Source organism: Aureisphaera galaxeae, assembly GCF_028561275.1.
Classification (GTDB): Bacteria; Bacteroidota; Bacteroidia; order Flavobacteriales; family Flavobacteriaceae; genus Aureisphaera; species Aureisphaera galaxeae.
In genome coordinates, this window is sequence record NZ_JAQQTF010000002.1 from 1 (window position 1) to 57,671 (window position 57,671).

Here is a 57,671-nt window from a genome sequence, read left to right on the forward strand (position 1 = left end):
GTATCGATGAAGTACAACGCCCTTCCGACGGCCTGTGAGAGTTTCACCTATGGAGAGGTGGAGGATTACATCGTGGTGATCCCAACGCCCTTTCAAACACCGGGAGGTTCCTCTTCAGGAAAGGTTTATAGTGCCACCGAATTGTTCTTATCGCCCAATCCCGTGATTAATGGATATATAAATATCCTAGTGACGGGAAGTGACGCCACCGAATATTCTATTTACAATATTATTGGTCAGGTAGTTGCGAAAGGAACTATTGAAGAGACTATAGATGTTTCTCATTTACAAAGTGGGATGTATCTACTACAAATTAATGATGAAGGAGAGAATCTCATAAAAAGATTCATTGTAGAATAAAGTTTAGTTTGATCAATTGAAGGCCCATTTCCGAGAGGAGATGGGCTTTTTCTTGTGAAAATCTGAGCAAAAACACAGTAAAACTACTGTTAAACAATAATATTCGCTTTTGATCGAAAAATATTTGAACGTTTGTAGGAATATATTTACTTCGCTACCAACTAGTTAAAACCAAATCACTAATTCACAAAAAACCAAGCCGAAATGAAAAAAATTACACTATTCCTATTGTTCGGTTTTCTTATGGTTTCTATGGCAACATTCGCGCAGCAACGTAATTGTGCTGTCATGGACGATTTAGATAGAAGACTTCAGGAAGATCCGCAATTGGAATTGCGAATGCAACAAATCGAAAATTACACCCAAGAAAAAATTCAGGAACTTAGCAACAATAGGGAAATTAATGGTGACATTATTACCATTCCCGTTGTAGTACACGTGCTTTACAACAATTCAACAACCAACATTAGCGATGCTCAGATTCAATCGCAGATCGATGTATTGAATGAAGATTTCAGAAGAACCAACAGTGATGCCGACAATACTTGGTCGCAGGCCGCAGATTCTCAAATAGAGTTCTGTTTGGCCACGGTAGACCCGAACGGGAATACCACTACTGGAATTACTAGAAAATCTACTTCAGAGCAAGACTGGTATCAGCACACCAATGACATGAAGAAATCTGCCCAAGGAGGAATTGATCCTTGGGACACGAGCGAATACTTAAACATGTGGACCGTACCACGTCTTTTGCGTAGTAATGGGGATGTACTTTTAGGGTTTGCCCAATTCCCAGGTGGAGATGCCTCTACCGATGGGGTAGTAATGGGATACAACTACTTTGGTAGAATAGGACAGGTAAGCGCTCCTTTCGATTTAGGAAGAACCACTACCCACGAAGTAGGACACTTCCTAAACCTTAGACATATCTGGGGTGACGGAGGATGCTCTGTGGACGATTTTGTAAGCGACACGCCTACTTCCGATGGGCCTAACTATGGGTGTAATCCGTCTCACGTTTCTTGTAGTACGACCGATATGGTGCAGAACTACATGGATTATAGTGATGATTCTTGTATGAATCTTTTCTCTCAGGGTCAGGTAGACCGTATGCGAGTTACCTTACTTCCAGGTGGGGTGAGAGCTTCTTTAGGAGCTTCTTCTAAGTGTGGGCCACCGCCAACACCAACATGTACAGACGGTATCCAGAATGGAAACGAGACAGGTGTAGATTGTGGAGGACCAGATTGTGCGCCTTGTCCAGAGCCAACCTGTACCGATGGTATCCAAAACGGTAATGAAACAGGTGTGGACTGTGGTGGACCGGATTGTGATCCATGTCAGATCGCTTGTAGCTCTACTATTAGCAGTTTCCCATACGACGAAAGTTTTGAAAACACATTGGGAGCTTGGACCCAGGACACTGGAGACGACTTTAATTGGACTGTGAGGTCTGGATCTACGCCATCGAGCAATACAGGTCCTTCTGGAGCCAATGATGGAAGCTACTACGTATATATGGAATCTTCATCACCTAACTATTCCAATAAGAGAGCTATTCTAAATGCTCCTTGTTTGGACTTGAGTGGTGCGACTACGCCTAGTATTTCCTTTAAATACCACATGTATGGGTCTTCGGCCATGGGAAGTCTTGCGTTAGAAGCGAGTATAGATGATATTAACTGGACTACTATTTGGAGTCGATCTGGAAATCAAGGAAACGCTTGGTTAGATGCTAACGTAGACCTTTCTGCCTACAATGGTAGTACGTTAAAGCTACGTTTTAACGGAGTTACAGGAACTACTTGGCAGGGAGATATGGCTATTGACAAGCTAAATGTAATTACGTTCGTTCCTGCACCAACCTGCGACGACGGTATCCAAAACGGAGATGAAACAGGTGTAGATTGTGGAGGAAGTAGTTGTGCTCCTTGTCCTGTTGGATGTGCTAATGGAGAGAATTTACCGTACAGCGAAGGATATGAAACTTCAATTGGTCTTTGGACACAAGATTCAGGAGATGATCTTAACTGGACGCGTGATCGCAATGGAACACCATCAAGTGGAACGGGGCCATCTTCAGGATCAGGATCTACATGGTACATTTATGTTGAAGCCTCTGGAAATGGAACAGGATATCCTAACAAACAAGCGATTATTAACTCACCTTGTTTGGATTTAACGGGAATGTCCTCTGCTTCTTTCGACTTCAACTATCATATGTATGGTTCGTCGAATATGGGAACCATAGACTTAGAGATAAGTACGGATGATGGAAATTCTTGGACTAGTATTTGGAACGAATCCGGGAACAAAGGAAACAGTTGGTTGTCTGCAAGTATTGATCTTTCAAGCTATGTTGGCGGAGGAGTACGACTTCGATTTAACCGTGTAACTGGCGGAACTTGGAAAGCCGATATCGCGATCGATAATATTTCGGTAACCAGTACTGGAGGCAGTAGAGCGGGTAACGAGTTAAGCACTCCACAGGAATTAGTAGTATATCCTAACCCAGTTAGAGGAAGCGAACTTTCTGTTGAATTGGTAGGTGCTACAAATGCCACCTATAGAATCACCAATACGCTAGGACAGACACTAATGAGCAATAAATTGGCGTCTTCTATCGATGTTGGAAGCCTTAATGCTGGAATCTATTTCATTATTGTGGACCACGCAGGTGAAACCTATGTGAAACGCTTTATTAAAGAGTAACAGATTAATTTTTAAGTTTAGTTATGACCCCACTTCAATTTATTGGAGTGGGGTCTTTTGTTTTCTGATGATTGGAAATTATACGGAAAGCACTTCGCTTTCATCCAAAAGATCCTCGTTACGGAGGCGTAACAAGATTTGCGCTACGGTAATGGTGTCTTTTTCGCAATAGGTAATAATACGGTCTATATCTTTTTCTTCATAAAACACATCCCGTACCTGACTCCCATCGATATCATCCTTGGGCGATGGAATTCCCAATACATGAGCCATGAGTTTTAAGGAGGTAAAGGTCTTATAATCTCCAAATTTCCACAATTCCAACGTATCTAGATGAGGCACTTCCCATGGTTTTTTACCAAAGAGGTTTAATTTGAAGGGAATATCGATCCCGTGAATGATCATCCGCCTAGCGATGTAGGGAAAGTCGAATTCCTTCCCGTTATGGGCGCAAAGTAAATGATGCGGTTTGTTGAAATAGGATTCTAAAAGCGTTTTGAAATCCAGAAGAATCTGCCTTTCCTCTCCGTGAAAGCTAGTCACCCGAAAATTTCGGACGTCACCATTCAGTTTGAAATACCCACAGCTAATACAAATGATTTTTCCGAATTCGGCCCAAATGCCAGCCCTATCGTAGAATTCTTCGCCTGTAAAGGACTCCTTTCGTTGGTATTCGGTCTTTTTCTCCCATAGTTCTTGAGTGGTCTCATCGAGCTCACTGTACCTTTCGTGTTGGGGAACTGTTTCTATATCCAGAAACAGGATATGCTCTAGATGAATGCGCTTCACCATACATAAAATGATTTAATAAAAGGGAGTAGAATAAAACTACGAAAAAATTCAATCTCCTTCTAACATTGCGTAGGCCTCTTCAATAAAGACATAAAAATCCGTACTGAATCCTCTGTCGTCCCAACCCCCGCGGGAGTGACCTAACCGAACTATTATTACATTGTCCTCGGGAACAGTGATTACGTATTGTCCCAAAATACCGCGCATAACAAAGATGTGCTTATTTAGATGATCGCTCAACCAAAAGCCATATCCGTATTCGGGATCGTTTTCAAAACGTTGATGGGTCGATTTGGCGACGAAAGTGGAATCCAGCAATTGTTTTCCATTCCATTTTCCATGGTTTTTGTAAAGCTTTCCAAAGCGGGCGAAATCCTTAGCATTACTGGCGATACAACAAAATGTCTTGGCTAATTGATTCTCACTATCATCCACCTGCCACAACGCTTCTTGCTCAAACCCCATAGGCTTCCAAAAGCTCTCCGAAAGGTAATCGGCAATCTTCTTGCCTGTGGCTTTTTCTATAACCATTCCCAAAAGTTGCGTGTTACCACTAAGGTACTTAAATGCTCTTCCGGGTTCTTCAACCACTTTCTGTCCTAAAATGGTGCTTCCTAAGTCATCATCGTAATAGGCCCTCGCTGTAATACTGAAAGGGCTTGTATAATGCTCCACCCAATCCAATCCTGAGGCCATGGAAGACAGGTCTCCTACCGTTGTTTTTTCATCTTTATATTGCTCAAAGAAATCTCCTAGGGGTTGATCTAGGGATTCTATGTAACCATCCTGTATGGCCTTACCCAAAAGTGCCGAAGTGATGCTTTTGGCCATAGAGAAAGAATTGGTCTGTGACTCGGTTCCATATCCTTCGGCATAATTCTCATACCAAATACTGTCATTCTTTATGATCATATAGGCTACGGTACCCAATCTATTATTTATTTCATCTAATGTTGGAGTAGACTTGGCCTTATTGTAGTCCTTGTGCACAGGCCAAGGTTGTGGGGTATTTCCGGTAGCCACCTTCATATTTTCGAAATGTGGATAATCATCGATATAAGCGGTGGTATGTCCAGTCATGTAAACGACACGAACTCCTTTCAATATATATTCATGGTCGGTGGCATAAGCCAAGAGCACTAAGGCGATAATGATAATGAACAACCACTTAAAAAATCCTTTTATTCGCTTCATATTGAGGTATTAAAATAATTCACCTTGTTTTACCGGGCTTTCGTGTTCCAAAAGCCATTTTTTTCGATGCAATCCACCCGCATAACCAGTTAAGGAGCCATCGGATCCAATGACGCGATGGCAGGGGATGATGATAGAAATGGGATTTTTCCCATTGGCCGAGGCTGCGGCACGAATCACCTTCGGATCGCCTAGGTTATTTGCCATTTTTTGGTAGCTTGTGGTTCTTCCAAAGGGAATTTCGAGCAACTTCTCCCAAACCCTTTTCTGAAACGTAGTCCCCTCGGGACTCAATTTTAGATCGAAATCAGTACGCATTCTATTGAAATACTCCTTTAGTTGCGTAACAGCCGGAAGTAAAACCTCCGGAATGCTTTCGGAAATCGGGGCATTATTTTCTTTAAAAATAACCGAATGAAGGCCTTCATTATTGCCCTTAATTTCCAAAACCCCTATAGGTGTATTCAGATATGCTGTTTCCACTTTTCTAAGGTACGTGTTTTTACGTATTTTCAGATAATGAGACAATATAATTAGTGTAATTGCTTTGTAATCAGATGGTTTATACTTAGATTTACGTGCCAAGTCCCAAAAGCCATACTTATGCGATCTTCGTATAAACTGTTCATCGTTTTTGTTTTTTTAGGCGTGTATACCCTACAGGCCCAACAAGTGGTTTCCAAGGATAGTCTTCAATCTTTGGTGGAGCAGATTAAGGATTATTACTATGATTATAATTACAAACAGGCTATAGAGTCGAGTGCGGCACTTATAGAAGAAGCGACGAGGGCGAAGGAAGACTATTATGTTTTTAGAGGTTATGATGAACTTGGCCAAGTGCATTATGCCGTTCGCGATACGGCGAAGGCACGGTTTTATTTCGAAAAGGCATTAGAACAAGCAAAAGCGACCCAAATTGATAGTTTAATTTCATGGGCCTATAACAACTTGAGCAATGTTTACTCGGAGGACGATTCCCTATACAAAAAGAGTATAGAATACTACGAGTTGGCGATAGCCGTGAATAAAAATGCGGGATTGGATGAGTTGGAAAGTTTGGTGCAGTACGTCAATATTGGATGGACCTACTTGGATGTGGAGCAACACGAAAGGGCATATCCCTATTTGGAAAAAGCCCAGGAATTAATACAAATAAAGGAGCAACATCCCTTATTGGTTTTAAATCTAGAGATTTTATTTGGCCGATACCACTACTATGCAGGAAACGATGAGAATTCTATTGAGATTCTTGAAAATGCCGCCAATACAGCCGAAGAAAAGAATTATCTAGAGCAGGCTTCACAATCGCATGAGTATCTGGCGATGTTGTACAGACGTTTGGAGCAACATGAAAAAGCCGCAGTAAGCCTTCAGAAACAGCTTGAAATTGATAAGGAAAGATATGAGTTGGGCAAGGAGTTGAGTATCTACGAGGCAAGTGCAAAATTTGAAGTGGAACAATACCAGAAGGATCTGGAAGTAGCCAAAAAAGAGCAAGAGTACAAGGATAAATTGGTAGCCAAGTCACGATTGATCCAAATGGTCTTTATTGGAGCCTCCATTATTTTGTTGATTGGACTCATTAGCTTTTATCGCCTATTGAAAACGAGAAAGAAGCTCATTTCAAAACTCAGGGAGAACAATCGTCAGCTTACCATGGCGAAAAATCAAGCAGAGAAGCTTTCCAAACTGAAAACCCAATTCTTTTCTACCGTAAGTCACGAACTTCGAACCCCATTATACGGGGTGATAGGCTTATCTTCGATACTAATGGAAGACAAAAACCTCTCCTCACACAAGGATGATTTGACTTCATTGAAATTTTCGGCCGATTATCTTCTGGCCCTCATTAATGACGTACTGACCCTTAATAAGATGGATGCGGATGGCATCCGAATTGAAAAAACACCTTTCATGCTCAGTTCTTTGTTGAAGAACATTGCCAAGTCCTTTGCCTTTAGCTTGGAGCAGAACAATAATAAAATCCATTTGCACATCGATGATAGCTTGCCGCCCCAGGTGTTAGGGGATTCGGTTCGATTGTCGCAAGTCCTTATGAACTTGGTAGGGAATGCGGTTAAGTTCAATGAAAATGGCAACATTTGGGTATCCATTAATCTATTGGAGGTGACCCAGACCGGGTATCATAAAACCTTGTTCACGGTAAAGGATGACGGGATTGGCATTCCGAAGGATAAACAGGATACCATTTTTGAAGAATTCTCGCAGATCGAGCAGAACAACTACAATTATCAAGGAACTGGATTGGGGCTTCCCATTGTGAAAAAACTATTGTCACTTTTTGGTAGTGATATTCAACTGATAAGCGAAGTAGGAAAAGGCGCCAGTTTCTCTTTTGAAATTGATTTGGAGGAATACCTCGCCGAAGACGAGAAAGGACTTAGTGATTTAACTCCCGAAGGCTTAATGCAAACGTCTTCTGCTTTGGATAACATCCATGTTCTGGTAGTGGACGATAACCGAATCAACCAAAAGATTACCCAGAAAATTCTAGAGACACGCCATTTTCAATGCAGTTTGGCTAACGATGGTTTAGAAGCCATTAGTTTGGCTGAGAAGAACGAATACGACCTTATTTTGATGGATATCCATATGCCCAATATGAATGGTATAGAGGCCACTAAAATCATTCGGAAGCTCGATACGGCAACTCCTATTGTTGCTTTAACAGCCGTTGAGATTGCGGAGATACGAAAGGAAGTGATGGATGCAGGAATGAACGACATTATTCTAAAGCCGTACGACGTGTCTCAATTCCTCACGACCATTCTTAGGAATGTAAATACGATTCAGACTTAGGAAGGATCGTTTTCTGGCTCATTAGGAGTGGTATCGGTAAGTTCAATACCCATGCGTTGCGCCCTTCTTTCCCAATTTTTTCGTGCTGCCGCCTGCATATCGGCAATGGCATCACTTTCGTCCATGATTTCCAATCCCAACAAGGTTTCAATTATATCTTCCATGGTTACGATACCGATGGTATTGCCGAACTCATCGACTACTAGGGCAATATGCCCACGCTCGTTGATAAAAGTTTCGAACAATTCTGGGATGGGCTTTTGTGCATCTACGACGAAGATGTCCCGTCTCAGTTCACTGAGGGGTTTGTTTTCGTGGTCCTCAACCATTTCCTCCAGAATGTCGTCTTTCATCACAAAACCAGTGATATTATGGGTCTTGTCTCTGTATATTGGGATTCTAGAAAAGCGTAAGTTTTTGTGTTCATCGTAGAACTCCTGTAGGGACTTAGTTTCATCTTCCAAAACCACTACAGGGAATGGCGTCATTACGTCTTTGGCATGAACGGATTTGAAGACTAATAAATTTTTGATAACAGCACTTTCGTTTTCTGCGAAAACCCCCTCCTTTTCAGCAGCATCGGTTATGGCCATGAATTCCTCCCGGCTCATAGTATTTACATGGGCGGACTTACCAATAAGTTTGGTGGTCAAGGTAAGGATCCAAAGGATTCCAGTGTATTTTAAAGGAATGATGATAAAGTTTAGGGCAATTGCCGTAAAACGCCCCAAGCTTTTCCAATAGGTAGCACCAATGGTTTTGGGAATGATCTCCGAAACGACCAAAATTAGTAATGTCATAATCGCCGAAACAATCCCAACGATGTTTACCCCTAAGATTTCTACTTTGTAAGGCAATTTTTCGGCCTGTACCCCTACGAGTATAGCACCCACTGTATGTGCAATGGTGTTTACCGTTAGTATGGCGATGAGAGGTTTATCGATGTCCTTTTTAAGCTTGGCAAGCGTGTGGGCATAGCCTTTGCCTTCGGCCGCCTTCATTTTTATATAGGTAGGCGTAAAGCTAAGGAGTGCTGCTTCCAGGATGGAACATAAAAAGGAAAAAAAGATGGAAAGTATCGCGTAAACGATTAAAAGTGTCATTCCGTAGAATTTTCGGTAAAGATACTACTTTGTTAAGACCTATTACCAACCTGAATACCGAGGAAGGTCAATTTCTTTCAAATTAAGATACACAACCAGCTGTCCCCGATGATGTGTTACGTGGTCCTGAAGTAAATTGAGTATTTGCAATTTGCTTTTGGGTCCGGCAAAGAAGTCTACTGTTTCGGTAAGTGTCGCATCTGGAGTGTCCTTGATGATGGCCAAGCTATTGTTGAAAGCTTCTTTCATTAAAGCCACCATTTCTGCTTTGGTGCCCGGGGGGTCTTTTTTATCCCTTTTGTATTTCGTGTCGGTGAAATACGTATTGCTGAGCCAATCCATATTCCCTTTTATATGCATGAGTTGCTCTTTGAAACTCATTTGCCGTTCGGTAGGCTTAAAATCATAGGCTTCCTCGGGCATAGCTTCGGCAATAGCGATGAGGTAATTCTTGGAGTTTTCCCATTTTTCCAAGAAGGCTTCTTTCGGGGTTGTTTTTTGTGAAAATAAAAGGGTAGAGAAGAATAATGTACCAAGAAGAAGAAGGGTTTTTCGGGAATTTATCATAGCAATCGAAAAATAGCGTTTAATGAACATGGTTATTTAATAGATTGGTTATAAATTTACTGTAAGAATTTGGATCCCCTATCTAGGGAAACGAAAAATAAACTTCCCCAATATAATTGCGTGCTCCCCAGTCACGTCTAACTAAACAATTTTTAAAATGGAAAATTACCAAACACCCGAGGATTCGACTCCTTTAACCGTAAACATTTCCCCGTCGAGTGACGCGCAATTGGATGGACCTAACGAGGTTAGGGTAACTGTGTATCATGAAGATACGCCCAAGCAGTGGCGAAAAATCTCCGTTACGAAAATTTCTGAAGGGGAATACGAAGCGCAGATCGACAAGAGTATGCTCACCGATCGCCCTGTAGTGAAGATAAAAACGAACCTGATCGTAGATTCAAGCCAAATGCCAAGCAAGGACGCTGTCGTTCAGAATTCTGAAGTGGATTACACCTTCAACGGAGGAAGTAATCCGGCCGACTTTGAATCGCGATTCAGCACGGACAGTTCGGAATATGATGATGGTAGCGATACCGATGAAACCTTCAGTATTACCAAGAAGGTAGCGATAACACTAACCTAAAACCAACCTCTCATGAAAAAGTCATTGATACTCCTGTTGCTTTTTGGAGCAAGCACGTTATGGGCACAGGAAAATGCCTCCATAAACGATTTTAACTTCGAAAGTGTAAGTAATCCAGCATTTACGCTGTTGGATGAAAGCCCTACACAGATCTATACTCCAGATAATATTAAAAGTCTGGCGCTTTACTTATCCAATGGGTTCGAAAACACCAATATTGCGGTGGAGCTAAACCCTTATTGGTATATTGATTTTGAGGGAAAGCGATCCTACCGAAAGTTCCGCGGAATTAAAAAGAATGCCCAAGGAGAAGATGTCATCGATCCCTTTATAGGATTAAAAACCGATTGGTCTGTCTCCCTCGGATACCTAAATAAAACCTTTACGAGCATTGATACTGCTAAGAATGTAGCGGGAATCGGTGCTAGGACCACCATTGTAAAGTTGTATAGCAAAGACAGGGTGAAAAAAGTAAATGATGCGATTAGTAAGGTGGAAGTGGGTGTTACGGATAGGCTAAATGAAGCTTTTGAGTTCTTTTACACCGAAGACAACAATAAACCGGGATCGGGAACTTGCGAGGAAATAAATACCGATCAGGAATTGAAGAACCAATTTCTTCAGAGTGCATCCGATTTTTTGGAAAGGGACGACACTAAGGAGCTTTTGCAGCAAATGGGATTACAGTCCATAACTGCGGAAGAGGTCGTAACGAGATACTTTAAGGAACGTTGTGAGCTGGTAGAGAGCTTCGTAAACAATCCGAAAAATGTACGGCCTAACTTCCGGTTGGATGGGGCTATTGGATATAGTGTGTTATTTAAGGATAATGAGTTCAACACTTCAACAGCCAATCGATTCGGAACTTGGCTCACTGCCGATGTCGCTCTGGGAATGGCCAAGGATCGATACCTTCATATTTTGGCCATTGGCAAATACATAGACGATGGATTTCAATTGGATGCCAATGGGCAATATACTAGCACAAGCTTTTGGGACTATGGAGCAAAGGTGGAATTGGAGTTTGATAAATTCACCTTTTCTTACGAATACCTAGAACGTTCCGGAGATGACGATCAGTTCCGATCTGTAGGAAATATCACCTATCAGATCAATACGAATTTTTCCCTAGTAGGAGGTTTCGGAAAGGATTTCCCGGAAGACGACAATCTCGTTTCCATTTTGGGAATTAATTGGGGATTAAACTCGGGAGAAAAATCCTTTAACCAGCAATAAGACGCACTACGTCTTTGGCAAAATAACTTGCAATGATATGGGCTCCCGCTCTTTTAATGGCGGTAATTTGCTCGAGCATCACAGCATCGTGATCTAACCAGCCTTTTTCGGCGGCGGCCTTTATCATGGCGTATTCACCACTTACTTGGTATACAGCTACTGGAACTTCTACTGCATTTCTAATTTCCCGTACAATGTCTAAATAAGCAATACCAGGTTTTACCATCACGATATCAGCACCTTCGTCTATATCCATTTCCGTTTCCCGAATGGCCTCATCGCGGTTGGCAGGATCCATCTGATAGGTTTTTTTGTCTTTGGGGACATCTACCATATCTACAGGAGCACTGTCCAAGGCATCCCGAAAAGGACCATAGAAAGCAGAAGCATATTTGGCACTATAGCTCATAATACCTGTGTTGGTAAACCCTTCATCTTCCAAGGCTTCTCGAATGGTAAGGATACGACCATCCATCATGTCGCTGGGAGCGACAAAATCGGCACCGGCTTGGGCATGTGAAAGAGACATTTCGGCCAGTACTTCGGCGGTATCGTCATTTACGATTTTTCCATTCTGCACAATGCCGTCGTGCCCAAAACTGGAATAGGGATCCAGTGCTACGTCGGTCATGACCAACATGCCCGGACAAGCATTTTTGACCGTTTTAATGGCACGTTGCATTAATCCTTCAGAGTTTAAAGCTTCGGTTCCTTTGTTATCTTTCAAAGCGTCTGGAACCTTCACAAAAAGCAACACGCTTTTTAATCCCAATGACCAAAGCTCTTTTACTTCTTGCTCTAGCAAGTCCAGACTATATCGATAGTAATTAGGCATGGACGCGATTTCTTCTTTCACCCCAGTGCCTTCCACAACAAAAAGAGGTACCAAAAAGTCATTGGGCGATATAATGGTTTCGCGTACGAGGCTACGAATGGCTTCGGAAGTTCGTAATCGGCGGTTTCTGCGTATAGGGTACATAGAAAATGTTTTATTTAAATAGGTTGGAAACCCAAGTGTAAATGACCATAATAATAAAGGCGACCAGACTAACGGTATAGGCGCTTTCCATGACTAAAAATCCCATTGCTCCAACACCCAATATTAAAATACCGGTAATGAAGCCAAGGTCCCTTCCTCCTTTGGAATATTGAATAAATGCTCTTGGTAAGGGTATTAAAGCTGAAAAACAGGCTACCGAAAGCGATAGAAAATAATCGATCTGAAGACCATAGAAAAGCGCTATGGAAACAAGGCCTAGAGCGACCAATGCACCAAATGTATAACCACTTAGTTTTTCATCTTTGTTGAGCAGGTATTTTCCGTAGGTATTGAAACTTAAAATACAATTGGATAGCGGTTCCATCATCCAACTTCCCAAAGCAAAAAGCAAATATGCTATGACCAAGGGAATGGCAAGATAGGATAGGCCGGCATCGCTCAAGAATTTATAGGAGAACCGGTAGACCAGATAGAGTCCAATAATAAAGGCCCACTGATTTCCACTGGACTTTTTACTAATCCAAAAAGCGTATTTTAAATATTGCCTGTATATGAAATTTTTGGCCTTTAGGGCGGTACTCATTCCTTCTCTGGCATACTCGAAGTTGGGATCAATACTAAGGGCTTCCTTGAAATGGTTAAGAGCCTTATCAATGTTGTTTTTTTCCAATTCTACCCATCCCACATTGGCATGCGAATAGACATCTTGGGGGTTTTCCAGTAAGATGTCTTCGATCGTTTGGTTGGCCTCGGGAATTTTTTCCAGCTTGGTGAGCAATTGGGCCCTAACATTAAGACAAAAACGATTCGTAGGTTCTATATTCAACCCTTCATTCGCAAAAAGAAGTCCTTCCTCATACTTTTTCATTTGAAGGAGGATGGAGGCTTTCATACCAAAATAGTCTGCAGCGTAGGGATGAAAGTTAATAGCTTCATCTATATCGGCTAGGGCATCTTTATAACGATCTTCGTTATGGGCAATCTTCGATCGAAGAAAGAAAATGTCTGGATGATCCGGGGTCTCGGCTAGTAGCTCGTCTACTAGGCTTTTGGCTTTTTTGTTATTGGAAGTTAGAAAATAACAATGTGCCAAATAGAATTTACTATTCCAAGAATTCAGGTCTTTCGTAAAATACGGAATGGCCTCTTCATAACGACCCAATTCGAACAGTTGTATCCCCCGTTGCAACTCTACTTGACTCATACTATTTTTTGATGTTTAGGTAGTCCAAAATTTCATCGTAAAGACCCGCGTCGTTTGCATAAAGCGCATAATTTTTCGCAGAGCGAAACCATTCCTTGGTGGTTGGCTTCATCTTCTTAAGTGCTTTTAAGACATCCTTGGTAACGATGGGTTTTGGGATGCCATCTGCGAAGGAGGCTTCCAATTTCATTTCGATGGTCTGGTCTATGGTAGCCATAATATCGGCGCCTGAAAACTCCTTGGATGCTTTGGCCAATGCCATATAATCGACCCCTTCAATGGGTTTGTTTTTCAGATGAATTTTAAAGATAGCTTCGCGGGCTTCTTCGTCCGGAGGGGAAACGAAAATCACGCGATCGAACCTACCCGGTCTACGAAAGGCAGGATCCAAATACCAGGGTGCGTTGGTAGCGCCAAGTACCAAAATACCGTCGTTATCGGATTCTATTCCATCCAATTCGGCGAGGAATTGATTAATAACAGTCCTTCCAGCCGTCTTGTTCATGTCGTTCCGGTTGGCACCTAAGGCATCAATCTCATCAATGAACAAAACACAAGGGGTGTTTTTTCTGGCTAGTTCGAAAATCTCGTGGAGATTTCGTTCTGAACTACCAATCCACATATCCAAGATTTCGTTAATGCCAACGTTAATGAAATTGGCATTGATTTCTCCTGCGGTTGCTCTGGCCAAATGGGTTTTTCCACAGCCTGGAGGGCCATAAAGCAGAACGCCTCCCCCGATTTTCTTGCCGTAGGCTTTATACAGTTCAGGGTGTTGCAGTGGTTGAATGATCTTTAAGGAGATTTCCTTTTTTACATGATCCATACCGCCTACTTCCTGAAAAGAAGATTCGGATTTCTTCATGAATCCTAGAGCATCTTCGTCGGTTACGTCTTTTTCGGCAGTACCGCTTACACGCAGATATCGATCGAAGTCTTCGTTGGAATAGGAAGGGTCCTTTTCTAAGATCTTTTGATAGGTTTCTGTAGCGTCGTTAAAGTCTTTCTGATTTAACTGACAGTAGCAGAGCAGCTCCAATTGCTCTATGGGAGCATTGGATGTAATGATCTCTTCCAAAAGCACGGTAGCTGCCGGAATTTTATCCTGCCGGTAGAAGCATTGGGCCAATTCGTATTTGGCGGTTTCGTTTTTGGGATCCAAATCGATCACCTCTACCAAATGTTTTTCGGCATTCTCAAAATCCCCCTGATCCATATACAGTTTGGCCACTTGCAATTTGAGTGGAATGTTATTTGGGGAGAATTTAAGGGCTTCCAATAAACTTTCTAACATTGTTTCGTGTTCTTAAAGTTCAAAAATACGGTTTAGACCCATTCTTTTGGGTTTTTTAGAACATCTATCAGCTTAGATTCTTCACTTCCTGCTTCTGGATGATGGTCATATCTCCATTGTACATGAGGCGGGAGACTCATTAAAATACTTTCTATTCTTCCGTTCGTCTTAAGTCCGAAAAGGGTGCCTTTGTCATGCACCAAATTGAATTCCACATAACGCCCCCGACGTATTTCTTGCCAATTTCTATGCTCTTGGGTATATGGTAGGTCCTTTCTTTTTTCAACAATGGGGATATAAGCTTGAAGGAAACTATTGCCCACTTCGGTCACAAAGTTGTACCAATCTTGCATGTTCATGGTCTCGCTTTTCTTTAGGTAATCGAAGAACAAGCCTCCAATTCCGCGGGATTCCCCACGATGACTGTTGTGAAAATATTCATCACACCGCGCCTTATATTTCGGATAAAAATCGGGGTTGTGCGCATCGCAGGCCTTTTTGCAAATGGAATGGAAATGCACAGCATCTTCTTCGAAAAGGTAGTAGGGAGTAAGGTCTTGGCCACCGCCAAACCACTGATCCACAATGGCGCCTTCTTTATTGTACATTTCGAAATACCGCCAATTGGCATGTACCGTTGGGACAAAGGGGTTTTTTGGGTGAATTACCAAGCTCAAACCGCAAGCGAAAAAATCGGCATCTTCCACGCCAAAGTATTGTTGCATGCTTTCAGGCAATTTGCCGTGTACTTGGCTTATGTTTACACCGCCTTTTTCGAATACTGCTCCATTTTCAATCACTCGGGTACGACCACCGCCGCCTTCGGGACGCACCCAAGGGTCTTCTTTAAAAATGGCCTTGCCGTCAATGGCTTCCAAAGATGCGGTAATGCTGTTCTGTAAGGTTTTTATATAGGCAACGAATTGTTGTTTCATGAATTCTTTTCGGAATGAATTAATTTAAGGGTTTCGGTGGTAGCAGCTGTTACGGACAGGGGCAACACTAGGATAATTCCAAGAACCGGAATGAATAGCATCAACATGAAAATGATTCCGTTACCTGTGGCAATTCCGCTGTGCTTTCTCACGAATCGCAAACTTTCGGAATACCCATAATGCCGTTCTAAGGTGTAGTCCATATTACCGAAACCGGCGTAATACGATTGTACTAGGAATAGTAATGGCGAAGTGATGAGGTTGATCACTGGAATAAAACTGAGTAGTAAAATGGGTATGGAAAAGAACAATTCCATAAGAAGGTTTCGAACATTAATCCGAATACCGCGCCATAATTGCGCCGAGAATGTGGTATTACGATGGGGATGATCTACTCCCATGAGATGTGCTTCTATTTTTTCGGAAACAGGACTCATAAAGGGAGCACTCAGTGCCATTACAATGTGTTTATATAGGATGAAGCCTATTACCACGATTACGGCGACACCAATTACTTCACCAATGACATGGAAGGTTTCCGATCCCCATTCCCAAACCCAAATCTTGTCGATGAGGTTAGCAATATTGTCTTTCCAGCCCCAAGCGGCGAATCCAATAAGGGAAGCAGTGACGAGACTAATTAGAATGGGTATTCCAAAATACTTCCATAACCCCAATTTGCTGATTAGCTTGAAGGTACCGGAATACGCTTTTATGCCTCGGAAAATATTTTTGATCATTTTATTCTGAAATGTAGACTAGTTCGTTTTTGTACTGCTCAATTTCTTCAAATTTCGCCACTTTTTGAGCCTTTTCGGCCTTTTTCTGAACCAAATTAACCAATTCTGACTCGTTTTGGTCGAAAAAGTCCAAAAAGAGGGATCTTCCTATAGCGTTGTTGTGAAAGTCCATCGCCTGATCCATCTCTTCATTTTTTGTTGCTTTTTCGTATAAATCGGTCACTTTTTGAGTAAAATCGGCACTTTTTTTGGCATTTTTTGTCTTTTTCAGCGTTTTTTGGCAGATTAATAAGTTCCAAAACGCATGGCGAAAAGCATTTGCCTTGTTGCTCTTATGATGGCTTTTTCCGTAAAGTTCATTGCAAATGGAAAAAGTCCTTTTGGTGGCGATCCAAGTGGGCCAGATGAGGAGCGGATGTGTTAGAAATAACCATCCAAAACGGATGATTCCGGAGGGACTCAAGTTTTGTATGCGAGCCCATACGTTCACGCTTCCTCTTTGTATTCCTTTACGGCTTCTACAAAGGCACCGGCATTTTCTATTGGAATGTTGGGCAGGATGCCATGACCTAGGTTTACAATGTATTTGTCTTTCCCAAATTCACGAATCATTTGGGTCACCATTTTCTTGATCTCGGCTGGCGGACTTAGCAAACGGGAAGGATCAAAATTCCCCTGTAAAGTAATGTTACCTCCTGTGAGATAACGCGCATTTCGGGCGGAACAAGTCCAATCTACCCCTAGGGCAGAGGCGCCACTTTTGGACATTTCGTTCAAGGCAAACCAGCATCCCTTTCCAAAGGCAATGACATGGGTTTCGTCTTTTAACGAATCAATAATTTGCTGAATGTATTGCCAAGAGAATTCTTGGTAATCGGTAGGGGACAGCATACCCCCCCAACTGTCGAATACTTGGACTGCGTTCACTCCGTGTTTTACCTTTTGCTTAAGGTAGGCAATGGTGGTATCGGTTATTTTCTGAAGGAGCTGATGTGCCGCTTCTGGCTCAGTAAAACAAAACTCCTTGGCTTTGGCGAAGTTCTTGGATCCTTGCCCTTCTACACAATAACAAAGGATGGTCCATGGACTTCCTGCGAAGCCGATCAACGGGATTTCGTTATTGAGCTTTTCCTTGGTCATATCGATGGCGTCCATTACATACCCAAGGGTATCGTTGATGTCTGGAACGATTACACGATCTAAATCGGATGGTTTTTGAATGGGATCCGGAAGCCAAGGGCCAATACCGGCCTTCATTTCCACATCGATATTCATGGCTTGCGGAATGACTAAGATATCACTGAAGAGGATGGCGGCATCCATACCATAGCGACGAATAGGCTGAACCGTGATTTCGCTTGCTAATTCTGGGGTTTGGCATCGGGTGAAGAAATCGTATTTCGCTTTGATCTCCATGAACTCAGGTAGGTATCTACCAGCTTGGCGCATCATCCAAACGGGTGGGCGTTCTACGGTTTCTCCCCGAAGGGCTTTTAAGAATAGATCGTTTTTAATCTGGGTCATACTGTAAGGTTTTTACCGCTTTGGCAATCACGCTCTCTATACGAGTCGAATTTGCAATGATTACGTTACGGGTATGTTTTTGGGCTTCGGATGCTGTTGTTTCTCCTATGCAAAAAGCAGTGGCATCCTTTATTTTGTTTTCAGAAACGAAACTTTGTACTCCACTGGGACTAAAAAATAGGATTCCGTCCCATTTTTGATCGAATTTGTGTGGTTTTTGCTCCGTTTTGTATGTTTTTACTTCAAAAAAGTCAATTTTTTCACTTTTCAGTCGTTCGGGGAGTTCATCTCTGCGTTGTGCACCACAGAAATAGAAAAAAGTGTCGTTTTTGTGGTTTTTTACGATGAAATCGGCCATTTCTGATGAATTTTCAGCTGTTTTTACCACATTTTGGCCATTTTCCTTCAAAAATGTACTTGAGGTTGGGCCAACGCAAAACCAATTTGAAACGGATGTTTCAGATGGGAAAATCGATTTTGTACCGTTCATACTAGTTACGATGGCATTTTCTACTTGAGCGGGTGCTTCAAATTGTATTGGAGCTATTTCGATGGCATCGTATTCCACAAAACTTACTCCAGCATTCAGCAACAATTCCTTTTGGGATAGTGAAAGTCTTTTTGTGGAAAGTATGGTTTTCATACAATGCAATTGTTAGCCCTTGGTATTTTGGGTCTCGCTTTTGATTTGAGCCATGAGTGCAGCCCCGCCGTCGTTCAAAATTTCTTGGGCACAGGCTTTTCCGAAGCCTTTATATCGGCTTTTGGAAATGGTTTTATTCAGTTCTAATTTCTGGCGCCCATCCAAAGAAAGTAGGCAACCTTTGAAATGAATTTGCTCACCTTTGATCGTGGCCAAAGCACCAATGGGCGCTGTACATCCTCCTTCTAACACTCGTAAAAATTCCCGTTCTATATGGGTGCAAATGTCGGACTCGGGATGATTCAGTTTTGAAGTGGCTTCTTTGCAAAAAGGATCGTTTTCTAATGCCACGATCACCATAGCGCCTTGAGAGGGAGCTGGGATCATCCAGTCCAAATCCAAATGATTCTCTGGAAGAACATCGATGCGTTCCAAACCTGCCTTGGCAAAGATGGCGCCCTGCCAATCGCTATCCTCGAGCTTTTGCAATCTCGTGTTTACGTTGCCACGTAAACCCACCACTTCGTGTTGGGGATAGCGGGACAACCATTGCGCTTTTCTACGAAGGCTACCCGTGGCAATAGTACAAGACGCTTCCCCATTGAAAACTCCTTTGGTCACCAGAATATCCCGAACATTGGCTCTTTCCAGTACTGCGGTTTGAATAATTCCCTTAGGTAAAAGAGTAGGGACGTCTTTCATACTGTGCACGGCAATATCTACCGTTCCATTAAGCATGGCAACGTCCAATGTTTTTGTAAAGATTCCTGTGATACCCAGTTCGTATAAGGGTTGATCGAGCACCAAATCCCCAGTGGATTTTACGGGGACCAATTCGGTTTGGTAGCCCAGGTTTTCCAATTGGGTTTGTACGGTTTTGGCTTGCCACAATGCCAATTGGCTATCACGTGTTCCTATACGAATGGTTTTGCTCACGATTCCTTATTTTCTATTTGGAATACCTTGCGGATGAGGTGAATGCTTTCGGAAGTTTCTATGCTATCGTCCTTTAAGTGATTGGCGAAATGCTTGGTAATCTGTTGTATGATTCGGTCGCTAATAATCTCTGCTTGCTCTGTGTCGAAGTTGGCCAGTTTGCGGCGTTGATTGTCGATTTCACCTGCCTTGATTTCCGAAAGTTTGGCCTTTAGGGCTTTTATGGTGGGGGCAAAGCTTCTGTGTTCTGCCCAGGTGTTGAACTCTTTTTCTATTTCCTCAATGATGGTCTGCGCTAATGGGATTTGCGATTGTCGGTGCGCCAAGGTCTGATCGGTAACACGGGACAATTCATCCAAGTGGATAAGGGTAACGTGCTCGTTCTGCAGCACATCGTTATCCACGTTTTTTGGAATCGAGAGATCCAGAATTAGCAGTGGCTTTTTTAGGTGCAATAGTGATTTGTTGATCGTGGGTCGATCGGCACCCGTGGCAACGATCAAAACATCGCTTTGTGCTATTTCGCTTTGAATATTGGCATAATCCTTCACCAAAAGATTGAATTTCCCCGCCATTTTTTCGGCCTTCACCTTGGTACGGTTAATAAGGGTAATGTGATCGTTCTTGGTATGCTTAATGAGGTTTTCGCAGGTATTACGACCAATTTTCCCGATTCCGAAGAGGAGAATGTTCTTTTCTGAAACATAGGGAACCCTTGCCATGATGTACTGTACGGCAGCAAAACTTACCGAAGTGGCACCCGTAGAGATTTCGGTCTCGGTTTTAATGCGCTTGCTCGCCTGGATAACGGCATTGGCCAATCGTTCCATAAAGGCATTGAGCAGTTCCATCTTTTTGGACTTTTTGAAACTTTGGCGAAACTGACTTATGATTTCAAAGTCTCCCAAAATTTGACTGTCCAGTCCGGTACCCACTTTAAACAAATGATTGATCGCATGTCTTCCTTTGTGCACATAGGCCACCTTTTCGAATTCCTCCACGGTACCATGGGTGTGCTCGCATAGGAGCTTGATTAATTGAAAAGGATGCTGGGCAAAGCCATACATTTCGGTACGGTTGCAAGTAGAAATTACGCTCAATGAGGCAATGCCTTCTTCTTTTGCTTGCTGAAGGATATTGTTCTGGGCAGTTTCAGAAACACTGAAATGACCCCTAATTTCCGCATCGGCCTTTTTGTAGTTAAGGCCTATGGCATAGAAATGTCCCTCCGATGAAAGTGAAAAATGTCTTTTACCGTTATTTTCCATAGCGATGGTGCAAAAATAAATCAAGGCGAATCGAAAAAATAACGCTAGCGGTATCAATTATGTCGGAAACTGTTAATTTTGCATGATGAAGTCCGAAAACTGATATAAATCATTAAATTTAAAGGGATCGCGGCATATTTGATTCAAATTAGTTTAGAATGATTCTAAATAAAATCGTAAAATAATGGAAGCAGAGGCTCAAAAAAATATCGCTCAAGGCATCTACGAGGAAACGGTCGTAGAAGAGGGATTTTTTATACTAAAATGTAGCAATGAAAGTGATGATAATCAGCTATTTAAGCGCGAAGTGAGCTCAAATTTTATTCAGTTTCACTTTTGTGTAAAAGGGAGTGCTTCTTTCAGTTTTAACAATGGAAATTACCGATTGCCTATTCAGGAAAGTACTTCCTTATTGTTGTATAATCCACAACGGGATTTACCTATAGAAGTTTCCGTAAATGCCGATTCTTGGGTGTTATCGGTCTTATTGCCCATAAAAAAGTTTCACACGTTATTCTCTACAGATGCCCATTATATTACCTTTTTAAGTGAAGAGAACAAAGACAGAAAATACTACAAGGATGGTCGCATTTCTCCTTCCATGTCGATAGTGCTCAATCAATTGGTGAACTACAACCTGCATCCTTCGATCAAGTCCTTATACTTTAAGGGAAAGGCATATGAACTATTGAGTTTGTATTTCAATCGGGAAGAAGATGTCGATGTGGAACAGTGCCCATTTTTAGTGGATGAACAGAATGTGGCCAAGATTAAGAAAGCAAAGCAAATTGTCATATCCCGGATGGCAGAGCCACCGACGCTTCAGGAAATCGCTGATGAAATTCAACTACCCATCAACAAATTGAAAGAAGGCTTCAAACAAATTTATGGGGATTCGGTATTCAGTTTTTTGTTCGATTACAAGATGGAAGTAGCCCGGCAACTATTGGCTTCGGGTTCCCACAATGTGAATGAAGTGGGCGATAAAGTGGGCTACAGCACGGCCAGCCATTTTATTTCGGCCTTCAAAAAGAAGTTCGGTATTACTCCCAAAAAATTCGTGATGGGATTGAATAGCTAAGTGGCTTTCAAACGAATAAAGTTCCCTACAACTTTACCATCTTTTTAAGAACACCATAAGCGTATAGAAGTTATTTTTGTTTCCACCTGAAAATACCAATTATGAAGAAAGGCGTACTGCTCGTTAATCTGGGTTCTCCAGATAGTACAGATCCCAAAGATGTAAAAAGATACTTGGACGAATTTTTAATGGACCCCCGGGTGATCGATGTTCCCCGTTGGGCTCGTATTCTTTTGGTTCGTGGAATTATTCTCAATACCCGGCCTAAGAAATCGGCCGAGGCCTATTCCAAAATCTGGTGGGAAGAAGGTTCTCCTTTGATTGTGATTTCGGAACGACTTCAGAAAAAGGTTCAGGATAAGCTTAATATTCCGGTGGGCTTGGCTATGCGCTATGGAAGTATGACCTTGAAAAAAGGCTTGCAAGCCTTGGTAGATCAGGGAGTAGAGGAAATATTGACCATTCCCTTGTATCCTCAGTTCGCCATGGCAACCACGGAGACGATCGACGTAAAGGTGGCCGAGCTACAAAAAGAGTTTTTCCCAAACATCAAGATTGAGTCACTGCCTGCATTTTACCATAGGGAAGATTATATAGAAGTACTTTCCAAGAGTATAGGTGAAAAGTTGGAAGGCCTCGATTATGAGCATTTGTTGTTCTCCTATCACGGAGTACCGGAACGTCACATTAAGAAAAGTGATATTACCCAGTCCCATTGTAAAATCGATGGGTCTTGCTGTGTGACCAAAAGCAAAGCCCATGAATTCTGTTATCGCCATCAATGCTTAGATACCACCACGAAGGTTGCCGAAAAGCTGAACCTGAAGGAAGGAACCTATTCCAGTTCCTTTCAAAGCCGATTGGGCTTCGACCCGTGGCTACAACCGTATACGGACCGTACCATAGAGCGTTTCGGAAAGGAAGGAATGAAGAAAATGGCCATTGTTACCCCAGCGTTTGTAAGCGATTGCTTAGAAACCCTTGAGGAAATAGCGATGGAAGGGGAAGAGATTTTCCATGAGGTAGGAGGAAAGGAATTCACAACCATTCCCTGTTTAAACGATCGCGACGACTTTGCCCAATTGTTGGCCAATTGGATCGAAGAATGGCGCATGGTAAATGTTGAAACGGCCATCGCGTAAATGGCGAACAAATCCACAAAATTAGGTACAGAACCCATCAGTAAACTGTTGGTGCAGCAGGCCGTTCCTGCTTCCATCGGGATATTAGTCATGTCCCTAAATATGATTGTGGATACCATTTTTGTAGGACGGTGGATCGGTTCTTTGGCGATTTCGGCCATTACCGTTGTGGTACAGCCTACTTTCTTTATTGCGGCTATTGGTCTTGCACTGGGAATTGGAGGTAGTTCAGTGTTGTCACGTGCTTTAGGGGCCGGGAATCATGCCAAGGCGTTGAAGGTATTTGGAAATCAGATTACCCTCACCTTTTTCATTTCGGGAATGCTGGCTTTGTTTGGCCTGATCTTTCAAGACAGTTTGATCGAATTTTTTGGTGCGGACGATTCGTTTAAGGATATTGCTCTTGTTTACTATCGCATTGTTCTGTATGGAATTGTAATGTTGGCCATGTGCATGATGGGGAACAATGTAATCCGGGCCGAAGGGAAACCGAAGTTTGCCATGTATGCCATGCTATTACCGGCCATAGGGAATATCCTAATGGATTATATTCTTATTAAAATCTTGGGAATGGGCATGGAAGGAGCGGCTTGGGCTACGTTTATTAGTTACGCAATCTGTCTCGCCTTTATCTTATGGTTTTTCATTTTTAAGAGTGAATTACGTCTACGATGGTCTTCCTTGGTATTGCAAAACAAGTTGGTAAAGGAAATTTCGGCACTGAGTTTTGTTACCTTTTCCCGTCAGGCGGTGATTGCCGTTTTGGGAGTATTACTTATCAATGTACTTATTAAATATGGTGATGCTTTGGATGTGGCCTCCTACGGAATCATAAGCCGAATGCTCATGTTTGCCCTGTTCCCCATTATTGGAGTGAACCAAGGCTTTTTACCTATTGCGGGTTATAATTATGGAGCGGAGAAGTTTTCGCGAGTACGTGAGTCCATCAATACCTCCATCAAGTATTCTTTGGTCTTGGCGATTATTGTGTTTACCGTTATCATGATTTTCCCTCAGGAGATCGTTTCTGTTTTCTTGAGCAATTCGGATAATTTAGATGCTCAAACCCTGGCCAATAATGATGAAATCTTAAAGCGGACTCCCTCAGCCTTGCGTTGGGTGTTTGCTCTTACTCCGGTGATCATTATTCAATTAATAGGGACTTCCTATTTCCAAGCCATTGGAAAAGCCATGCCTGCACTTTTGTTGAGTTTGACCAAGCAGGGATTTTTCTTGATCCCCTTGCTGCTCATACTTCCTCCATTTATGGGCGTATTTGGAGTTTGGATTTCTTTCCCCATTGCCGATTTCCTAGCTACTACAGTAACAGGATATTTTCTGAACAAAGCCGTTAAAAAGGATCTTGTAAAAGCATAAAAAAAGGAGCCCATTAGGACTCCTTCTCTCTATTTCTAAAATGGTATTACCAGATTCGTACTCGATCTTCGGGCGCTAACCACATACCGTCACCTTCTGTGATATCGAATGCTTCATAGAACGAATCAATATTCAATAAAGGCTGAATGGCTCTGTTTTCTCCTGGAGAGTGCGTATCCGTTTGCACTTGTGTACGCAATGCTTCATCACGGATCAAGGTTCTCCAAACCGTTGCCCAGCTCATGAAGAATCGCTGCTCTGGAGTAAACCCGTCAATATTCTCTGGGCGTCCGTTTTCGGCCATGAAACGTTGTAATCCGTCATAGGCACCCAATACACCACCAAGGTCACCAATATTTTCACCCAAGGTAAATTCTCCGTTAATGAATACACTATCCATTACTTCGATGGCGCTGTACTGATCGGCTAGTTTCTTTCCTCTCGTTTTAAACTCTTCAAGATCATTATCGGTCCACCAATTCACCAAGTTTCCATCGGAGTCGAATCGGGAACCGCTATCATCGAAAGCATGTGAGATCTCATGTCCGATTACGGCTCCAATTCCACCGTAATTCACGGCTTCATCGGCCAGATAATCGTAGAAAGGAGGCTGAAGGATGGCCGCTGGGAATACGATTTCATTGTTGAAAGGATTGAAATACGCATTTACTGTCTGAGGAGACATTCCCCATTCGGTTTTGTCTACGGGTTCGTTAATTCTGGAAAGGTTGTCGTTGAAGCCCCAACGATCTACCGCGATCATGTTGTCATAGTAGCTATTTCCTGCCGCTACTTCCATTTCTGAATAGTCCTTCCATTTGTCCGGATATCCAATTTTAACCGTGAACTTATCCAGTTTTTGGTGTGCTTTCATTTTGGTGCTGTCGCTCATCCATTCCAATGCGGTAATTCGGTCCTTGAAGGCTTCGATTACATTAGCGATCATGGATTCGGCTTTGGCTTTGGCTTCTGGCGGGAACATTTCATCTACATACAATTTTCCAAGTGCTTCGCCCACACTTCCATTTACAGTAGCCAAGGCGCGCTCATCGGCTGGCTTTTGCTTTTCGGCACCTCTTAGGTATTTGCTATAAAATTCCCAGTTGGCTTTTTCAATTTCAGTAGTCAAGTAACCCGCAGCACCATTTAATGTAGACCAACGTGTTACTGTTTTCCAAGTATCTACGTCATTTTCTTCGAATACTGCTTGAATGAACTCCATATACTTTGGTTGCATTACCAATACGGTATCCACTTGCTTGGTAACCCCCATGTTTTTGAAAACATCACTCCAAGAAATAGCAGAAACCATTTCTTGAACCTGATCCATGGAGCGTGGATTGTTGAAGTTTCTAAAATCACGGCTCGCAACTTTATCCAAACGTGGCTCAGCCAACTTGGTTTCGAAAGCCAAGATGGTTTCGGCTTGCTTTCGCGCATCTTCTTCACTATCTCCTAAATATTGAAGCATGCGCGTAATGTGATTTACATATTCGGCGCGGGTTTCTACCGATTTATCATCTGTTTTTAGGTAATACTCTCTTTGCAATCCCAAACCTCCGGGAGTAATATAGCAGGCATTCATACTACTGTTGGACGGGTTGGAAAATGCAGCTAAGCCCAAGAAAGGCTGTCCTATTTCAACAGCATTTACGGTAATGAGCTTTTGGTAATCGTCCATACTCTGTACAGCAGCGATTTTGTCTAAAATAGGCTGTAATGGAGCGATCCCCGCTTCATTTCTTGCTGCAGTATCCAGCTTGGTTTCGAAAATGGCAAGTGCTTTTGCCTGATCTGTTTCGGGCGCATACTTTCCACTTTCTTTGGCCTTGGCCAATATCTCCAATACGTCCTTATCGGTAGACTTACGCAATACCCCAAAACCACCCCAGCGGGTCTGATCATCGGGAATGGTATTGTTTTTGAGCCAAGTTCCGTTTACATAGTTGTAGAAGTCATCTTTGGGACTTACCGTGGTATCCATATTGGCTAGGATAATACCATGTGGCTCGTCACTTTCCTTTTCCTTTTTTTCACCCTCTCCGCAAGCACCGGCTAAAATGAGTCCGGTGGAAACAAGAAGGTACTTAAATACATTTGTTTTCATTTTTTTGGTTTAAGTTAAGTGGTACTCAACGTCATCTTGATGACGTATAAGTAGGGAATTTTAAATTTCGTTACACTATTCTGGTTTCTGATCCTGAAGCTCTAATTGCCGGATGGAATCCAGGTATCTCTTTTGTTTTTCGAGTTCTTTTTTCTCGTTTTCTATTTGCTGAAGGTCATAGCCGTCTTTTCGAAGCTTTTCTTGTATTTGAACAAAAAAATTGTTCACAGCAATATTGTTCTCCTCTATATAATCGTCAATTTTTTGGGCATCTATGGTGTTTTTCTGACATTCCAATCGCAATAGTTCAGTTCTTGTTTTTATGATCGCCAATCTGGATTTTATGGAAAACGTGTTCAACGTATCGGGGACCTTAGTCATAAGGGAATCCGTATGGGCCAATAACTTCTCCGTTTTGATTTTAAGCTGCTCCAAATCGAGTTGGTGCAACGAGGTAGCTTCATCATTGAAGTCTTGATAGAAGTTCCAATTTTCCAGTACTTCCGCGATGGCTGCATCCGGTTTGGAAAAGGTATATTGGGTCATACCATACCGAAGGGTATCCTTTTGCTCTGGCACAGTGTTTTCTTGTTCTTGAGAGGTTTCCCCACAAGACAGAAATACGATAAAAACAAATAAGAAAAGATGTTTCATATCTTAGAAAGCCCCACAAATATAAGGGTTCTCACCGCAATACAAAGTTAATTTTGTGCTAAGCCCCCCATAGTGGCGGTGGTGTGATAAAAAAATGAGAAAGAACTCTTGAATATCCCTATATTTATGCCGCCCAAATTGTAGCCCCATATACAAGTAAACATGAAAAAAAGAATTCTTATCATAGGTGCCTGTGGGCAAATAGGTACAGAACTTACGGAAGCACTTAGAAAACGTTTTGGAGCAGATCGTGTAGTGGCCAGTGATATTCGCGAGGGAACTCCGGAGTTTGTACAGAACGGACCTTTCGAGCTCTTGGATGCCACAGATTTTGATGCGTTGGAAGATATTGTTTTCCGACATAAAATCGATACCGTTTATCTCATGGCAGCCATGTTGAGCGCCATAGCCGAACGATTTCCCTCCAAAGCATGGCATCTTAATATGACTTCTTTATTCAATGTATTGGATCTTGCCAAAGAGAATAAGATTAAAAAGGTGTTTTGGCCATCGAGCATTGCTGTTTTTGGGAGTACAACACCCCGCGAGAATACCCCGCAGACCACTATTATGGAGCCTTCTACGGTCTATGGAATCTCAAAGCAAACGGGAGAGCGGTGGTGTGAATATTATCACAAAAACTATGGCGTAGATGTTAGGAGCATACGCTACCCTGGACTTATAAGCTATACCACGGAACCCGGCGGGGGAACGACCGATTATGCGGTAGAAATATATCATAGAGCCTTGAAAAATGGAAACTATAGATGTTTCCTGAAAGCTGGAACCGTACTGCCCATGATGTACATGGCCGATGCCATTCGCGCTACCATAGGCATTATGGATGCAAAGGAACAGGATATTAAGATACGTTCTTCGTACAATTTGGCTGGGATTAGTTTCGATCCCGAAGAAATAGCGTCGAGCATTCGGGAACATATTCCAGATTTTGAAATTACCTACGAACCCGATTTTAGGCAAGCCATTGCCGATTCTTGGCCCAAGACCATAGACGATAGTGATGCCCGAAAGGATTGGGGATGGAAGCATGAGTATGATTTGGCCGAAATGACACGGATCATGCTAGAGAACCTGAAGTAACCTACGACATAAATTGAAAGGGAGCCTAGGCTCCCTTTTTTTAATTTTTACGTAAGCGCTTAAAGTCTTCGGCGGTGACTTTTCTTCCATTGATTTCGTCGGTATCCCAATCTTGGGCAATGCGCCATGTACCATTCTCCTTTTTAAGTACGACCGTAAAGCGTGCGTAATTTGCCTTGGCTTCATCCGCACCATAAACGATTTTGTAATAACCGATTTCATAGGCTGTGTCTTCGGCATAGATTCTGTGCTCAAATACGAAATCAATGGTACGGGCTTTGCGATCGGGTTTGGAAAGCCATTGGGTGTTAGAATCTTTGTATTCCTGCCCTTTTTGAATGCCCCTTCCCGTGATTCTAATGACGTCGTCTGTGTGAATGCTGTTGAAGGTAACAGCATCTCCGCTTTTATATGATTGTTTGAAGGGTTCCCAGACCTGTTGGTCCACTTCTTTGGCTAGGTCGGCATTGGTAATGTTTTGGCTCATTAGGGGAAACGAGACCAGTGTGAAGAGTAAAAGAATTTTTTTCATGATGATGAATATTTAATAGCCCCGCCAGGACTCGAACCTGGATCTAAAGTTTAGGAAACTTCTATTCTATCCCTTGAACTACGGGGCCTTAGATCACAGACAAATTAAGGAAAAAATGTAGAATGGCCATCCCTCATTTCGGTATTGAAAGGCTTTCTGTTGTTGCATAAATCGATCGCCCGCTTATCCTGAAAGAAGATACACTTATACGCTGGGAAAATACGCTTATCATTTTGTGCATTAAATCGGGTTTATGTCATAATATTTTTATGGCGTAATAGTCAATAAATGCCTATTCGAGAAATGATTAATTGTCCTGTTGACCACTTCCCGTCCTCCCTCCCTATGGAATGGTTCTCTAGACTATTAGATCCCAAGTTAATAGTAACATTCTAAAAGTAATTTTTATGAAAAAAGGAATTAGTGCTTTGGCCTTTCTCTTCTGTATTTGGGGAGCAATGGCCCAAATTGGTACGATCGAAGGAACACCGGAATTTTCGGCTCCTACGATCACACCGGTCTCTCCGGAGGCCGGAAAAATGACCCAGTATGGCAATTTACCCGTCAACATGAGTGCTGGGCAAATGAGCTTTCAGGTTCCCATTTATGAGATTCCCATTCGGGGAGGGTATTCATGGCCAGTATCGCTTAATTACAAGTATGCTGGCTTAGTATTGGAAGCAAAACCCTCCATTTCTGGATTAGGTTGGTTGCTTTCTGGAGGAGGCGTGGTTTCCCGAGAGGTTCGTGGTGTTCCCGACGGAAACCCCTACGGTATATACGGTACCGAGAACAATGATTTAATCACTCCTATTGTAAACAACACCAACATCACGGCCGGAGAGGCCGAAAGCGTCGTTTCTGGTAGGGCCGACACGGAGTTGGATAGGTATCACGTGTCTGTAGGAGGGGTTAGTTTCTCCTTTAAAGTGGATGAAAACAATAACCCAGTATACCTTTCCAACCACAACTACAAGGTTGAATTCCCCAACAGAACTCCTACTTGGTTAACCGATGTAAGACCTGGCAGTGTTCCCGTTCGGTATTACGGAGAAGAAATCCGCAGTTTTACGGTTACAGACGACAAAGGAATCCGCTATTTATTTGATGAGGTAGAGATCAACGAACCTCAAGGATTCGATCTGGAACCGGTCTTTACAGAGGCTGGCTTGCACGGATATTTCTCGAGTTGGCATCTATCGAGAATAACGTTTCCAAACAATCAGGTGATCGACTTTTCTTATTTCGATCCACCAAACGTGATGCTTAACTACGATTATAGCGCTAGTGGATATAAGAACATTAACCCTCCTTATATAACTCAGCCGGGTTCTTGCAGTAACTTGCAAGGAGACATTAATAACTACAATTGGAATTCGCGTTTAACCAATATTAGACGCAAATTGTTATCAGGAATCGATTTTCCAACAGGAAGTATCGATCTTAATATCGTTTCCCCAAATAATCGATACATCTACAATCAAGTTTTGGTAAGGGATAGTGCGGATCAGATAATCTTCGACTATGATCTTACCTACGATGGCCCTCGCGATGTATTGACCGAAGTGGACAAAGACGGATTCTTCTATTATGAATTCGAATATCATGGAGGAGTTCCAGCTTTCTTGTTAGACAACAATGATCTTCCCTTTAAAATGGATTATTGGGGATTCTATAACGGTAGGAACAATAACTATCTATTAAATATTCCAGAATCTTCAATAAGCGCCGATAAGCGCCCTAGCTTTCACAACACAAGAGCAGGGGCTATGACTCGTGTAAAATACCCAACAGGAGGATATAGCCAGATTCAATATGAGCAAAATCAGGTAAAGAAACCCATTTCTGAAGTGGAAGATGAATCGCATACACCCAATCGGCAAATCTATCTTCATCTAGAATCCGATAATGGTGGTAGTAATACAGAGAAGAGCGTATATTTTGAGTATACTTTCGATCATCCCGTTATTGCACTTATATCGCATAGGGTAGAGGCCTATGATTTACAATCCCGTATTCATGTAGGAATCACTACCACATGTTCCCCGACACCCTCACCCTTTAATTATTATGATGCAGCTGTGGCTTTGAGGTCGCCAGAGAACCCCATTCCCGATTTCTGTGTCAACCTATTGGATGAAATTGATCCTGCCCAGACCAGTTACCCTGTTATTCACGATGAGAATAGTACTGGGTATGTAATGATAAACCCTGGGACCTATATCTTTTATATCCATGCCTACAATAATCACTACTCTAGATCCAATGGTGAGATTTTGGTGCAGTTTTACGATCCGCCAGAAGGCAATGGCGATCCGTATGTAAATGCATTGGTGGGTGGAATTCGAGTACACACTATTAGTCATGTAAATAACAAAGGCCTGGTGACCAAGCAGAACTATGATTATAATGATGATGATGGATTATCTACCGGAGTAGAACTGACGAAGTCTCAAAATGAATACGTAACAGAAGTACTCTATGATTGTTATGTTGAAGGAGTAAGTAATTCCCCGCTGTTCGACACCAACCATAGGTATGCTTTCGATAGGATTAACTATCTCTCTAAATCGTATACACCGGTTAATTTGAATAGTGGTGTGCCGGTATTCTATGAACGGGTAAAGCAATATCCTACCATGGAATTAATAGAACTCCCAGGCGGCGGCGGATTACAAGTTTGGGATTTCCCCAACGATCAAAACCCAGATGGTTCACTCATATTTAGTGTTTTGGGAGGCAGTGGAAATGGAAATACCACCGAATTCGAAGAGCGTTATACCAATGGATTCTCGACCACCGAGTTTGAGTTGCCTCAATTCAATCAATTACAATTAAATTATCCATTTACTCCTTTTGGGGACGATCTCAAAATTGGTAGAAAAGAAGAAGAAAAAATCTTTGCTTTCGAAAGGGATTCTGCAACCTATGCGCCGAAGTCCCAGACCAATTACTCGTATTATCCTAGAGTAATTAATCCTTCGGGCCATAACCACCCTCATAATGTAAACTTTGCATTAAAGCGGGTGTATACCATTAATACTAGGACCGTAGCTTCCCTTATAGATCATTCTGGGGGAATGTCCCTCCCGGTACCCGATGGAAGTAATAATGCAGATTATTATTTCATGCATGTGTATCGCGATACGGATATGGATTTTGTGCTGGATACTACCATCGACAAGAATATCGTAGATGAGAGCAATGAGGTGGTTACCACATCCGAAAATACATTCGATACGAACTATCAATTAAAGGAAACTACAGTTACCGATAGTGAAGGAAATACGGTAAAACGCAAGCTTTACTATCCGTATGACTTCACTTCGTCGCCATACACGGGCATGACCACTGCCAATCAAATAAGTAAAGTAGCCATGACCGAAACATTTGAAAATGGGGTGTTGAACAACACGGTAAAAATGGACTATTCCTCTGTGGGAGGCGATTATAAACCCAGCAGATTACTTGGGGCCAAAAGAACTAACTCATTAGAAGGGCGCATGTATTACAATTACGATAGCTACGGGAATGTACAAGAACATTATACGGGAATAGAAGTGATAGATGTTTCTGGCCCCTTCCAAATTACCAGGCCTGTCAATGTTACATCATTCCTATGGGGATATGATCATCGTTTCCCGGTTTTGAAAGCAGAAAATGTGAGTTATTCGGAGCTTGCAAGCATAAGTATTGGGGATATCCAAAACATGGATGGCCAGACGTTGAGGAATGAATTGGATATTATTCGTCAGGCATTTCCTGAAGCCCTCATTACGACCTATACCTATGATCCTTTTGTTGGAGTAACCAGCGAAACAGATTCAAGAGGATATACTGTCTTTTACGAATATGATATACAAGACCGAATTCAATACATAAAGGATGAAGGTGGAAATATCGTTAAGGAGTTCAACTACAATTTGGTAACCGATTAAAAGTAAGAAATGATGAAAAACATATTATATACACTATTCTTATTGGTGCCATTTCTAGTGATGGGCCAAACAGATTCCGAGAATTATATAACGACCACGACCTATCGTACTCCAACGACGACGGGGAGTGTAGACGAAATAAATAAGATTGAATCGGTAACGTATTATGATGGGGTTGGGCGGCCTCTGCAAACCATAAAGGCAAAGCAAGGAGGCAACAAGGAAACTGTCATAGAGTACATGGAATATGATGAGGTCGGAATGCAGCCTAAGAAGTACCTGCCCTATTCAGAAGGTACTGAGTTCGGCGTAGATGTTAAGGATTATCGAAATCCCGAAACTTTGAAGACCAACATTTTCGGATTCTATGATACAGGGAAATATGAAAATACCTTAAATCCCTATTCCGAAGATGTTTATGAGCCTTCTCCTATGTTTCGAGTATGGGAAACGGGAGCACCAGGAAATCCTTGGAAGGCTATTGATACGCTAGATACGGATCATACCATAAAGTACGAATACCTGTCTAATGGGACCAATGAGGTTCGCTTTTATGCAGTAGACTTTCCCGATGGCAACACGACCAATCCCAAGATCGATAGAAACGGATTTTATCCGGCGAATGAATTGGTTAAAATGGTGACCAAGGATGAGAATTGGCAACCCGGGGATGGTGACAATCATACGACGCATGAGTTCAAAAACAAAAAAGGACAAATCATCCTTAAAAGAACGTTCAATAATGAAGCGCATGATACCTACTATGTGTACGATGAGTTTGGGAACCTAACTTTCGTGTTACCTCCCGAGGGATCCGATGAGATTATTTTGGCAGCCAACCCGCAAACGATCTTGGATAAATGGTGCTTTCAATTTCATTTTGATAGTAAAAACAGAATGATATGGAAAAAATTCCCAGGGAAAGACTTCGAACAAATTATCTATGACGATTTGGATCGCCCTATTTTGACAAGGGATGGTAATCTTAGGGGTAAGGGCCAATGGTTATTTACCAAGTACGATGGTCTTAGTAGAATCGCATTTACAGGAATATACACCCCTGGAGACGCTAAGAAGGGAGCTTCCAAAGAAAGTAGATCCACAGTTCCACCACCGCTTAGCGAAAAGCGCTCTGTAGATCCGGTTACCGTTGGGGACATGGTTATTTACTACACCAACGATAGTTATCCATCCCTCAATTTGGAAGTACTCACCGTAAACTATTACGATTCGTATGTAGATACAGAAGGACTGGATGCTCCTGCCACTGTTTTTCAGAATCAGATTACCAATAGGACACAGGGATTACCCACAGTAGCCAAAGTAAGGGTGCTGGGCACCACAGATTGGATCACCACAGTAAGTGCATACGACGAAAAGGGAAGGGAGGCCTATGTGGCGAGTAAAAACGAACATTTAAATACCGAAGAGATCATAAAATCGAAATTCGATTTTTCCGGAAAAGTGTTAGCTACTCGAACCTCTCATATAAAGGATAGCAACCCAGCGGTAGTGACCTTAGATTACTATACTTATGATCATATGGATCGTTTGGTTACCCATATGCAGCAAATAGGTAATCAACCCGTTCAATTAATTGCCCAAAGTGAATACGATGAATTGGGACAAATGGTGTTGAAAAAAGTAGGGGGTGAATTGTTTGATAGCGGATATGAAAATACAGCCAATATTGCCATAGCTGGAGAGGGACTTATTACTAAGAATGCGGGGGGTTCAACCAATTGGAATGCAGGCCTTACTACCAAAGGAGTGATTTCGAATAAAGGGGGACTTCATTTTACAATTCAAAGTAAAGAAAAGAACGCGACCGTTGGATTTAATGAGGCACACACCAATCACTCCCCTGCTGAAATCGATTTTGGATTCCAATTTAAGAGTACTACAGGAAATAGTAATTTCTATAAAATTCGAATTCAAGGTAATTTAATTGGAAGTCCTAGAGATTACCAAATTGGAGATCGATTTACCATAGAGAGGGATGCAGGCACATTTACATTTTTCCAGAATGGTGAACTGGTCTATACGTATAGTACCCTAAATGGCTTTGATCTTTTCGGGGATGCTGTTTTCAAAGATGAAGGAGCTGCGATAAGCGATTTCGTATTGTTCGGGACCGAAGTGGAAGCCCTTCAGGATGTAGATTACAAGTATACTGTTCGAGGTTGGCTAAAGGAGATTAACCAGGTGGACGATTTCAGTAAAACAGGAAGTCCCGACCTGTTCAACTTTAAGATCAACTACACAACAGTTCAAGGTTCCGGAGGAGATCCTGGTCTAGCAGTTCCATTGTTTAACGGAAACATTGCACAAACCATTTGGCGCACCAAAAACGATGATGCCCTCAAAAGGACCTATACCTACGAATATGATGCCCTCAACCGTTTAACGGATGCCCATAGTAGAAAGGGAACCACGCTGAACGCTTTAGACAATCATGCCCTTGGAGGAATAGAGTATGACAAGAATGGAAACATAAAGCTGTTGTTCAGAAATGGAGATAATGGTAGTGGTGGTACTGCGGTTTGGGATCATCTGGTGTATGCATATGAAGGAAATACATTGAAGGATGTTCAGGATTTAAGTAGTTCTTCTTCCAGCTTGGAAGGATTTAAAGATCGAACAAGCTTTTCTTTAGATTACTCTTACGACGCCAATGGTAACCTAACACGAGACTACAACAAGGGGATTACCGAAATCACCTATAATCACTTAAATCTTCCTGAAACGGTGACCTTGGATGCTGTTCATGGAGAGGCTGGTGGCACCATTACGTTTACCTATGATGCCGATGGAAACTTATTGAAGAAAGACGTTGCTCCTACAAGTAGTTCTACAGTTACTTCCGAGTATGCTGGAAACTTCAAGTATGAAAACAGCAACCTACAGTTTATAAATCATCCAGAGGGGTATTTACAAGCTGAAACAGGAGGCGGGTATTCCTATGTTTTCCAGTTTAAAGATCATTTGAATAATGTTCGCTTAAGCTATACAGATAGCAACGGAGATGGAAGTGTAGACAGTAGCGAGATTATTGAAGAATCCAACTACTATCCATTTGGTCTGAAACAGAAAGGGTATAACGATTATTTCAATCCTATTGGTAACAGCTTTGCACAGCAATGGAAGTATGGTAGTAAGGAGTTTGAACAAGCCCTCGGTTTTGATTTTTATCAATACGGAGCAAGATTGTTCGATCCTGCGATTGCCAGATTCGTTAGAATCGATCCTTTGGCATTTGAGTTTATGACGCAGAGTCCGTATGTCTATGCGGCTAACAATCCGATTTATTTCCAAGAGAAAAATGGTGAAAATCCTATTATAGGAGCTTTCGTTTCGGGTGCTTTGGAAATACTTGGACAGGTAGGTGCTTCGATGCTAGAAGGTCAAAGCTTCAGGAATGCAGTAAAAAACATTGATTGGAGTGATGTGGCTTGGGAAACAGGTTCTGGAGCCTTATCCGGATTTATTGGAGATCCAGGGATCGGTAAGTTTGTGAAGTTTATTAAGAAAAAGCGCAATAGAAGACTCATAAACAAGGTATTCTCAGAAATTTTGGAGTTCACCATTGAAACGGCTACAGACATTGCAAAAAAAGTTACAAACAATGAAGATATTGATTTAGGACAAACCTTAGTGGATGGTTTGATTGGTGCCGGATTGGATAAACTAATTCCAGATACCGAATTCTTCCAGAAGTATATAAAGAAGAATAATAAAAGGATAAAGAAACTGGATAAATCCATTAAGCGCTTGGAGAAGAAGCAGAAAAAGAAGTATAAGAAAAAACGAGCCAAGAAGATTGAAAAGAAAAAGAAGGAAAGAAGGAATAGAGATATTACTAATGATGTTTTGGAAGAAGCCGAGGCAATAGCCACTGATTTACTTGGTCCAGATGTGGAGGAACTAGAGGAGGTAATCATAACGGTTAAGAAGGATGATGAGAAAAAACCCAATAACTAACTTTAGCTAAGTTTTGAGACAGCAGTAAGTAATTTTACAAGAGTATTATGTATCACAAAAAACAAATTTACTTTGCGATTTTCATTGCCATCATTTTAGTGTTTGTTCTTTACAAACAATCAATATTAAGTGAATGTAGGAATGAATGCGATAAGGTGGATGTAAAAGTGATAGACACATATTGTTCAGGTAGATTAGGGAAAAGAAATTATAGCTATTTCGAGTTTGAATATAAAGGGAGGACCTACGAACAGGATGTTAGCAGATCAAAATGCCCTTCTATTTCAACAAATGAGAATTTTAGCATGTATTATGACGAAGTGAATGATGTGTTCTATCTGTCAGAATTATTAGAGGAAGATTATTACAAAAAATACGTGATTATTTTACTAGTAATTTTGGTAATAGCAGTAATACCCTATAGACGATTTCTTAGTTAATCAGATAACTACTTCTTAAGGTTGCGGTTGGCATTTCGATGTTAACCGCAACTTCTTTTTATATCAACTATTTTCAATATGAATCCCGTGTCGTACGGCGAACAGTACCAATCCCGCCATGTTTTTCGCCTCGGTTTTTTCCATGAGGACCTTTCGATAGCCTTCTATGGTCTTCGGGCTTAAAAACAGGGCTTCCCCAATTTCGGTAGTGGTATATTCCTGGCAAATAAGCTTGAGTACATCAACTTCCCGTTCGGAAAGGCCATGACCCGTAAGCGTACCCTTGTTTTTCAATTCTGGATTGGAAAGTCCCTGGAGCATGGCTTTGGATACGGTATCGGAAAAATAGAATTCAGATTCGACGACCTTGTATATGGCCCTAATCACTTCATCCGGGTCGGAGTTCTTGATGAGATACCCATTGGCCCCAAGTTCCATCATTCGTACAATAAAAGCATCGTTGTTGTGCATGGTGAGAATAAGCACTCGAACATCAGGATACAGCTTTCTGATTTCGATCAACGTCTCGGACCCCGACAAAACCGGCATTTCCAAGTCCAATAGCACCACATCGGGGTGGGATTGTTCCAGTCCTTCGAGCAACTCCCTACCATTCTCCGATTGCTGAACTACTGCAAAATCCGAGTTGCTTCTTAAAATCATGGTGATTCCAGAACGGACCAATGTATGATCGTCGGCGATGGCAATTCGTATGGCTTTTTTCATGATACTTCATTATGATTAATGGGAACTTCTACTGTTGCCGCGAAACCGTCTTTATTTTCTGAATGCAAAGAGAAGTCACCCTCCATGGCTTGGATACGGCTTTGTATGCTTTTCATCCCAATTCCATGGGAATCCATTTCATGGGCTTTCATCCCGATTCCATTGTCGGTGTATAACATACGGAACCGATTGGGATGGAATTCTAAGGTGGTAACAACCTCTGAAGCTTGGGCATGCTTTAGGGTGTTTTGTAGCAGTTCCTGAAAAATCCGCAGTACTCCCAAAGCGACATTTTTGGGAAGTGGAAAGGCCGTTTTGGGGATCTTCATCTGTACATGCAAAGCTTTGGAGTTGTTCACAGGCTTAATGCATTCCTGCAGGGCGGTAATTAATCCAAACTCTTCAATAGTAGCGGGCATGAAATCATGGCTTACCCTGCGCATATCTTCAATCCCTTCATCGACCAAGCGACAGGTTTCCTCAAAAAAATGCGCTTCTTCAGAATTGGGAGTTTGTTTGTTTTTCTGAAATTTCAAAGTAAGGCTCAATCCAGATAATAAAGAGCCAATCCCATCGTGCAGTTCCTTGGCCAAGCGTTTTCGCTCCCTTTCTTGTCCTTCAATGGTAGCTTTCAACAACACCTGTTGCCTTTCATTTTCTATCTTTTGTAGCTTGTTTTCCTGAGCGACAATTCGTTTTTGATAGATGACCAAAAATAGGATTAACAGAATAGCCATAAGCACCACGAAGGCAGCACTAGCTATGAAAATTAAGACTATTTGGTTGTTCTCTTCACCCATAATAAGGCTACGGTATAGATGGTGTACAATAGAATATTCAAGATAGCATTTACTTTCCAGATGGCTTCAAACACTTCTTTTCCGGCGGTGAGCATAAGCTTTGGAAAGGCGAACAGCAGGAAGTTGCCACTAAAGAAAAGGAGCAATCCTGCCGATAACCAAAACTCGAAGGTTTTTTCGGGATGCAGCACCGTTTTTTCCTTTAACATCTTCAAAAACCATTTCGCAACGATAACTAATAAAATAACGGCTTCTAGGGCATGGATATAATCGGGGAAGCCCCACCATCCTTTTCCAGTGAACACGTCTATGAGCCAAATGACCGAAAACCCAATGGCCAGTATAACCCAGATCTGTTTTTTGATGCTTTCCGAAAACATAAACCGATATACTTGAAGCAAAATAAGATACTCTACTAGAATGTATACGTAAAAGAAAGGGGTGTTGCTTCTCCCGGTTTGCAGGGTCCAAATCCAACCTGCAAAGGAGTTAACAACAATAAACCAAAGCAATACAGAAAACCAACGTTGATGTTCCTGCATAAGGCGCCATTTAAAGGCGGCCAATACTGCAGGAACCAACGTAATAAAAAAAGCGGTGTAAACAAGTCCCATATTTGAAAATTGGCGAATGGTTAGTTATCGCAGCTATATACACGGTCACCGCAATAGGTAGGGCAAGGCATGGCAAAGTCGAAGGCTCTAATATTATTGAAATTTTGACCCTGTCCGTAAATGATATTGCTATATACTACACTCCCTGTAATGGTATCGCTAGCCTCTTCCGTGAATTCTGCTGTGTCCGATGGGCCGATAGTACGCAATCCATATTTTATGTCTATACCCTCGCCATTTCCATCTGCTAGATGGTCGTTTATTGCATCCCATGAGTAATTGAAAGCATATACCGGAGTGAAGACAACAGTAGCATCTGCACTTTTGCACCAATTCCGTTGATATTCATTGAATTTTTCTTCACTAATGAATTCTTGATCGCCTTCATACCATGATGCCAGAATGCAATTACCGTTCTCACAATCATTCGGTTGGGGAACGCAATCTTTGGTATTTACCATGGCGAGCGAGGGTATGGGATCACTCACATTATTTTTAATATAGAACAGCAACACACCGTTTGCCTCAAGGTCATGATCCTGAAGTGACTTAAGAGAGTCGGCACTAAAAGATATGTTGGGAACCGTTTCAATCGTATAGTTGTTATTCTCGCTTAAGGAATTATTATACGTTGCCCAACTCTCTATCCATAAATAGGCCGTTTCATCGTAAATCTGATAATTACTCACACAAGGTAAGGGGGTTGGAGGGGTAGGAGGATCTTGAAAAATCGTTTTTTCTGATGTTGAGGTTGTTTCTTGCTTTTGACCCTGCTTGCATGACATCCCGAGCAAGACTAACGCTAATAGGTAAAGGATTGAATGCTTCATGATTGAAAAGTTTTTGTTAGTTGAGAAGCTAAGATAAATTATAAAATGTTGAAAATCAGGTATATGAAATTTTAGCTTCTTTACTAAATTATCTTAAAACATTCATTATCAATTATTTATGGTTTTCTCTTCAGAAACTTCACGGGGATACCACCGGCATTTTCAGGGGATACCCTTATACACGGATAGGGTAAACAAAATCGTAAAATTATGGGATACAGGCTAATGAACTTCACTTTATAGTATCAATTTTGATCCCAAGGGAGAAACCATTCTTCTAGGCGATAACCGAAAAGCCTCTCCTTAACTTCATAGCGAATGATTTCAAAAGATAAATAGAGTAGGTAAAATCATTTAATACTTTACATAATGGGACTAGAAATTAAAACCGAAAAAATCGATTTTTCAGGAAAGGACTATACGGAGACTGGCTCTGTAACCTTCGACTCCAATGTGAAATCGGCCTTTGCCGCCTTAACAGGATTCTATCAAAAATTCAATAACGGAGGTCAAAACGTAGAAACGGCAGAAGTAGCAGTTACTTCTATAAGTTGGACCGGCGGGACCGTAGATCTGGAGGCAACTATGAAAATTCAACCAGCTAATAATAAGAATATAACTGGTTGGGTAGAGATCATGGTAATCGCAGATGTAGGCAAGTAGGCTATATGCCTATCTGTTTTCGGCTTTACACATGAGCCTTTTTCAAAATTGATCTTAAAAACAGATAAGTAATTCGAAAAATGAAAAGCCTCGGAATATTCCGAGGCTTTGTCAAACTAAACAAAAAACTACTGTACGATTATTTTTTTGGTCACCGTTCCACTATCGGTATTCACCTTCAGGAAATAAACTCCAGATTGTGTAAGGGAGCTGATGTTCATTTCAATAGGAGTGTTGGATACGGAATCATAGGTTTGGGAAGTGATCACACTTCCAGTAAGGGAGTATAATTCCAGCGTAGCTGCGGGGATATTTTCTAATCGCACTTGCAGTAAGCCATATGTAGGGTTTGGGTAAATAGATACCTCATTTTTTAATTCAGATTCGTTGGTAGACAGCAAGGGAGCTTGCATGAAAATTTGGTAGCCATCGCAGGTACCCAAGATCATGTCCATCTTACCGTCATTATTTATATCGATATAATCATGATCATAGGTGGAGACATTCCATGGGTTAATAGTAGCACCATACGGATGTACTAGATCTCCACTATTGAGCCCCTCATTTTCGAAAATAATGTATCGTCTGTCTTCTCCCGTCTCACAGGGCGGTTCGTCCGTATCTACACTGGACATCCCTACATCGAGATCGCCATCGCCATCCAGATCTATCATTTTTACATTTCCACCCCAATTATCGGTTCTATTGGTGGGTAGCGCCGCTGTAGTAATGGTTAAACTTTGGTCAACCACAAAACCTGTGATGTAATTCACATAATCGGCAAAGTCATCCACTTCATAAAAGTCCATCATCCCGTCGTCATTTAAATCACCTGCCGTGAACATATAGGTGGCGTCTCCAGGAAGTTTGAACCAGTTTGTAAATGTACCATCTCCATTATTGAAAAGGGCAATGGTTCCTTTATCGTTAAAAGGGGCGACATCGTTTAACCCCAAATTTTTTACAATATCCAGATCGCCATCATTGTCTACATCGTGGAATTCTACCCCTGTTCCGAAACTGGAATTTCTAAGATCGCCCATACGGGTTTGGGCTTCTTCTGTGAAGTTTCCTGAACCGTCGTTAATGAACAATACGTCCAAAGCCGTTCCCGAACTATCGTAATTTACCATGTACAAATCGGGTGCACCGTTACCTGTTAGATCGCCTGCCCAACCTGCACAAAACTGTATAATGCTAACGGTAAGTGTAGGAAGGCGGGTACTGGATTCATCTACAAATCCTTGCCAATCGCCATTACCGTCATTTCCTTGGTTTATGAATAACTTGGGTTGATCGTCGAAAGTGCTTACCAAAAAAAGATCCATCCAGGTATCCCCATTTACATCTACACAAATGACATCCCTAGCATCGGTATTGTCCGAAAGAAACTCAGGAATATGCAGATCGGTTTCGTCTTCCAAAACGCCGTTTCGGTTCATGAGAAGAAGGTCGGTTTTGGCTCCGGGAGTGGAGAAGGAGGCTTTGCGCACAATGACCAAATCCATAAAGCCATCGTTGTCGAAATCGCCCACGGCGAGGTCTTTTTCTTGATCGTCCACTTTGGCGGGATCGTCGTTATCGTTAATGTTCGTGATTACGATACGGGAGTCGGTTTGGTCTATCCAATCCAACCATTGTCCATATAGAGAAGTACTAGTGGAAAGGAGTAAAAAGAGGGATAGGTACAAGTATTTCATAGCTTTCGGTTTTAGAGAGGAATACTATGCTGTAAATAGCAAATAATTCACTTTCATAAAGTTAGGGTGCTCTTTTGGGGATTAAAATAGGAATTCGGGGTTTTTTCTAACAAAAAACTCATCCTAACGCTATTTTTGGTCCTCTTCGCCGGTATAGCGATTGGTTATTCGAGAGGTGAATTTGGGTTATCGAAGTTCTTTCAATAGTTGTTTGGCATCCTCATGCATGAAGTAAGTTGGTTCGGCAGCAATGATATCTAAAACCTCCAAGCATTGCTCTTTATTTTCTTGTTTCAGGTAGGTGAGTGCTTTGTACCAATATCCCTTGTGGGCGTCTAAAGAATTGCTGTTTATAAGTCGATCAAAAGTCGCGAGGGCTTGTCGATAATTCCCTAATTCTATATGAGCAGCACCCACATAGAGTAGGGCTTGGGCATACGATCCTTCCACAGCGATTTCCAAACTTTCTGAAGAAGCGATCACCCCTTCGTAATCTTTGGAGCGGAATAGGGATTCCAATCGGGCAGGGTCATTAGGGTCGCCTCCTTTGGTAACTAAGGAAGGTAAGTCTTCCCAGTTGTGGTATTCTTCAAATAAGGTATTGAGGTTAGGGTCTTTTGGGTAGAATACAAAAATGGCAATGATAAGAATCGCGGCAATAGCACCCCAAAGGGATTTGTTGAACCATGGACTTTTAGAAGTAGTTTCGGAAACGGATGTTTGGTTTCTGAATGCTTTTAGCTTTTCTGAAAACTGAAGGGTGTCCTCAGATCTAAATAAATCTGCCTCTTTTTTCAGTAGTTCGGGAGCTCCTTCAAAAGTCATCCATTTTTCTTCATCCTCTAGGGCGTCGATGGTAGAATGAATGGTAACCCGTTCTTTAAGGTCAGGATCCTTTTCCATGGCATCTTCGAAAGCCGCATGCTCCTCTTCAGTCATTTCCCCTCGAAAATAACGCTCAATCTTCTGGTATTCCAATTCGTCTTCTTGCATAATTTAGGTTTTGAGGCGTAGGTATCTCGGGTCTCTCTTAATGAGCTGAAGCAGTCGTGACTTGCATTTAAAAACCCGCTGTCGCGCGACCGTTTCGGAAGCATAATTAAAGAAAGTAACAATCTCCTTATAAGCTATCTTTTTAAAGGTCATTCCTAAGAGTTTCCTACAATTTTCGGACAACTCCTTAAACTTTTCCTGATATAGATCCCACTGGCTTTGCTCTATAGAAAACTTCGCCATATCTACGCTTTCATCAACTAGAGGGATAGTATCCAGATTTGTTACCCTATTTTTTGAACGTTCTCTTCTCCACATATTCCTACACATAGTGAAAAGGTAGCTTTCAAATGACTGAATTTGCAGTTCATCGTTTTTCAATTTCACGTATAAGGTGACCAAGGCATTGTGAAAAATGTCTTCCGCCTCTGCCTTAGATCCGTTTCGGCTCATGATATAGCCTCGCACAGTAGGAAAAGATTGGGAATAGATTTTACGGAGTATATCTGGCTCTCCCCCCAGAAAGCCTTTTATAAAGGGATCCTCTTTATGCATATGCAGAAATGCCTTGAAATGGGCCGAATAAAATTACTTGAAAATTCTTGGGTAACAAAATGTGACTCTACCCTCTTAAAAATGAATCGATTCGGGAACAGGCGGAATCTGAAAAGCCTTAATAGAGTAGGAGTAAACTAATACCATTTTACAATGAAAAAAATTCTTTTCTTTTTTGCGTTTCTGTGCTTTGCGTTCGGGAGTGCAAATGGGCAGATAGAAATTAATATTGGAACGGCGTCTGGAAATTCTGGCGACAATGTTACGATTCCAGTATTGGCTTCTGCTCCAACGGTAACAGAAAACCTGTTGGGTTTTCAGGGAACGATCGAGTTTTCCGATGCTTCGGTAATGGACTTCATAGATATGACCGATTTCCCCACAGCCAATGGAATGTTTAACCAAGTTTCGGCCACGCAAATTGCATTTTTGTGGTTCGATAATGCACTAGTGGGGATTCCAGTAGACATAGATACGCTGCTGTTCAATATAAACCTTACCCTCACTGGTCAGGGTTGTTCGGCTATAGATCTAAACGGATCTTTTGCAGAGATTGAATTCATAACCAACAGCGGATTGCTTACGCCTACCATAAATCCAGGGCAGGTATGTACTGGCTTGCAACCTCCCGGTACGATCGATATTACATTTGGTTGTGTAGATGGGAACGTGGGGGATGTCGTAAGTGTTCCTGTACTCGCCACTGCGAATGGAAATGTAGATCCTTTACAGGGCTTTCAGGGAACCATAGAATTCTCCAATGCTGCGATGCTGGATATTCAGGGAATATCCAATTTCCCATCGGCCAGTAGTGGCTTTAATATTGTTTCTCAAAGTCAGATCGTGTTTTCTTGGAACGATGTTCCCAACCCTTTACCCATAGGAACCAATACGGTTTTATTCCATGTGGATGTGTTAATTACAGATGTGGGATGCTCCGCCATTGATTTGAATGGCTCCGTTGCTGGGGTCGAATTTATTAATGATAGCGGTTTGGTAGACTTTACGGTGACGCCTTGTAATATCTGCGGATTGGATGGCGGTACGGGAACCATTGATATTTCATTTGGATGCATGGATGGCAATGTAGGGGATACAGTAAGCATTCCCGTTTTTGCTACTGCGATAGGAAACGTAAATCCGTTGGTTGGCTTTCAAGGAACGATCGAGTTCTCGAATGCCGGTATAGTAGATATACAGGGTATTTCTAACTTTCCTTCGGCCAGTAGTGGGTTCAATGTTGTTTCCCAGACTCAAGTGGTTTTCTCTTGGAATGATGTTACGAATCCGGTACCCGTAGGAACTAATACCGTACTATTTAATGTAGACGTTGTTATTACCGATGTGGGATGTACCGAAATCGACTTCAATGGCTCTGAACTTGCGGTAGAACTAATTGACAGCGATACGAATTTGGTCAACTTCACGGTAACCACCTGCGAGATCTGTGGTACAGACGAAAATTGCCAAGACGAACCGTATATCGAGCCGTACTGGAGTCATCCAGATTGTCCGGATGTAGTTTGTACGGCAGACCAATGGCCTATTCAAGTATTGAGTGCCGATGGTACTCCTATTACTTCCGCTGGGGGTGTACAGATTTCATGGCATAATCCTGATACTGGGGAAACGCAAAATCAAGATTGGATTTACACAGAACCTCATGAAACATGGATCGTAACGATTACCTATCCTGCACCAGATAATTGTGTGTATACAGCTACTTATGTAGAACATTGTTGTGAAGGTGAAATCCATATTGAAGCCATTGATTGTCCAGAGGCACAGACAGGCAAGCTTCTTGAAGATCTCTACGAAGCAAGAGGAACTTATACTGATGCAGACTTTAAGGCCATGGAGGAATACATTACCACTATGGGCTCCAAAGGAGAGGGTTGCGACCCTTGTGATGAAGGATGGGTATTGACGCATATCGTAGATGGAGCCGGGAATGATATCGATCCTGGATGTACCGTTATTTGGTCCGATGGAGGAAGCGGTACGATGCGCTTACTTCAAGTAGACGTATTGTATACGGTTACCGTTATAAAAGATATGGGTGGATATGAATGCTCTTTTGAAGACGAATTCATTTATTACTGTGATGTAGATTGTACGACGCTGCCTGCACCTACAAATCTACAGGTGGTAGGAACTACCCTTACTTGGGATCCCGTACCGGGAGCGGTAGAATATATCGTTTCTTCTCCTCCAGGTGGTGTCCCACAAATTGACTGTGGTTGTAAGGTAGGCGTTTCTATAGCACCCCTTACTACGACTACGAACAGTGTGGCCCTTCCTTCTGGTTTATGGGACAAGTGTTTTGTTTGGAGAGTTCAGGCAGTTTGTAGGGACGGATCTACTACAGACTTTTCCAATCAGGAATGTTTCATACCTGTTCGTCTAAGCGACCGTGTTTTCGAAACTGCCGTGGTTTCGCCTAATCCGAATCGCGGAAGCATGAATTTTGTACTACAGACCAGTTATGATACCCAGGTCGATGTACAGATCCATGATTTCTACGGAAATGTTCGTCATAGTTTCTCCGAAAAGCTGAAGGCACATGAGGAACGCATTGTACAGTGGAATGCTTCCGGGCGATTAGCTTCCGGAATTTATTTCGCGGTATTTACGACGGAAAATGGAACCATCCACAAAAGGATTGTTGTAGAATAGGACCAATAGATAACCATCAACATAGTTTTTTTGGTCATAGAAGAAGCGGGCATTCGAAAGAATGCCCGCTTACTTATATAGATCATGGAATTAAGATTTCCTGATAAATTTACTGCCTAGAATAAATAACAAGGGAACAATAAGTAGTAACCAAAGCAAGGGTTTAGGAAAACGAGATGGTGTGTCTAAGGCAATGGGACCATCATAACCCGTTAATGTAATGGGGCTCCAATAGAAAGGAGAAGCCTCGCTGGTATTTGCATATTGGTTTAAGTAGGCGAGTTTCGCATCTCTAAGGGCTTTAGATTTTGTTTTACCAGAAGCTAATTCATCATAAAACTTTGTGGTGATCTCAAAACTTGACTTTTCGTTCACATTCCATAGTGTAGACACTACACTTCGGGCTCCAGCTTTAAAAAACCCTCGTTTAATGCTGAAGATACCCTCCCCTTTTTTTAGATCACCTACATCTGTTTTACAAGCACTTAAAACCACCATTTCCTTTCTGTTTTTCAGTAGGAAAAGTTCATCCAACCGCAATTCCGAGTCATAAAAAGCTAACCATGGGCCATTACCATCTGTCCCTCCATGGGTAGAAATATGAATGACCGAATTCTTATCGAATTCCTCCAGAAAGGCATCTTTGGAAGCCTCTTTGAACGTATATATATCCTCTTGAAAGTAAGCCCACAAAGCTTCCGATTCCCGCAGACCATACGTAAGCTCATCCATAGGAGGGTTTCTGAATATGATCGGGTAAAAACTTGCCGTACTCGTGCTTCCGTTTTCTCGCAGACGCCCTATCTGTACATCCAATGAATGTGAGTATTTATAGAGTACGTTGCATTGGGAAATGAGATACGCTTCGGGAAGGGGTAAATCTTCCGAGACGGTAAGTGCTTCAAAAGGTACTGTTTGAATAATCCCGTCGGGAATAATGGTAATAGAATCCCAGTCGAAGGTTTCGGCAAAATCTTCGAAGGGGAGCAGAATTTTATACAGTTGGGTAGCACGAAATACATATTCCGTTATTTCCTGTTGATTCCCGAAAGGTTTCGTCCAAAGTTTCTGGAGTTCTTGGATGCGTTCCACTAGTTTTGGGACGCTCGAAGAGAGTTGACGGAATTGAACTCCTTCTTTCGAAATCATGAGCGCATACCCTAAGCTATCTCCTAAAGCATAGCTTACGATGCGTTCGTCTTTCTTCATGTCCTTTTGAATGTCTTGGAACGAGGAAATAGTAAGCTGTTTTTTGGAGCTCACATATACGGGATAGATGGCTTCCAGTGAGTCTACAAACTTCCTATGTCGGTTTTTTAGCTTTAAGAGTTCTTTCTTCGTGGCTTCAACTTCGTCTTTGGCAACATCTTTCAACATAGCTTGGGTCAATGAAAGCTGTCCCTCTTGCAACTTACGTAGCATAAATTCCTCCTGTTTCAATGCAACCGCGGGAATGTTAGCTCTTTGTTTGGCCCAAACATCTACCGTACTTTCCAATAGCAATAACCCTTTGTTTTTTTCCATGTAGTAAAGGGCTTGCTCAGGTTTTTGAGTGAGGAAAGCTACTTTTATTGCGTCTAAGTATAATGCAGATGCTTTTTCTCGCCAGTTCAGTTTAGAAATCACCTCGCGACTCTCTAAAAAAAGTTCATCAATAGTAGCATCGGCTAAGGTTAAAACGGCTTCAGCCTCTCGCAGACAGCGCTTCTCTCCACTTTCTTCGTAGTAACGAATCCAAGCACTCGAAAGATCGTTTAAATAGCCGAACAGACGTTTCTTGTCTGGGGAAATTCCTATTTCCGCCTTAGAGGGTAGTTTCCTTTTTGGAGTTGAGGTATGTCCATGGGCAACCCAAGAAACGGCATCGTAGTAATGGTCCAATCCTTTTTCCGGATGACCGGATCGAAACTCCAAATCACCCAGATGATTGGATACATTACTCAATAAAATGGGATTCTTTTCGGTATACGCTCTAGCCTTTTCGAAATAGGGCCTTGCTTTTTCGAAATAGCCCTCCTCAATTTCAATACCCCCAAGTATGGTAAGTGAATAAAATACGTCTTGCGTTGCTTCCAATTCTTGAAACATGGGCAAGGCCTTGCGGGCATTCTGTCTGGCTTCATCATAACTACCCGCAATTTTATACATGGCCGCTGTGTTAAGAAGGACCTTTGCCCAACGCCATTTGCTTATTTCTACACCCTCCAATGAATCAATATTGCTTCGAACGCGAAGGAAGTCGTCCAATTGGGAGGGGTCGCCAATATCTACATAGTTTGCCAGTGTATTGATGAGCGTAATGAGTTCCCTGTCCGGGCGTTCTCCCTTTTTTAGGATTTGCCGTGATAATTGATAGTGCTCCAATGCATTTTGAAAATCCCCCCAATGGTTATAGATATTCCCTAATTCTCGGTATGCCGTGCCGCTCCTTATTTCGTGATCCTCTGAGACAGATACCAAGGTGTCATAATAGGCCTTGGCGGCCCAAAGATCGGGCTCATCGGCATAGTAATGGAAATACCCTAAATTGTACAGATTCCTTTTGGTCTTATCATCTGTAGGAGGATATTTCAACAAGCGAAGGGCTCGTTCTTTTTTACCATACCATTGCGCCTTTACGGCATTGTTATTACGAACCTTACACCATTTGGCAAATTCATAATAGGCATCTTCTAAATGCGGAGTGTCTTCGGGAAGTTTTCCGAGATAATTTTCTATACTCGCTTCCTTTTCGGGATTGGGTATTTCCAAAACCAAAAGGGAGTCTACATACTCTGCTACAGTTTGTTGGGAATGGGCCGTGGCCATTGCCAAAACGAAGCATAACCAAAGTACCGTTTTTCTTATTTCCCCCATCAGTAAAACGTTTTGCAGGTTAAAGATACTATTTAGGGGAAGGAATTGGAAATCCCTTCCCCAGTGGTCTAAATAATAATAGTTGTACCTAAACCTAATTATTCAAACCTCACTAATAGTAGATGTAAGAGTGGTACAGTATGTTATTCAGGTTATCATCCGGAATACCACTGGCAATCACGGACGAAATAAGCTGACTGGGACTCATGCCAGGTACATGCATACCCGCGGCGATGGCCGAAGCGTATGCGTTAGCGTATGAGGTTCCGTATAGTAAGATATATTCGTTTGCATCTATATAAAATGGAATGTTCTCACCCGGTGCAGCCAAGTCTACAGAGCCTTCCCCCCAATTGGAAAAACGGGATAATCCTACCTCTATCAAGTCTGTATTCCACGATGCGATAGACAGGATATTGGCGTCTTCGTATGAAGAAGGGTAATGACGAACGAGATCATTGTTATTTTCGTCATTTCCAGCAGAGGCTACGATCACTTTTTTATCCAAGGTTTCTTCTATAAATCGTTTCAGTAACTCATATTGGGTTTCATACCATCCAAAACTTAAATTGATAATGGCCACATCTTCATTGTTGGCGGCATACCTAAATCCACAAAGGATATCAAAGTAGGTTCCGATACCGTTTTGATCGAATACTTTTACTGGAAGTACTTGAAAATCCACATCCTGGGCATCCAATGTTTCGTATATGAGGGAAATTACCTGTGTAGCATGTCCGTGGTCGTCGAACGGATTGTTGTCTTGTTCTACAAAGTCCCATCCTATATAATCATTCATACCGTTGTCCGTACAGGAATCCCCCGAAGCTTCACTATTGTAAAGAAAAGGTTCTTCGAAACGGAAATAGTTATAATCAATGCCCGTATCCAATACAGCGATAGTCACCCCACTATTGGTTGTGGACATGATATCCAATCCCGTTGTAATGTGCGCTGGACCAAAAGGGGCGCTTAACTCTATACCATCATGCTTAATAATGGGATTGAATTCCGAACCTTCAACACCGGCATCATCTTTTGTAGATTCTGTTACACCCTCTAGCGTGCCTCCGCCTGGCAAGTTACCATTAGAATCAACTTCGAAGATCCATAATTCCAAGCTAGGATCTGCACAGGAACAGGTTTTATAGTCCTCTACCTGATAGAAGTCCCGTAACACTTGCTTTTCTGCCTCTGTAAGGCCGGCGTCATACTTAATAATTACCTGTCCTGGGACCAATACATTTCCTCCCACAAAATCTGTAGTGGGTCCATTTTCTAGGACTTCAGGGGTATTTGTGGTTTCTTTTTCACATGCGGATATGAGTAGCAATAATGCTACGAATAAACATAACTTTTTCATAATTGTTGTTTTAATAATTAGGTTTAGGTTTTGTATTCTTCGAATTCTCACAAGGAGAATTAATAGGGCATATTTGTCTTGTTTTTTATGCCCGGGTTCATCTTACTCTATTGCAGGCTTTTCAGATTTCGCCTTTTGTGAATCGATTCAACCACATGAGGTTAATCCCGAAATTTGTTACCCATAAGGTCATGAATTTTTTGTTCGAAGAGTCCTATTTCCGTTAAACACACAATTCTTTTATGGTAATTCCACAATGGGATATTTCTCCTTCTAGTTTTCAAAGAATGAAAAGGTCGAAAGGCAGAAAATGGATTTTGAAATGGGAAGCTTACACCGCTTGGTGCTGCTTTTTGAATTCTAAAGGGGAAATGGAAGTCATCTTTTTGAAGGCGTTATAAAATGCAGACTTGGAACGGAATCCCGATTCGCTGGCGATGCCTTCAACCGTGTATTTGGCAAAAGTGTCATCCAATAACAATGTTTTTGCATACTCAATGCGGTAGGTATTGATGAAATCGAAAAAGGACTTTCCCGATTTACCATTGATACTTTGTGAAAGGTAGTTGGGATTGGTTTCCAAAGCATCCGAAAGGCCCTTTAAGGTAAGGGTAGGATTTAGAAAAGGCCTTTCCCTTTCAAAATACAGTTGCAGTTCCTGGAACAAGCGATCCTTTTCCGTATCTGCCAGGGTAGGAGTTTGCCTGGAAAAAGACTTTACTGGGGCAATGATGCCCAAACCCTGATAGATTTCTGGACGGAGTAAAACGACCAGCATGATAATAAAACAGAAGACACTTAAGAATCCCGATAGAATCAGCACTTCATTTTGTCCAATTTGCAAGGCAATTAGGGAAACTGCAACGGGACTAAGTATGAGATATAGGATAAAACCATAGAACCAGATCAGCACATTTTGATTCGTATAGGAATACTCTTCCTTTGCCAATTGATGGTACCGGCGAATGTCTTTATAGATCAAATAAATATAAAATAGTGCAACGGCAATAAAACTCACTTCCCGTTGTAAGGGATACCAATCGGAACCTGCATTCATCCGTTGCAGATATTCCAATTTTTCTGCATCGGACAGGGGTAGTATTACCGATGCCCATAAGGCCAGTTGAATTAGGAATGGAATAACATGGAGTAGTTGTGCTGGTTTAAAAGAATAGCTGTTTGTTAGGTAAGTGCGTACGTAAAAGAAAAGGATGGGTCCTCCCAGGAAGGCCAAGGCATATCCCAACAAAGAGACCTGGGGTAGCACTTCGATCCTGTTCAACGAAAACAGGAGCAAACAACATCCCAAAAACACCAACAAAGCCGTGAGCCATCGATTGGCCTTTACATCGTATTTGCTATTGAACAGCAGCACGATGGCAAAACTTATAAGCTGGAGCGCACTGAATATGAGTATAGCAAGAAAGGCCTGTGTCATGGTTTATAATAGTAGGACTAAGGTAGGCTTTTCCATCCCCATTTTAAAATGATACCGTGATTTACTTGTCAAAAGACTTAATTATAAATATTTGATTATCAGTATTTTATGATCTTGTCTAGAGTTTTGTCTATAAGCTATAATAGGTTTTTAGGGGCAGATTCTGGTGTTTTGACCCAACGAATTTACGAACCCCAAAATAATGACCCTATGAAATTCTATTACCCCAAACACCTTATTTTCTCCTTTCGGAAGAATGATCCACTACAGCATACGCGCATTTCATTGTTGCTAAGTCTGGTACTCGTCATTTTACTTTTAAACTCCTCAGTCCTACTGGGCAGAATGTCCTACTCACATATCGCATATACACCCTTACCTGTAGGCCTTATCTGCCCAGGCAATAGCACTATAAATAATGATCCTGGTCAATGTAATGCATTTGTCACGGTATCACCACCTATAGTAACCGAAGGTGGCGTGCCTGCCCCCGTCGTAGGACCGCTAACGACCTTTAATGTCAATGGTTCTAATCAATTGATAGACACCCCTACCTTACTCGAAGAACTTACCTATCACGTCGTAGATGTTTCCTTGGAAATTTTCTTTACAGGGGATTTTAGTGATTCGTCCGAGTGCTTTGACCTAACTGGCCCGGACGGATCACTTATATACTCAGTTTGCGATGTTGGGAATTCATGCATTGATGTAAATGATTCGGTCACGATTCCCGCAGCCACATGGAACGGTTGGTTAGATACTTTTGGAAGGGACCTCACCTTTACACTTTTGGGAGATCCAGATGTTGAGGGCGATGTCATCTGTATCGATAATCATTTTCAACTCACTCTGGTGTACCCGCTAACATATACGCTTACCAACGATTACAATGGGACCGATGACGCTTCGGATACCTATCCGGTGGGAACAACCACGGTAACTTGGACGGTGGTAGATTTTGACGGAACCACAGACACCTGCTCCATGGACGTCACGGTAGTAGATGCCGAAGCACCTGCTATAACCTGTCCAGATGATATTACGGTGGAGCAAGACGGAGGTATTTGTGGCGCTGTCGTTGACTACACACTGCCTATCGTAAGTGATAATTGTCTCTTGGGGGGAATACCCTCTACTTTCATACCCATGGGAGAATATAACGACAAGGCTTATTTTCTATCGGTTGGAACTGCCACTGCTCCAGATGCATTTACTGAGGCTGAGTCCTTGGGAGCCTATTTAGCTACCATTCCCGATGCAGCTACCAATAATTTTGTTCGCACCGCGGCCAATGATGCCGGATGGGGCGGAGCCATTCTAATTGGATATAATGATATAGCTGTAGAAGGTACTTTCGAATGGCACAGCGGAGCCCCTGTGACCTATGAAAATTGGATTCCCGGTCAACCTGATGCCACCTTCCCGTTGGAGGATTATGTGGTGATGCGCAACACAGAGCAATGGAACGATATTCCCGATGGTACCGGTAGAAGGTATGTGATCGAATTCGATCTTTCCCCAACGCAAACCGCTGGCCTTCCAAGTGGAAGTGTTTTCCCTATGGGGACCACCACCAATACCTTCGAGTATACAGATAATTCGGGAAACACCACTACCTGTAGTTTCGATGTTACCGTATTAGACACCGTTCCACCGGTATTGGACAGTTGCCCATCCGATGTGGTTGTGCCAACGGCAGCGGGAACTTGCGAAGCAATACTTAATGTTTCCTTACCCAATGCAACCGATACCTGTTCTGGAGTGACAGTGACATCCGATCCTTCTCCGGGAACCATACTTCCTTGGGGAACTCATATCATTACCGTAACAGCTACAGATGATGCCGGCAATACAGATACATGCTCGTTTAATTTTGTGGTTCAGGATAACGAGGCTCCCATCGTAACCTGCCCCGCTGATATTGTGGTAAATAATGATCCAGGAACTTGTGGAGCTGTGGTTACCTTCCCTAATGCCACGGCGGTAGACAATTGTACCCCTACACAAGTGCTTCAGATATTAGGTCCGCCGAGCGGAAGCGTATTTCCTGTAGGAACCACGATTGTTGGTTTTGAGGGATTCGATCTCTTCGGAAATAGTGACGTCTGCTTCTTTACGGTAACTGTAAATGATGTGGAAGCACCGGAGATTGCATGCCCAGGTACCATAGCTGCTAATTCCGAATTGGGAAGATGCGATGCAGAAGTAATGATTCCATCGCCTGTTGTTAGCGATCTTTGTGACTCCTCTTTTGTAGGCCCAATGACCGTATTCAATTTTGTTGGGGGCTCTTTAGCAGATACCCCTACGCTACTCAACGGGGTACGACCCGTAATTCCTGGATCAGGAAACGTAAGAATTGATATTCGATTTGCTGGAGATTTTGATGAGCCTAGTGAATGCTTTCTTTTAAGAAATCCTGCAGGTATTACGTACGCCACGGAATGTAATGAAATGGCATGTACAGAAGACAGTACAGTAGCTTTGGTGGGATCCACCACTTGGAACAATTTAATTACTACCTATGGCCCTGCACTTACATTTACGTTAGAGGCAGATTCGGATGTGGACCTGGCTTCTTGTTCAACAAACTATTTTCAGTTAGAGATAACCTATCCCGATGCTATTAACATAACAAATGACTTTAATGGAACGGATGATGCTTCAGACCGCTATCCGGTAGGGACCACAACGGTAAATTGGACAGCCGTAGATGCCTTTGGCAATAGTAGTACCTGTAGTATGGATGTTGTTGTAACGGACACCGAAGCTCCTGAAATTACCTGTTCTGATAACATAACTGCAGTAACAGATCCTGGCTTTTGCGAAGCCAATGTCTCTGTTTCCACGCCTAACATTTTGGGTATTTGCGATACGGGGACTGAGTTTACGGGTCCTCTTACCGATATGATTTTTGTAAGCAATGATTTGGTAGATACGCCTACAACTATTGCTGGGCTTCCCAGTACTACTGGGGATGTTACTATGGAGGTATATTTCGAAGGTGAGTTCGACTCTCCCGATGAGTGTTTCGTAATAAGCGGTCCGGACGGAATGGTTCTTTTTTCAGAATGCGCCCCAGAAACTTCGAGATGTGTCGGAACGTTTCGATCCTTCATTGTACAAATGGATACTTGGAACTCTTGGATAACAACGTTCGGTCCAGATTTAACCTTTACACTGGAAGGAGATGAGGATGTAGGTGAAATAAGTGATTGTTCAGATACTTTTCAATTAAAAGCATTTATTCCCGTGCTTGAAGCTATTAATGATTATACGGGTACAAATGATGCTTCTGGAGTATATCCAGTGGGGACAACGATAGTAACGTGGACGGTTGCAGATGCTGCAGGGAATGAAAGTTCCTGTACCATGGAGGTAACCGTTATAGATAACGAACCGCCCAATGTGGTATGTCAAGACATTGTTCTTTCGTTAGATGATTTGGGAAATGCTACCATAACCGCGGTTGACGTTTTAGGGGTCAATTCCGATAACTGCGGGGTAGCTTCTACTTCCCTTGATATCAATAATTTTGACTGTTCAAACATTGGCGACAACCAAGTCGAGGTAACTGTGACAGATGTCAGCGGAAACCAAACCACATGCACCGCAGTAGTCACGATTCAGGATACGACACCACCAGAGGTGCTATGCCAAGACATCACGGTTACTTTAGATGCGTCTGGACAAGCATCGATCACGCCAGCGGATATTGAAATATCATCTAGTGATAATTGTGGTATCGCTAGCAAGACCCTAGACATCGACACCTTCGATTGTTCCGACGTAGAACCCATAGAGGTAGCTCTTTTTGTTACAGATACCAGTGGAAATGAAGCGTTTTGTTTGGTTACAGTAAATGTAGTAGATGATACACCGCCTGTAGCCGTATGTCAGGATATTACGGTAACACTAGATGCTTCGGGACAAGCGAGTATTAGTCCTGCCGATATTGATGCAGGCTCATCGGATGTTTGTGGGATTGTTAACTACAACTTGGACATCGACACCTTCGATTGTTCCCATATTGGAGATAACATGGTAACATTGACTGTTGCTGACCAAAGCGGAAATATGACATCCTGTGTAGCAACAGTCACGGTAGAGGATACCAATGTACCTACGGTTTTATGTCAAGATATCACTGTGGAACTGGATACTTCGGGACAAGCCACTATTGTTCCATCAGATATTGATAATGGTTCTTCGGCAGTATGTGGCATTGAGTACGTTGAATTGGATATAAATATTTTCGATTGTTCAAATATTGGGGATAATACGGTAACTCTTACGGTTACCGATTTCAGCGGAAATCAAGCGACTTGTACTGCTACGGTTACTGTTCAAGATACGACTCCACCTACAGTAGAATGTCAAAACATAATAATTTCTTTAGATGATTCGGGAAGCGCCGCCATAACCGCAGTTGACGTTTTAGGGGTCAATTCGGATAACTGCGGGGTAGCTTCCTCATCTATTGATATCAGCACTTTCGACTGTTCAAACATCGGAGATAACAATGTCGTGTTAACCCTAACCGATGCAAGTGGGAACGAAGCTTCCTGTACGGCAGTCGTTACTGTGCAAGACACGACGCTACCCAATGTAGTCTGCCAAGATATCACGGTTTCACTCGATGCTTCCGGGCAAGTTACCATTAGTCCTACCGACATTGGTGCTGGTTCTAACGATAATTGCGGAATAGCGGAATCTTCAATTGATGTGGACACTTTCGATTGCAGCCATATCGGTGAAAATACGGTAATACTTACGGTAACCGATACCAATGGAAATACGGCAAGTTGTGAGGCCTTGGTAACCATTGTAGATGACACAGCTCCGGAATTGATTTGTATGGACATTAGTTTGTCATTGGATGAAAACGGGATGGCAAGCATCGTTCCTGAAGATGTAATTGCTTCGAACAGCGATGCCTGTGGCATATTTACTTCTGCCGTAGACATTTTCGAATTCGATTGTGAAGACATTGGTACTCCAGTAACCGTTCAAATATTTACCGAGGATATACACGGTAATATTGCTACTTGCTTTGCAACCGTGACGGTGGTGGATGACTTGGCTCCTGAGCTTACCTGTCCGGCTGATCAAACGGTCGATCCCGGACCGGGCAATCTTTTCTACGAAGTACCCGATTATTTTGCCATTGGGGAAGCTAGCGCTATCGAC

42 protein-coding genes and 1 tRNA gene (1 of these 43 running past the window's edge) are annotated in these 57,671 nt (G+C 42.2%); 14 read left to right on the forward strand and 29 right to left on the reverse strand.

Annotated features, from left to right (window positions below):
* Both POV27_RS00025 and POV27_RS00030 read left to right on the forward strand, forming a co-directional pair.
* Positions 1-360 (forward strand): T9SS type A sorting domain-containing protein (locus tag POV27_RS00025; protein ID WP_272860669.1); only part of this gene is annotated, 360 nt, incomplete at its 5' end.
* Positions 361-564: 204 nt separating this feature from the next.
* Positions 565-3,072: a M43 family zinc metalloprotease gene (locus POV27_RS00030; protein WP_272860670.1), complete on the forward strand. Its 2,508-nt coding sequence runs from the start codon at positions 565-567 to the stop codon at positions 3,070-3,072.
* A gap of 78 nt (positions 3,073-3,150) precedes the next feature.
* On the opposite strand, the gene POV27_RS00035 is transcribed toward POV27_RS00030, so the two are convergent.
* Genes POV27_RS00035 through POV27_RS00045 form a run of 3 tightly spaced genes read right to left on the reverse strand, consistent with a single transcriptional unit; the run spans position 3,151 to position 5,541 of the window.
* A complete protein-coding gene (locus tag POV27_RS00035; RefSeq protein ID WP_272860671.1) occupies positions 3,151-3,864 on the reverse strand; it encodes a 3'-5' exonuclease in 714 nt (237 codons plus the stop codon).
* 48 nt (positions 3,865-3,912) lie between these two features.
* Complete coding sequence (locus tag POV27_RS00040) at positions 3,913-5,058, reverse strand: serine hydrolase domain-containing protein (RefSeq protein WP_272860672.1); 1,146 nt, start codon at positions 5,056-5,058, stop codon at positions 3,913-3,915.
* A 9-nt stretch (positions 5,059-5,067) separates the two neighbouring features.
* Positions 5,068-5,541 carry a methylated-DNA--[protein]-cysteine S-methyltransferase gene (locus POV27_RS00045; RefSeq protein ID WP_272860673.1) on the reverse strand — a complete coding sequence of 158 codons (474 nt, stop codon included), beginning with the start codon at positions 5,539-5,541 and terminating at the stop codon, positions 5,068-5,070.
* Positions 5,542-5,661: 120 nt separating this feature from the next.
* Here POV27_RS00045 and POV27_RS00050 point away from each other — a divergent pair, with 120 nt between their 5' ends.
* The gene (locus tag POV27_RS00050; RefSeq protein ID WP_272860674.1) at positions 5,662-7,878 is read left to right on the forward strand and encodes a tetratricopeptide repeat-containing hybrid sensor histidine kinase/response regulator; all 2,217 of its coding nucleotides are present in this window, start codon (positions 5,662-5,664) and stop codon (positions 7,876-7,878) included.
* Here POV27_RS00050 and POV27_RS00055 read toward each other — a convergent pair.
* Together POV27_RS00055 and POV27_RS00060 are read right to left on the reverse strand one after the other, a co-directional pair.
* Complete coding sequence (locus POV27_RS00055; RefSeq protein WP_272860675.1) at positions 7,875-8,981, reverse strand: CNNM domain-containing protein; 1,107 nt, start codon at positions 8,979-8,981, stop codon at positions 7,875-7,877. The two genes, POV27_RS00050 and POV27_RS00055, sit on opposite strands and share 4 nt — an antisense overlap.
* 42 nt (positions 8,982-9,023) lie before the next feature.
* Positions 9,024-9,578 carry a DinB family protein gene (locus tag POV27_RS00060; protein ID WP_419179929.1) on the reverse strand — a complete coding sequence of 185 codons (555 nt, stop codon included), beginning with the start codon at positions 9,576-9,578 and terminating at the stop codon, positions 9,024-9,026.
* Between the two features lie 127 nt (positions 9,579-9,705).
* Here POV27_RS00060 and POV27_RS00065 point away from each other — a divergent pair, with 127 nt between their 5' ends.
* Complete coding sequence (locus POV27_RS00065; RefSeq protein ID WP_272860677.1) at positions 9,706-10,134, forward strand: hypothetical protein; 429 nt, start codon at positions 9,706-9,708, stop codon at positions 10,132-10,134.
* 12 nt (positions 10,135-10,146) lie between these two features.
* Positions 10,147-11,370, forward strand: a complete 1,224-nt coding sequence (locus POV27_RS00070; protein WP_272860678.1) for a hypothetical protein — start codon at positions 10,147-10,149, stop codon at positions 11,368-11,370.
* On the opposite strand, the gene hemB is transcribed toward POV27_RS00070, so the two are convergent.
* The 10 genes from hemB to hemA are packed head-to-tail and all read right to left on the reverse strand — an operon-like array spanning position 11,357 to position 20,914.
* Positions 11,357-12,349 (reverse strand): porphobilinogen synthase, encoded by a 993-nt coding sequence (gene hemB, locus POV27_RS00075; protein WP_272860679.1) that lies wholly within the window; start codon positions 12,347-12,349, stop codon positions 11,357-11,359. The genes POV27_RS00070 and hemB overlap by 14 nt on opposite strands.
* A gap of 10 nt (positions 12,350-12,359) precedes the next feature.
* Positions 12,360-13,574: a tetratricopeptide repeat protein gene (locus tag POV27_RS00080; RefSeq protein WP_272860680.1), complete on the reverse strand. Its 1,215-nt coding sequence runs from the start codon at positions 13,572-13,574 to the stop codon at positions 12,360-12,362.
* A 1-nt stretch (position 13,575) separates the two neighbouring features.
* Complete coding sequence (locus POV27_RS00085; RefSeq protein ID WP_272860681.1) at positions 13,576-14,868, reverse strand: AAA family ATPase; 1,293 nt, start codon at positions 14,866-14,868, stop codon at positions 13,576-13,578.
* Between the two features lie 32 nt (positions 14,869-14,900).
* Positions 14,901-15,803, reverse strand: a complete 903-nt coding sequence (hemF, locus tag POV27_RS00090; protein WP_272860682.1) for an oxygen-dependent coproporphyrinogen oxidase — start codon at positions 15,801-15,803, stop codon at positions 14,901-14,903.
* Positions 15,800-16,543: an EI24 domain-containing protein gene (locus POV27_RS00095; protein ID WP_272860683.1), complete on the reverse strand. Its 744-nt coding sequence runs from the start codon at positions 16,541-16,543 to the stop codon at positions 15,800-15,802. The genes hemF and POV27_RS00095 overlap by 4 nt, the downstream gene beginning before the upstream one ends.
* A gap of 1 nt (position 16,544) precedes the next feature.
* Positions 16,545-17,006 carry a DUF6973 domain-containing protein gene (locus tag POV27_RS00100; RefSeq protein ID WP_272860684.1) on the reverse strand — a complete coding sequence of 154 codons (462 nt, stop codon included), beginning with the start codon at positions 17,004-17,006 and terminating at the stop codon, positions 16,545-16,547.
* A 23-nt stretch (positions 17,007-17,029) separates the two neighbouring features.
* Positions 17,030-18,067 (reverse strand): uroporphyrinogen decarboxylase, encoded by a 1,038-nt coding sequence (hemE, locus tag POV27_RS00105; RefSeq protein WP_272860685.1) that lies wholly within the window; start codon positions 18,065-18,067, stop codon positions 17,030-17,032.
* Positions 18,054-18,710 carry a uroporphyrinogen-III synthase gene (locus POV27_RS00110; protein WP_272860686.1) on the reverse strand — a complete coding sequence of 219 codons (657 nt, stop codon included), beginning with the start codon at positions 18,708-18,710 and terminating at the stop codon, positions 18,054-18,056. The genes hemE and POV27_RS00110 overlap by 14 nt, the downstream gene beginning before the upstream one ends.
* 12 nt (positions 18,711-18,722) lie before the next feature.
* Entirely contained in the window at positions 18,723-19,646 is a 924-nt protein-coding gene (gene hemC / locus POV27_RS00115; protein WP_272860687.1) for a hydroxymethylbilane synthase, read from the reverse strand.
* Positions 19,643-20,914 carry a glutamyl-tRNA reductase gene (gene hemA / locus POV27_RS00120; RefSeq protein WP_272860688.1) on the reverse strand — a complete coding sequence of 424 codons (1,272 nt, stop codon included), beginning with the start codon at positions 20,912-20,914 and terminating at the stop codon, positions 19,643-19,645. Before hemA ends, hemC begins: the two co-directional genes overlap by 4 nt.
* A 184-nt stretch (positions 20,915-21,098) precedes the next feature.
* Between hemA and POV27_RS00125 the strand changes: the two genes are divergently transcribed.
* The 3 genes from POV27_RS00125 (at position 21,099) to POV27_RS00135 (ending at position 24,514) form a co-directional block, all read left to right on the forward strand.
* Positions 21,099-21,995, forward strand: coding sequence for an AraC family transcriptional regulator (locus POV27_RS00125; RefSeq protein WP_272860689.1), 897 nt, complete (start codon positions 21,099-21,101; stop codon positions 21,993-21,995).
* A gap of 101 nt (positions 21,996-22,096) precedes the next feature.
* A complete protein-coding gene (hemH, locus tag POV27_RS00130) occupies positions 22,097-23,137 on the forward strand; it encodes a ferrochelatase (RefSeq protein WP_272860690.1) in 1,041 nt (346 codons plus the stop codon).
* Entirely contained in the window at positions 23,138-24,514 is a 1,377-nt protein-coding gene (locus tag POV27_RS00135) for an MATE family efflux transporter (protein WP_272860691.1), read from the forward strand.
* Positions 24,515-24,560: 46 nt separating this feature from the next.
* On the opposite strand, the gene POV27_RS00140 is transcribed toward POV27_RS00135, so the two are convergent.
* Positions 24,561-26,621, reverse strand: a complete 2,061-nt coding sequence (locus tag POV27_RS00140) for a M13 family metallopeptidase (protein ID WP_272860692.1) — start codon at positions 26,619-26,621, stop codon at positions 24,561-24,563.
* A gap of 75 nt (positions 26,622-26,696) precedes the next feature.
* Positions 26,697-27,275: a hypothetical protein gene (locus tag POV27_RS00145; protein ID WP_272860693.1), complete on the reverse strand. Its 579-nt coding sequence runs from the start codon at positions 27,273-27,275 to the stop codon at positions 26,697-26,699.
* A gap of 162 nt (positions 27,276-27,437) precedes the next feature.
* On the opposite strand from POV27_RS00145, the gene POV27_RS00150 reads away from it, so the two are divergent.
* Positions 27,438-28,376 carry an NAD-dependent epimerase/dehydratase family protein gene (locus POV27_RS00150; RefSeq protein ID WP_272860694.1) on the forward strand — a complete coding sequence of 313 codons (939 nt, stop codon included), beginning with the start codon at positions 27,438-27,440 and terminating at the stop codon, positions 28,374-28,376.
* 40 nt (positions 28,377-28,416) lie between these two features.
* Here the strand turns inward: POV27_RS00150 and POV27_RS00155 are convergent, their stop codons facing one another.
* Together POV27_RS00155 and POV27_RS00160 are read right to left on the reverse strand one after the other, a co-directional pair.
* Positions 28,417-28,908 carry a nuclear transport factor 2 family protein gene (locus POV27_RS00155; RefSeq protein ID WP_272860695.1) on the reverse strand — a complete coding sequence of 164 codons (492 nt, stop codon included), beginning with the start codon at positions 28,906-28,908 and terminating at the stop codon, positions 28,417-28,419.
* A 16-nt stretch (positions 28,909-28,924) separates the two neighbouring features.
* Positions 28,925-28,996, reverse strand: a tRNA-Arg gene (locus POV27_RS00160).
* Positions 28,997-29,315: 319 nt separating this feature from the next.
* Between POV27_RS00160 and POV27_RS00165 the strand changes: the two genes are divergently transcribed.
* Together POV27_RS00165 and POV27_RS00170 are read left to right on the forward strand one after the other, a co-directional pair.
* Positions 29,316-32,846 (forward strand): RHS repeat domain-containing protein, encoded by a 3,531-nt coding sequence (locus tag POV27_RS00165; protein WP_272860696.1) that lies wholly within the window; start codon positions 29,316-29,318, stop codon positions 32,844-32,846.
* 9 nt (positions 32,847-32,855) lie between these two features.
* Positions 32,856-36,827: a DUF6443 domain-containing protein gene (locus tag POV27_RS00170; RefSeq protein ID WP_272860697.1), complete on the forward strand. Its 3,972-nt coding sequence runs from the start codon at positions 32,856-32,858 to the stop codon at positions 36,825-36,827.
* A gap of 503 nt (positions 36,828-37,330) precedes the next feature.
* On the opposite strand, the gene POV27_RS00175 is transcribed toward POV27_RS00170, so the two are convergent.
* From POV27_RS00175 to POV27_RS00190, 4 genes are read right to left on the reverse strand one after another with little or no spacing between them, the layout of a single operon-like run.
* Positions 37,331-37,993 carry a response regulator transcription factor gene (locus tag POV27_RS00175; RefSeq protein ID WP_272860698.1) on the reverse strand — a complete coding sequence of 221 codons (663 nt, stop codon included), beginning with the start codon at positions 37,991-37,993 and terminating at the stop codon, positions 37,331-37,333.
* On the reverse strand, positions 37,990-38,793 hold the full coding sequence (locus POV27_RS00180) for a sensor histidine kinase (RefSeq protein ID WP_272860699.1): 804 nt from the start codon (positions 38,791-38,793) through the stop codon (positions 37,990-37,992). Before POV27_RS00180 ends, POV27_RS00175 begins: the two co-directional genes overlap by 4 nt.
* Positions 38,769-39,407, reverse strand: coding sequence for a hypothetical protein (locus tag POV27_RS00185; protein ID WP_272860700.1), 639 nt, complete (start codon positions 39,405-39,407; stop codon positions 38,769-38,771). The genes POV27_RS00180 and POV27_RS00185 overlap by 25 nt, the downstream gene beginning before the upstream one ends.
* Positions 39,408-39,427: 20 nt before the next feature.
* The gene (locus tag POV27_RS00190) at positions 39,428-40,237 is read right to left on the reverse strand and encodes a hypothetical protein (RefSeq protein WP_272860701.1); all 810 of its coding nucleotides are present in this window, start codon (positions 40,235-40,237) and stop codon (positions 39,428-39,430) included.
* A gap of 369 nt (positions 40,238-40,606) precedes the next feature.
* Here POV27_RS00190 and POV27_RS00195 point away from each other — a divergent pair, with 369 nt between their 5' ends.
* Positions 40,607-40,900 (forward strand): hypothetical protein, encoded by a 294-nt coding sequence (locus tag POV27_RS00195; RefSeq protein WP_272860702.1) that lies wholly within the window; start codon positions 40,607-40,609, stop codon positions 40,898-40,900.
* A gap of 128 nt (positions 40,901-41,028) precedes the next feature.
* Here the strand turns inward: POV27_RS00195 and POV27_RS00200 are convergent, their stop codons facing one another.
* From POV27_RS00200 to POV27_RS00210, 3 genes are all read right to left on the reverse strand, one after another.
* Complete coding sequence (locus POV27_RS00200) at positions 41,029-42,600, reverse strand: T9SS type A sorting domain-containing protein (protein ID WP_272860703.1); 1,572 nt, start codon at positions 42,598-42,600, stop codon at positions 41,029-41,031.
* Between the two features lie 186 nt (positions 42,601-42,786).
* A complete protein-coding gene (locus POV27_RS00205) occupies positions 42,787-43,593 on the reverse strand; it encodes a tetratricopeptide repeat protein (protein WP_272860704.1) in 807 nt (268 codons plus the stop codon).
* A gap of 3 nt (positions 43,594-43,596) precedes the next feature.
* Positions 43,597-44,148, reverse strand: a complete 552-nt coding sequence (locus POV27_RS00210) for an RNA polymerase sigma factor (protein ID WP_272860705.1) — start codon at positions 44,146-44,148, stop codon at positions 43,597-43,599.
* A 153-nt stretch (positions 44,149-44,301) separates the two neighbouring features.
* Between POV27_RS00210 and POV27_RS00215 the strand changes: the two genes are divergently transcribed.
* Positions 44,302-46,824, forward strand: coding sequence for a T9SS type A sorting domain-containing protein (locus tag POV27_RS00215; RefSeq protein ID WP_272860706.1), 2,523 nt, complete (start codon positions 44,302-44,304; stop codon positions 46,822-46,824).
* Between the two features lie 90 nt (positions 46,825-46,914).
* On the opposite strand, the gene POV27_RS00220 is transcribed toward POV27_RS00215, so the two are convergent.
* From POV27_RS00220 to POV27_RS00230, 3 genes are all read right to left on the reverse strand, one after another.
* A complete protein-coding gene (locus tag POV27_RS00220) occupies positions 46,915-49,680 on the reverse strand; it encodes a CHAT domain-containing protein (protein WP_272860707.1) in 2,766 nt (921 codons plus the stop codon).
* A gap of 112 nt (positions 49,681-49,792) precedes the next feature.
* Positions 49,793-51,043 carry a S8 family serine peptidase gene (locus tag POV27_RS00225; RefSeq protein ID WP_272860708.1) on the reverse strand — a complete coding sequence of 417 codons (1,251 nt, stop codon included), beginning with the start codon at positions 51,041-51,043 and terminating at the stop codon, positions 49,793-49,795.
* Positions 51,044-51,374: 331 nt separating this feature from the next.
* Positions 51,375-52,481, reverse strand: a complete 1,107-nt coding sequence (locus POV27_RS00230; protein WP_272860709.1) for a helix-turn-helix domain-containing protein — start codon at positions 52,479-52,481, stop codon at positions 51,375-51,377.
* A gap of 210 nt (positions 52,482-52,691) precedes the next feature.
* Between POV27_RS00230 and POV27_RS00235 the strand changes: the two genes are divergently transcribed.
* On the forward strand, positions 52,692-57,671 hold the 5' portion of the coding sequence (locus POV27_RS00235) for an HYR domain-containing protein (RefSeq protein ID WP_272860710.1). Its footprint extends 414 nt past the window's final position; 4,980 of the gene's 5,394 nt are visible here — the first part of the coding sequence; the start codon lies at positions 52,692-52,694; the stop codon falls past the right edge of the window.

Excerpts from the sequence above, each read along its gene's own strand:
- POV27_RS00030 (WP_272860670.1), top strand. The coding sequence starts at position 565 with ATGAAAAAAATTACACTATTCCTATTGTTCGGTTTTCTTATGGTTTCT.
- POV27_RS00035 (WP_272860671.1), bottom strand. The coding sequence starts at position 3,864 with ATGGTGAAGCGCATTCATCTAGAGCATATCCTGTTTCTGGATATAGAA.
- POV27_RS00040 (WP_272860672.1), bottom strand. The coding sequence starts at position 5,058 with ATGAAGCGAATAAAAGGATTTTTTAAGTGGTTGTTCATTATCATTATC.
- POV27_RS00050 (WP_272860674.1), top strand. The coding sequence starts at position 5,662 with ATGCGATCTTCGTATAAACTGTTCATCGTTTTTGTTTTTTTAGGCGTG.
- POV27_RS00055 (WP_272860675.1), bottom strand. The coding sequence starts at position 8,981 with ATGACACTTTTAATCGTTTACGCGATACTTTCCATCTTTTTTTCCTTT.
- POV27_RS00060 (WP_419179929.1), bottom strand. The coding sequence starts at position 9,578 with ATGTTCATTAAACGCTATTTTTCGATTGCTATGATAAATTCCCGAAAA.
- POV27_RS00065 (WP_272860677.1), top strand. The coding sequence starts at position 9,706 with ATGGAAAATTACCAAACACCCGAGGATTCGACTCCTTTAACCGTAAAC.
- POV27_RS00070 (WP_272860678.1), top strand. The coding sequence starts at position 10,147 with ATGAAAAAGTCATTGATACTCCTGTTGCTTTTTGGAGCAAGCACGTTA.
- hemB (WP_272860679.1), bottom strand. The coding sequence starts at position 12,349 with ATGTACCCTATACGCAGAAACCGCCGATTACGAACTTCCGAAGCCATT.
- POV27_RS00080 (WP_272860680.1), bottom strand. The coding sequence starts at position 13,574 with ATGAGTCAAGTAGAGTTGCAACGGGGGATACAACTGTTCGAATTGGGT.
- POV27_RS00085 (WP_272860681.1), bottom strand. The coding sequence starts at position 14,868 with ATGTTAGAAAGTTTATTGGAAGCCCTTAAATTCTCCCCAAATAACATT.
- hemF (WP_272860682.1), bottom strand. The coding sequence starts at position 15,803 with ATGAAACAACAATTCGTTGCCTATATAAAAACCTTACAGAACAGCATT.
- POV27_RS00095 (WP_272860683.1), bottom strand. The coding sequence starts at position 16,543 with ATGATCAAAAATATTTTCCGAGGCATAAAAGCGTATTCCGGTACCTTC.
- hemE (WP_272860685.1), bottom strand. The coding sequence starts at position 18,067 with ATGACCCAGATTAAAAACGATCTATTCTTAAAAGCCCTTCGGGGAGAA.
- POV27_RS00110 (WP_272860686.1), bottom strand. The coding sequence starts at position 18,710 with ATGAAAACCATACTTTCCACAAAAAGACTTTCACTATCCCAAAAGGAA.
- hemA (WP_272860688.1), bottom strand. The coding sequence starts at position 20,914 with ATGGAAAATAACGGTAAAAGACATTTTTCACTTTCATCGGAGGGACAT.
- POV27_RS00125 (WP_272860689.1), top strand. The coding sequence starts at position 21,099 with ATGGAAGCAGAGGCTCAAAAAAATATCGCTCAAGGCATCTACGAGGAA.
- hemH (WP_272860690.1), top strand. The coding sequence starts at position 22,097 with ATGAAGAAAGGCGTACTGCTCGTTAATCTGGGTTCTCCAGATAGTACA.
- POV27_RS00135 (WP_272860691.1), top strand. The coding sequence starts at position 23,138 with ATGGCGAACAAATCCACAAAATTAGGTACAGAACCCATCAGTAAACTG.
- POV27_RS00140 (WP_272860692.1), bottom strand. The coding sequence starts at position 26,621 with ATGAAAACAAATGTATTTAAGTACCTTCTTGTTTCCACCGGACTCATT.
- POV27_RS00145 (WP_272860693.1), bottom strand. The coding sequence starts at position 27,275 with ATGAAACATCTTTTCTTATTTGTTTTTATCGTATTTCTGTCTTGTGGG.
- POV27_RS00150 (WP_272860694.1), top strand. The coding sequence starts at position 27,438 with ATGAAAAAAAGAATTCTTATCATAGGTGCCTGTGGGCAAATAGGTACA.
- POV27_RS00155 (WP_272860695.1), bottom strand. The coding sequence starts at position 28,908 with ATGAAAAAAATTCTTTTACTCTTCACACTGGTCTCGTTTCCCCTAATG.
- POV27_RS00165 (WP_272860696.1), top strand. The coding sequence starts at position 29,316 with ATGAAAAAAGGAATTAGTGCTTTGGCCTTTCTCTTCTGTATTTGGGGA.
- POV27_RS00170 (WP_272860697.1), top strand. The coding sequence starts at position 32,856 with ATGATGAAAAACATATTATATACACTATTCTTATTGGTGCCATTTCTA.
- POV27_RS00175 (WP_272860698.1), bottom strand. The coding sequence starts at position 37,993 with ATGAAAAAAGCCATACGAATTGCCATCGCCGACGATCATACATTGGTC.
- POV27_RS00180 (WP_272860699.1), bottom strand. The coding sequence starts at position 38,793 with ATGGGTGAAGAGAACAACCAAATAGTCTTAATTTTCATAGCTAGTGCT.
- POV27_RS00185 (WP_272860700.1), bottom strand. The coding sequence starts at position 39,407 with ATGGGACTTGTTTACACCGCTTTTTTTATTACGTTGGTTCCTGCAGTA.
- POV27_RS00190 (WP_272860701.1), bottom strand. The coding sequence starts at position 40,237 with ATGAAGCATTCAATCCTTTACCTATTAGCGTTAGTCTTGCTCGGGATG.
- POV27_RS00195 (WP_272860702.1), top strand. The coding sequence starts at position 40,607 with ATGGGACTAGAAATTAAAACCGAAAAAATCGATTTTTCAGGAAAGGAC.
- POV27_RS00200 (WP_272860703.1), bottom strand. The coding sequence starts at position 42,600 with ATGAAATACTTGTACCTATCCCTCTTTTTACTCCTTTCCACTAGTACT.
- POV27_RS00205 (WP_272860704.1), bottom strand. The coding sequence starts at position 43,593 with ATGCAAGAAGACGAATTGGAATACCAGAAGATTGAGCGTTATTTTCGA.
- POV27_RS00210 (WP_272860705.1), bottom strand. The coding sequence starts at position 44,148 with ATGCATAAAGAGGATCCCTTTATAAAAGGCTTTCTGGGGGGAGAGCCA.
- POV27_RS00215 (WP_272860706.1), top strand. The coding sequence starts at position 44,302 with ATGAAAAAAATTCTTTTCTTTTTTGCGTTTCTGTGCTTTGCGTTCGGG.
- POV27_RS00220 (WP_272860707.1), bottom strand. The coding sequence starts at position 49,680 with ATGGGGGAAATAAGAAAAACGGTACTTTGGTTATGCTTCGTTTTGGCA.
- POV27_RS00225 (WP_272860708.1), bottom strand. The coding sequence starts at position 51,043 with ATGAAAAAGTTATGTTTATTCGTAGCATTATTGCTACTCATATCCGCA.
- POV27_RS00230 (WP_272860709.1), bottom strand. The coding sequence starts at position 52,481 with ATGACACAGGCCTTTCTTGCTATACTCATATTCAGTGCGCTCCAGCTT.